Source organism: Sporofaciens sp. St.21A7, from assembly GCF_059728535.1.
In genome coordinates this window covers 345,045-402,715 of the sequence record NZ_BAAGFN010000001.1, presented here as the reverse complement: position 1 = coordinate 402,715, position 57,671 = coordinate 345,045, and the positions used below count along the sequence as shown (strand labels likewise).

General features: G+C 38.7%; 47 protein-coding genes and 4 pseudogenes. 9 read left to right on the top strand and 42 right to left on the bottom strand.

Annotated elements, in window-relative coordinates; genetic code table 11:
- Nucleotides 1-82: 82 nt before the first annotated feature.
- Nucleotides 83-325 (top strand): helix-turn-helix domain-containing protein, encoded by a 243-nt coding sequence (locus AC6I3O_RS01935; RefSeq protein WP_497849479.1) that lies wholly within the window; start codon nt 83-85, stop codon nt 323-325.
- A gap of 507 nt (nt 326-832) precedes the next feature.
- On the opposite strand, the pseudogene AC6I3O_RS01930 reads toward AC6I3O_RS01935, so the two are convergent.
- The 12 genes and pseudogenes from AC6I3O_RS01930 to AC6I3O_RS01875 form a co-directional block, all read right to left on the bottom strand.
- Nucleotides 833-1,030 (bottom strand): annotated as a pseudogene (locus AC6I3O_RS01930) (helicase-like domain-containing protein); the annotation flags it as partial.
- 370 nt (nt 1,031-1,400) lie between these two features.
- Complete coding sequence (locus tag AC6I3O_RS01925) at nt 1,401-2,459, bottom strand: ATP-binding protein (RefSeq protein WP_497849478.1); 1,059 nt, start codon at nt 2,457-2,459, stop codon at nt 1,401-1,403.
- Between the two features lie 28 nt (nt 2,460-2,487).
- The gene (locus tag AC6I3O_RS01920; protein ID WP_497849477.1) at nt 2,488-4,047 is read right to left on the bottom strand and encodes an IS1634 family transposase; all 1,560 of its coding nucleotides are present in this window, start codon (nt 4,045-4,047) and stop codon (nt 2,488-2,490) included.
- A gap of 148 nt (nt 4,048-4,195) precedes the next feature.
- Nucleotides 4,196-4,855, bottom strand: coding sequence for an ATP-binding protein (locus tag AC6I3O_RS01915; protein WP_497849476.1), 660 nt, complete (start codon nt 4,853-4,855; stop codon nt 4,196-4,198).
- A gap of 54 nt (nt 4,856-4,909) precedes the next feature.
- The gene (locus AC6I3O_RS01910; protein WP_497849475.1) at nt 4,910-6,049 is read right to left on the bottom strand and encodes a cysteine desulfurase family protein; all 1,140 of its coding nucleotides are present in this window, start codon (nt 6,047-6,049) and stop codon (nt 4,910-4,912) included.
- An 8-nt stretch (nt 6,050-6,057) separates the two neighbouring features.
- Nucleotides 6,058-6,255 (bottom strand): hypothetical protein, encoded by a 198-nt coding sequence (locus AC6I3O_RS01905; protein ID WP_497849474.1) that lies wholly within the window; start codon nt 6,253-6,255, stop codon nt 6,058-6,060.
- The gene (gene brxL / locus AC6I3O_RS01900; protein ID WP_497849473.1) at nt 6,245-7,690 is read right to left on the bottom strand and encodes a BREX system Lon protease-like protein BrxL; all 1,446 of its coding nucleotides are present in this window, start codon (nt 7,688-7,690) and stop codon (nt 6,245-6,247) included. The genes AC6I3O_RS01905 and brxL overlap by 11 nt, the downstream gene beginning before the upstream one ends.
- Before the next feature lie 24 nt (nt 7,691-7,714).
- On the bottom strand, nt 7,715-9,985 hold the full coding sequence (gene pglZ, locus AC6I3O_RS01895; RefSeq protein ID WP_497849472.1) for a BREX-4 system phosphatase PglZ: 2,271 nt from the start codon (nt 9,983-9,985) through the stop codon (nt 7,715-7,717).
- An 11-nt stretch (nt 9,986-9,996) separates the two neighbouring features.
- Nucleotides 9,997-14,190: a hypothetical protein gene (locus AC6I3O_RS01890; protein ID WP_497849471.1), complete on the bottom strand. Its 4,194-nt coding sequence runs from the start codon at nt 14,188-14,190 to the stop codon at nt 9,997-9,999.
- A gap of 15 nt (nt 14,191-14,205) precedes the next feature.
- Nucleotides 14,206-16,524, bottom strand: coding sequence for a phosphoadenosine phosphosulfate reductase domain-containing protein (locus tag AC6I3O_RS01885; protein WP_497849470.1), 2,319 nt, complete (start codon nt 16,522-16,524; stop codon nt 14,206-14,208).
- A 4-nt stretch (nt 16,525-16,528) separates the two neighbouring features.
- A complete protein-coding gene (locus AC6I3O_RS01880) occupies nt 16,529-18,733 on the bottom strand; it encodes a hypothetical protein (protein ID WP_497849469.1) in 2,205 nt (734 codons plus the stop codon).
- A gap of 290 nt (nt 18,734-19,023) precedes the next feature.
- The gene (locus tag AC6I3O_RS01875) at nt 19,024-19,788 is read right to left on the bottom strand and encodes a hypothetical protein (protein WP_497849468.1); all 765 of its coding nucleotides are present in this window, start codon (nt 19,786-19,788) and stop codon (nt 19,024-19,026) included.
- 239 nt (nt 19,789-20,027) lie between these two features.
- Between AC6I3O_RS01875 and AC6I3O_RS01870 the strand changes: the two genes are divergently transcribed.
- Entirely contained in the window at nt 20,028-20,351 is a 324-nt protein-coding gene (locus tag AC6I3O_RS01870; RefSeq protein WP_302134599.1) for a DUF6618 family protein, read from the top strand.
- Nucleotides 20,352-20,538: 187 nt separating this feature from the next.
- Here AC6I3O_RS01870 and AC6I3O_RS01865 read toward each other — a convergent pair.
- The 11 genes and pseudogenes from AC6I3O_RS01865 to AC6I3O_RS01815 all read right to left on the bottom strand — a co-directional run.
- Nucleotides 20,539-21,672 (bottom strand): annotated as a pseudogene (locus tag AC6I3O_RS01865) (thioester domain-containing protein); the annotation flags it as partial.
- 280 nt (nt 21,673-21,952) lie between these two features.
- Complete coding sequence (locus AC6I3O_RS01860; RefSeq protein WP_497849467.1) at nt 21,953-22,900, bottom strand: ParB/RepB/Spo0J family partition protein; 948 nt, start codon at nt 22,898-22,900, stop codon at nt 21,953-21,955.
- Entirely contained in the window at nt 22,854-23,681 is an 828-nt protein-coding gene (locus AC6I3O_RS01855) for a ParA family protein (protein WP_159756353.1), read from the bottom strand. The genes AC6I3O_RS01860 and AC6I3O_RS01855 overlap by 47 nt, the downstream gene beginning before the upstream one ends.
- Before the next feature lie 585 nt (nt 23,682-24,266).
- Nucleotides 24,267-25,661, bottom strand: a complete 1,395-nt coding sequence (locus AC6I3O_RS01850) for a zinc-ribbon domain-containing protein (protein WP_497849466.1) — start codon at nt 25,659-25,661, stop codon at nt 24,267-24,269.
- A gap of 305 nt (nt 25,662-25,966) precedes the next feature.
- Nucleotides 25,967-26,350, bottom strand: a pseudogene (locus AC6I3O_RS01845) (methionine--tRNA ligase subunit beta); the annotation flags it as partial.
- Nucleotides 26,351-26,603: 253 nt separating this feature from the next.
- On the bottom strand, nt 26,604-27,845 hold the full coding sequence (locus AC6I3O_RS01840; RefSeq protein ID WP_004070285.1) for a tyrosine-type recombinase/integrase: 1,242 nt from the start codon (nt 27,843-27,845) through the stop codon (nt 26,604-26,606).
- A gap of 46 nt (nt 27,846-27,891) precedes the next feature.
- Entirely contained in the window at nt 27,892-28,059 is a 168-nt protein-coding gene (locus AC6I3O_RS01835; protein WP_004070288.1) for a hypothetical protein, read from the bottom strand.
- A gap of 112 nt (nt 28,060-28,171) precedes the next feature.
- A complete protein-coding gene (locus AC6I3O_RS01830) occupies nt 28,172-28,360 on the bottom strand; it encodes a DUF6462 family protein (RefSeq protein ID WP_004070289.1) in 189 nt (62 codons plus the stop codon).
- 428 nt (nt 28,361-28,788) lie between these two features.
- Entirely contained in the window at nt 28,789-29,037 is a 249-nt protein-coding gene (locus AC6I3O_RS01825) for a helix-turn-helix domain-containing protein (protein WP_004070291.1), read from the bottom strand.
- Nucleotides 29,021-29,461, bottom strand: a complete 441-nt coding sequence (locus AC6I3O_RS01820) for a sigma factor-like helix-turn-helix DNA-binding protein (protein ID WP_004070293.1) — start codon at nt 29,459-29,461, stop codon at nt 29,021-29,023. The genes AC6I3O_RS01825 and AC6I3O_RS01820 overlap by 17 nt, the downstream gene beginning before the upstream one ends.
- An 888-nt stretch (nt 29,462-30,349) precedes the next feature.
- Nucleotides 30,350-30,685 carry a helix-turn-helix domain-containing protein gene (locus tag AC6I3O_RS01815; RefSeq protein ID WP_159749836.1) on the bottom strand — a complete coding sequence of 112 codons (336 nt, stop codon included), beginning with the start codon at nt 30,683-30,685 and terminating at the stop codon, nt 30,350-30,352.
- A 240-nt stretch (nt 30,686-30,925) separates the two neighbouring features.
- Here AC6I3O_RS01815 and AC6I3O_RS01810 point away from each other — a divergent pair, with 240 nt between their 5' ends.
- Nucleotides 30,926-31,132 (top strand): mobility-associated LCxxNW protein, encoded by a 207-nt coding sequence (locus AC6I3O_RS01810; protein ID WP_004074303.1) that lies wholly within the window; start codon nt 30,926-30,928, stop codon nt 31,130-31,132.
- Between the two features lie 21 nt (nt 31,133-31,153).
- Here the strand turns inward: AC6I3O_RS01810 and AC6I3O_RS01805 are convergent, their stop codons facing one another.
- The 9 genes from AC6I3O_RS01805 to AC6I3O_RS01765 form a co-directional block, all read right to left on the bottom strand.
- Nucleotides 31,154-31,435 (bottom strand): hypothetical protein, encoded by a 282-nt coding sequence (locus tag AC6I3O_RS01805; protein ID WP_004074305.1) that lies wholly within the window; start codon nt 31,433-31,435, stop codon nt 31,154-31,156.
- Nucleotides 31,436-31,453: 18 nt separating this feature from the next.
- Nucleotides 31,454-31,891 (bottom strand): hypothetical protein, encoded by a 438-nt coding sequence (locus AC6I3O_RS01800; protein WP_497849465.1) that lies wholly within the window; start codon nt 31,889-31,891, stop codon nt 31,454-31,456.
- Nucleotides 31,892-32,001: 110 nt separating this feature from the next.
- On the bottom strand, nt 32,002-32,907 hold the full coding sequence (locus tag AC6I3O_RS01795) for a YitT family protein (RefSeq protein ID WP_022745518.1): 906 nt from the start codon (nt 32,905-32,907) through the stop codon (nt 32,002-32,004).
- The gene (locus AC6I3O_RS01790) at nt 32,883-34,916 is read right to left on the bottom strand and encodes a beta-galactosidase (RefSeq protein ID WP_004074311.1); all 2,034 of its coding nucleotides are present in this window, start codon (nt 34,914-34,916) and stop codon (nt 32,883-32,885) included. Before AC6I3O_RS01790 ends, AC6I3O_RS01795 begins: the two co-directional genes overlap by 25 nt.
- A gap of 31 nt (nt 34,917-34,947) precedes the next feature.
- Nucleotides 34,948-35,757 carry a carbohydrate ABC transporter permease gene (locus AC6I3O_RS01785; RefSeq protein ID WP_004074313.1) on the bottom strand — a complete coding sequence of 270 codons (810 nt, stop codon included), beginning with the start codon at nt 35,755-35,757 and terminating at the stop codon, nt 34,948-34,950.
- Nucleotides 35,750-36,643 (bottom strand): carbohydrate ABC transporter permease, encoded by an 894-nt coding sequence (locus tag AC6I3O_RS01780; RefSeq protein ID WP_004074315.1) that lies wholly within the window; start codon nt 36,641-36,643, stop codon nt 35,750-35,752. Before AC6I3O_RS01780 ends, AC6I3O_RS01785 begins: the two co-directional genes overlap by 8 nt.
- Before the next feature lie 71 nt (nt 36,644-36,714).
- Complete coding sequence (locus AC6I3O_RS01775; protein ID WP_004074317.1) at nt 36,715-37,995, bottom strand: ABC transporter substrate-binding protein; 1,281 nt, start codon at nt 37,993-37,995, stop codon at nt 36,715-36,717.
- A gap of 16 nt (nt 37,996-38,011) precedes the next feature.
- Nucleotides 38,012-38,863 carry a PfkB family carbohydrate kinase gene (locus AC6I3O_RS01770; RefSeq protein ID WP_004074319.1) on the bottom strand — a complete coding sequence of 284 codons (852 nt, stop codon included), beginning with the start codon at nt 38,861-38,863 and terminating at the stop codon, nt 38,012-38,014.
- A gap of 9 nt (nt 38,864-38,872) precedes the next feature.
- Entirely contained in the window at nt 38,873-39,868 is a 996-nt protein-coding gene (locus AC6I3O_RS01765; RefSeq protein WP_004074321.1) for an SIS domain-containing protein, read from the bottom strand.
- A gap of 326 nt (nt 39,869-40,194) precedes the next feature.
- Here AC6I3O_RS01765 and AC6I3O_RS01760 point away from each other — a divergent pair, with 326 nt between their 5' ends.
- From AC6I3O_RS01760 to istA, 4 genes and pseudogenes are all read left to right on the top strand, one after another.
- A complete protein-coding gene (locus AC6I3O_RS01760; RefSeq protein ID WP_004074323.1) occupies nt 40,195-40,905 on the top strand; it encodes a GntR family transcriptional regulator in 711 nt (236 codons plus the stop codon).
- Nucleotides 40,902-41,639, top strand: a complete 738-nt coding sequence (locus AC6I3O_RS01755; RefSeq protein ID WP_004074337.1) for a GntR family transcriptional regulator — start codon at nt 40,902-40,904, stop codon at nt 41,637-41,639. Before AC6I3O_RS01760 ends, AC6I3O_RS01755 begins: the two co-directional genes overlap by 4 nt.
- 209 nt (nt 41,640-41,848) lie before the next feature.
- Nucleotides 41,849-42,238: a hypothetical protein gene (locus AC6I3O_RS01750; RefSeq protein WP_155962222.1), complete on the top strand. Its 390-nt coding sequence runs from the start codon at nt 41,849-41,851 to the stop codon at nt 42,236-42,238.
- Nucleotides 42,239-42,390: 152 nt separating this feature from the next.
- A pseudogene (istA, locus tag AC6I3O_RS01745) lies at nt 42,391-43,404 on the top strand (IS21 family transposase); the annotation flags it as partial.
- Nucleotides 43,405-43,451: 47 nt separating this feature from the next.
- On the opposite strand, the gene AC6I3O_RS01740 reads toward istA, so the two are convergent.
- From AC6I3O_RS01740 to AC6I3O_RS01730, 3 genes are all read right to left on the bottom strand, one after another.
- Nucleotides 43,452-44,012 (bottom strand): sigma factor-like helix-turn-helix DNA-binding protein, encoded by a 561-nt coding sequence (locus AC6I3O_RS01740; RefSeq protein ID WP_004074341.1) that lies wholly within the window; start codon nt 44,010-44,012, stop codon nt 43,452-43,454.
- 329 nt (nt 44,013-44,341) lie between these two features.
- Nucleotides 44,342-44,887 carry a hypothetical protein gene (locus AC6I3O_RS01735; protein ID WP_004074343.1) on the bottom strand — a complete coding sequence of 182 codons (546 nt, stop codon included), beginning with the start codon at nt 44,885-44,887 and terminating at the stop codon, nt 44,342-44,344.
- Nucleotides 44,888-45,284: 397 nt separating this feature from the next.
- Nucleotides 45,285-46,583, bottom strand: coding sequence for an IS4 family transposase (locus AC6I3O_RS01730; RefSeq protein WP_004074345.1), 1,299 nt, complete (start codon nt 46,581-46,583; stop codon nt 45,285-45,287).
- Between the two features lie 118 nt (nt 46,584-46,701).
- Between AC6I3O_RS01730 and AC6I3O_RS01725 the strand changes: the two genes are divergently transcribed.
- Complete coding sequence (locus tag AC6I3O_RS01725) at nt 46,702-48,051, top strand: relaxase/mobilization nuclease domain-containing protein (RefSeq protein WP_044935816.1); 1,350 nt, start codon at nt 46,702-46,704, stop codon at nt 48,049-48,051.
- A gap of 623 nt (nt 48,052-48,674) precedes the next feature.
- On the opposite strand, the gene AC6I3O_RS01720 is transcribed toward AC6I3O_RS01725, so the two are convergent.
- The 4 genes from AC6I3O_RS01720 to AC6I3O_RS01705 all read right to left on the bottom strand — a co-directional run bounded on the left by AC6I3O_RS01720 (nt 48,675) and on the right by AC6I3O_RS01705 (nt 55,404).
- On the bottom strand, nt 48,675-49,487 hold the full coding sequence (locus AC6I3O_RS01720) for an HAD-IIA family hydrolase (RefSeq protein ID WP_004074351.1): 813 nt from the start codon (nt 49,485-49,487) through the stop codon (nt 48,675-48,677).
- Nucleotides 49,488-49,648: 161 nt separating this feature from the next.
- Entirely contained in the window at nt 49,649-50,449 is an 801-nt protein-coding gene (locus AC6I3O_RS01715) for a helix-turn-helix transcriptional regulator (RefSeq protein WP_004074353.1), read from the bottom strand.
- A gap of 351 nt (nt 50,450-50,800) precedes the next feature.
- Nucleotides 50,801-52,198 (bottom strand): MFS transporter, encoded by a 1,398-nt coding sequence (locus tag AC6I3O_RS01710; RefSeq protein WP_004074355.1) that lies wholly within the window; start codon nt 52,196-52,198, stop codon nt 50,801-50,803.
- 167 nt (nt 52,199-52,365) lie between these two features.
- Nucleotides 52,366-55,404, bottom strand: a complete 3,039-nt coding sequence (locus tag AC6I3O_RS01705; protein WP_016219905.1) for a glycoside hydrolase family 2 TIM barrel-domain containing protein — start codon at nt 55,402-55,404, stop codon at nt 52,366-52,368.
- Between the two features lie 206 nt (nt 55,405-55,610).
- On the opposite strand from AC6I3O_RS01705, the gene AC6I3O_RS01700 reads away from it, so the two are divergent.
- Nucleotides 55,611-56,474 carry an AraC family transcriptional regulator gene (locus AC6I3O_RS01700; protein WP_004074364.1) on the top strand — a complete coding sequence of 288 codons (864 nt, stop codon included), beginning with the start codon at nt 55,611-55,613 and terminating at the stop codon, nt 56,472-56,474.
- Nucleotides 56,475-56,546: 72 nt separating this feature from the next.
- Here the strand turns inward: AC6I3O_RS01700 and AC6I3O_RS01695 are convergent, their stop codons facing one another.
- From AC6I3O_RS01695 to AC6I3O_RS01685, 3 genes are read right to left on the bottom strand one after another with little or no spacing between them, the layout of a single operon-like run.
- Nucleotides 56,547-56,870 (bottom strand): hypothetical protein, encoded by a 324-nt coding sequence (locus AC6I3O_RS01695; RefSeq protein ID WP_016219904.1) that lies wholly within the window; start codon nt 56,868-56,870, stop codon nt 56,547-56,549.
- Nucleotides 56,867-57,175, bottom strand: coding sequence for a hypothetical protein (locus AC6I3O_RS01690; protein WP_004074366.1), 309 nt, complete (start codon nt 57,173-57,175; stop codon nt 56,867-56,869). Before AC6I3O_RS01690 ends, AC6I3O_RS01695 begins: the two co-directional genes overlap by 4 nt.
- 13 nt (nt 57,176-57,188) lie before the next feature.
- Nucleotides 57,189-57,599: a single-stranded DNA-binding protein gene (locus tag AC6I3O_RS01685; RefSeq protein WP_004074368.1), complete on the bottom strand. Its 411-nt coding sequence runs from the start codon at nt 57,597-57,599 to the stop codon at nt 57,189-57,191.
- Nucleotides 57,600-57,671: the final 72 nt, after the last annotated feature.

Sequence of the window (57,671 nt, the reverse complement as noted above, 5' to 3'; positions counted from 1 at the left end):
ATCTATAAGCAATTATAACTTTTTATATTGGTAAAATCAAGATATAGCTTACAGATATAAGCAAAACAAAGGGGGCATAGTCTTGAAATTATTATGCAATGAAACATTTGGACGTAATCTGCAACAGATTCGTCTTTCATGCAATTTCTCACAAGAACAGACTGTTGCTAAACTGCAACTACTTGGCTCGCCTCTTAGTCGTAGTACATACTCTTTAATTGAGTTAGGACGTGGAAATATTTATGTTAGTGACTTAGTGGGTCTAAAACAAATTTTCAAAACGGATTATTCTGATTTTTTTAAAGATATTTCTGTATCAAGATAGCAAGGCAAGTTTTTAATTCAATCTTCCTGCTTATATCTATAAGCATTTTTCTTTTTGTTGTTTGATATAGTACAGTTTATTGCTTGTACTTATTGGCAAACCTATAAATACGGCATGGAAAAACCTTAACGACAAATTTCAAATCCATTGAAATTAGAAAGTTGATTTATAGCCATGAAGATATTATGTAATGAATTATTTGGACAAAATCTACAACGCATCCGCAATTCCTGTCAGCTAACCCAGGAGCAGACCGTTGCCAAATTGCAGGTTTTAGGGTCGCCATTGAGTCGCAGCACATATTCATTGATTGAGCTTGGCAGAGGGAATATCTATATTAGCGATTTGGTCGGATTGAAAGAAATCTTTAATGTAGAATACGAAGAATTTTTTAAGAATATACCTGCCAGTAGATAATAGTACAATGGTGGCAAGGATTTTACCTTACCACCATTTATAATTGTCTTTTCAGCGTATTTCTCTCTGGAGTTGCTTATGTACCTCTAATTCTGGTGCTATCTCTATGCTTGTGACAGTCTCGCCAAAAGCCGCCGCCCAGGAATCAAAATGCCCCAGGCCCATCTTCTGTATGGTGTCATACTGCAGGTAACGCATGATCGTATATAGCTCTACCATACTGTTCGACACAGGCGTCCCCGTTGCGAAAGTGACGCCCTTCCCTCCGGTGATCTCAGAGACGGATTGTCAAGTGTGTCTGTAAACTTTTGCAATGATTTCTGAAAAACAGATTGCTACCACAAAACATAGCTTATCCCTCATGACGGAGCCGAAAATATACCAGAATACTTCGGCATTGATGCCAACTTTAATGTTGAAAAGCTCCTCAGCAGCTACATGCACTCCATTTCAGAGAGCAGACTTTACAAAAACCTTACAATTCAGTCGAAATGTGAAGTATCTGATCCGCTAAATGATGTTCCTTTAATCAAACAACATCAAATCAATTTTTTATCTCATTCCTTGGTCTAATGAGAAAAATCTTGTAATTATGGGGTTTTCACACTTTTTGCATCGCCATTATCAAACCAATTATCAAACCAATCCGCCCATTGGTTTAATCATTTTCGCCATTATCAGTCAAAATCCAGTTTGCAATTCTTTTATTTTCAGAATCCGTAGTAATAATACCATTCCTTTTAAGCGCTGTAAGCAAAGTTAAGACTTTCCTTTCCTTCTGTTTAGGCGAAAGCGTATCCGGAAACTTATCAATCAGCAAATCACGTACTGCCGCCCTGTTTGCCTTTCCAAATTTCCGGAGATAATTGACTACCATATCCTGATAGTATTTATCGTCAAATGCCTTGTTTTTAATATACTGCACCCTGTCCTCCTCTGTTTTTGCAAGAGGAGCTGACAGATACAAGTTATTTACCCGTCCTTCGACCAATTTATGTTTCCTCAAATGCGCTGCCGCTTCCTTGGAAACCTGCTTGCCTTTTTGCACCTGATCAAGCAGATAAACAGTAACCAGATTGAGATTGTCATTGTCGTGGAGCAGATAAGTAAACTTCTCATTTATCTCTTTGCCGTAAATCGTCACTTCTACCCGTTCCTTTGATGTAATGTCATAATCCGGCAAGGGGAAAAACCGCTCCCGCTGGATATGAAACACCCGCCTGATTCCCGTTGTTTCCGTATCAATCATCTTAAACATGACCATTGCTTCTGCTAAAAGCTGATTACGGTAAAACGGTGACGTGTAGCCCGGATTTAAGATAGGCTCTATGCCCTCCGGAATAAAACTTCCCGGATTTGTAAGAATCAGCTTGTCCTCAAATTCATTCACATAAATCCGCCCACCCAGATTATAGTCAGAATGCGCAATACAGTTGTTGAGCAATTCCCTCAATACCCATGTATCGTATTGCTTTGTTTCCATCGGAAACAGCGTCATTTGATCCGGCATATATCTGTAGGTAAGGTTCCGGATGTTTTTCAAGATTCTGTCGCCGAGCGTGATAAAAGGTATTTTGTATATTTCATAGTCTTTTACCATCTCTTTTGAATCGTAAATGCGCCACGAAGCTTCCGGTACGCTTTCAAATAAGTAATCATATGCCGAATTTCCCAAAAGCAGCATCGCTGCATTTGTAACTCTACCGTTTATAACCACCTAAAATCCCATATAAATTATACATATGTTAGCCGATGTTAAGCCCAAAGAGTTCAATAATTTCTTTCTGAAAAGCTGTTGTCGTTGTGTAGATCTGTTTACGTTTCCCTTCAACAGAAACTACCCGCAAGGATTTCATCTCATCTATCACTTCCTGCATATTATGGCTCTTGAACCATCCGGCCTCATTCATGATGTTTTTAATCTGAGAAGTAAGTATCAGGGCAATATACTGGATAAACAGCCGCCCGTCCATTGCTGCTGAGGAATGGATACGCAGCCTTTTCATATCAAGGTCATTTTTCAAGTCATCGAAGTGCTTTTCTATTGTATCCTTCATCCGATATATTTCAAGTGCCTTCACCGGATCTTTGACATCATTTGTCGCAAGCACAAGCCAGCCAACACTGTTCTTTCTGCAGACATCTATCGCTTCCTGATTGTATTCAACCTTCCTGCCCCGCTTAGGAGTCTCCTTGACAGTAAAAAATCTTTCGTAGTCTTTCTGATGCTCTTTTACCGTACTCCCTGAGCAGAGTTCCTCATATTCCATCAGAATCCGATGGCTGAACTTTTTCTCATCCAGCGCGGCTTTGATACTGTCAAAATAAACATGAAGGTAGCAGCGGTGCCCTTTCCACTTTATGAGTTCTGTGTCCGCATAGAGTTCTTCCCCAAGGACATTACAGTAGTGGCGGTAAGAGATCATTGCATCATTGCGGTGACGCTCTGCCGCATCCAAAGAAAGGGATGTCGTAAACGGAACGCCAACCAGAAACCGCATATGCCTTCTATATAGGACATCCACGTTATCCTCGCTGTAAAATCCTTTATCCATGACCATATGCAGCCGTTTCGCGTCAACGAGGTCAAGCCTTTTAAAGCTTTCATCCATCGTGCTGACATCATGGATGCTCCCAGGCATAGCCCTAAAGAATAAAGGAAGACGGCTTGTATGACCGCTGACCATCAGAAGATTGATCTGTGGAAGCTTTTCCTTGTCTCTGTTGTACCCATATGATACAAATTCGTTCAGCTCACTATAGGATGAAACGCTTGTGATGTCCATACAGTAATACCTGTCACAGCTGTTATGTTCCATCCATGCTGAAAAGAAGCCCTGGACGAGTTCCGGCGTGATCCGTATCAGCAGTTCACTGATCCGCTGGTCAGCAAGCACCGCCCCATAAGGTGTGACTGCCTGCTGGGACCATTTTTCGGCTCTGGACAGCGCCTGCCCTTCGCTGACAAGGTAATAGGCGCATGTCAGGATGGCATCCCAGTCATTGGGAAAGGATTTTTTCAATATATGTCCGAGCCCGATATCTGCACATACCTTATCCAAAAGGGAGGATACGCCACAGCTGTAAGTGAAACATTTGGGCGGCTCTTTTTCTGATTTGGGCGTAATGTTTTTCTGATTGCCGCCACGCATACCATTTGGCTGTACTGTTCCGGTTTCCGGATCAAGATGTCCAATGCACTTACGTTTTGATTTCGGTTTTTTTGACTTTTTATCCCAGTAGGAGACGTTTTCATAAACGTATGTGGTGCCATTTTTGTGTTTTAGATAGACCAGAGATGCCATGCAGATTCCCTCCAACATATGTATAATTTTATGTTTTTATTATACCATTTATACATATGCTTGTAAAGGAAAAACACGGGTTAAACACCGATTTCATAAGGAATCTGGGGAATAAGCTTAAAGACCTATGTATAACAATTCCGGGAGATTAGGTAACCAGCTTTCTTCTTTCAAGAAATTCTTCATCGGACATTTTATCCACTTCCGCAGATATGTGTAAATCATCCATCTTTTGCTTGTACTTTTCTCTTGCAATAGAAATAGCTGCCTTATCCAAGTGTTCCATTGTCGCATTAGGAATAAACCTTTTTGACCAGTCCAATCTTACCTGACGGCGAATCCGTTCCCGTTTTTCCTCTGATAATGGCACAAGGGATTCTCCGTCACGGGCGTATTCCTGATTGTGCCAACCGGTCGGGATGGCTGTGACTGCTGCTGGTATCTGGAACATCACTACCCTCTTTTCCACGCCATCAACAACCGGAAAGATTTCATAAATGTCAATAAACGACATCCCGCCAGTCATTCCAGCGCCAATTTCATGCTTTAAGGTATCCAATCCCTTGCTATTTCTGTACCCAGTCCCAACAATTTTTCTCTCTTTATTATTTACACCAAACACAAGCCAGCCATATTGTAGCCCTCGCAGATTAGCCTCATTACTCAATGCCGAAAAATATCGTCCAATTTTGTCCCTGTCATAGTCCTTTTCAGCCTCTTTGAACTCTATCACTTCATTTTCCCAATTATCAATCAAGCCATAAAGCGTAAGTATCATTTCTTCTTTTTTTGATTTGTTAAATGACATAATATCCCTGTCTGTAACCTCCGCCATGCTTATACCTCACTATCTGTGCTCAATTCATCCCCGATCAATAACGATTTTATTTATTTCATTGGCAATATAACGGACTTCTTCTTTGGTATTATCTTTCCCAAAAGAAATACGTATAGTCCCTTTTGCATATTCTTCATCCAATCCTATCGCCCGCAAGACATGGGAAACGTTGCTTTTTCCACTATTACAGGCAGAACCAGTTGATATGCATATCCCCCTCAAGTCCAACCGATGAAGCATTGCCTCTCCGTCCCCATTTCCAAATGACAGGCTGACAATTCCCGGAAGGGTATCATTACCGCCATTCCTTATAATACCTTTGTTGCCGCTTATGCCAAGCAGACCGATGAAATCAGCCTCAAGTTCCCTGACTTTATTTATATTTGCATCCATGCATTGGCAATTCTTCTGTAATGCATATGCCATACCAACAATTAAAGCAACATTCTCCGTCCCTGCTCTTAACGATGATTCCTGTGCGCCGCCATCAATATATGGAATAATCGACGTACCTTTTTTAATATACAAAAATCCAACACCTTTCGGTCCATTAAACTTATGTGCTGATGCTGATAACATATCAACGCCTAAATCTTTCACATCAATCCCTATATGACCCACAGCCTGTACAGCATCTGTATGAAATAAAGCTCCTGTCTTATGAGCCAACTGTGATAATTCCTTAATTGGCTGTATGGTTCCTATTTCATTATTCGCTGTCATTATAGAAACTAAGCCCACTCTTTCCGTAATAGCGCCCGATACTACTTCTGCTGTTATTATGCCTTCTGTTGTGGGTTTGAGATAAACCACATCACATCCCATTTTTTCAACGGCTTTCACACTGTGCAGAACCGCATGGTGCTCTATCTCTGATGTGATGATTCCTTTGTTTCTATCTGAAAAAAACATCCCCTTAACCGCCCAATTATCACTTTCTGTCCCACCTGAAGTAAAATATATTTCTTCAGGCAGGGCATTGATACATTCAGCAATGATTTTTCTTGATTCTTTCAGGGCTTCCCTGCTTTTTCTTGAAAATGAATAAGGCTGCGAAGCATTGCCATATTCGCTGAGCAGATAGGGTTTCATGGCTTCAAAGGCACCTATATCAAGTTTCGTTGTCGCTGCATTATCAGCATAAATAAACATCTTCATACTCATCAGCATCCTCATGCAAAAAGTGTACAGCCTTCTTCCTTAAATTCTTCAATTTTGTCAAGCAATTCTTCGACTGTACACCCCAAATATTCTGCAAGACATTCCATACAATAAAAGTTGGTTATATCTGTTCCAAGCAGCTTCCTATTGATGCCTGTTGTATCTTTTCCTAAGTCTTTCTTTCCACATATAACGCAATCAACTCTCATTTTTAACATCCCTCACCATGAAACTAGGCACGCTTTTTCCCTTAAATTCAGGGTCAAGAATTCCGAGCTGAATCTTGATGATTCCCCTCATTTTTACAGCCGGGCGCAGGCAATAGCGGTTAAACTCACGGATATTTACATCAGCAACAGAGCGGACATTTGGGAACAGTAATTTCAAATATGCAGTACAAATCCTTTTTACAGCTTCCGTATCCCTTGTATCAGAATGTTCTGGAACTTCCACCAAGGCATCAACAATAGCACGGTAACTTGCATCTTCACGAAGCAGATGCATAATTGTACAAAAATACTCCGAATTTAGTGCCCAGCCGGAAATCTTCAAATCATCATGCATCCTTGGTATTTCCCACCCTTTAATGAATCCATGAAATCTGTCCAATAATGCGCTTTCATGAAACGTGACAGGCAATTCAGAAAACATACTTTTATATTCGTCCATATTGTCCTGACTGATATTCCCAAGCAAGATGATACCCGAATCTGCCACACCCTCATAGTTTCCAACAGTAAAAACACCTGATTCCATATAACCCTTCAATGCAGCCCTCATTTCATCCATATCCGTGAAGGAAATCGTCTGAACTTCATCTAAAGCAACGTAATCATTATTGCAAACTAACCCTTGTGTCCGTTTGCTGATGTCGTAAAACATCTTTGCTCTTGACATTACCCCACCAGAAGAAAGCCATCCGAATTTACTCACACGTCCAAATAAGTATGATTTTCCTGTGCCTTTTGGTGCAAGCTCTATTAAGTTGAGTCTTTTTTCTATGAATGGCAGCAAGCGGGTCAGCATAGTTAATTTTTGATGTTCATCTTCATATCCGGCAGCATTATAGTCAATTGACCCAAGCAAAACATCAATCCACTCGCTCGTGGCAAACTCGTTTCTTACGTCTTTGTAATAATCAAGGTCAATCGTGTATGGACAAAAATTTGTGAAACCTGTCAGTTTTATTTTGCCCTGAATTTTCAATTCCTCATCAGGTAATCTATAGCCTAGTTCGACTACACCCCATGTTTCCTTTCCCTTAACAAGCTCGTCCTTGCATTCATCCCAAATATATGGTTCAATGATGGTTTCTTTATTAGTTAAGCCAAAGTCCGGCAAGGCGAAAGTTATTTCCTGATTCTTGATGTTTATATCAACAGAAATCTTCGTAAGAATCTTTACCCTCTCATTTTCATAAACAATCCTGTTTTTTATGCTTATCCATTCGTCTTTGCGCGGAAGGTAAGTATGAATAAAATCCGTAAGTTCGTCTATATCAAAATTCCCCTCATCATCGCCAAATTTTTTCAGCAGCCAGTCTCGAAGGAATGACGGCAGACTTAAAGCCGAAAAGAAATTGCTTTTCTTCAAGTCTTTATAAACAACCATCTCATCAAAGCATTCTCTTAGTTTTTCCTGCATATGAATCCTCCTCGTTCCATTATATTACAGCAACTTTTTTTCTTGAGAGCCTTCTTTTTTTATTTCAAAAGTCAACCCCGGGACAACCAAGTTATTTGATGCAAAAACATCAACATTATACTTTTTTGCCTTTTTTAACTTTGGCAAATCCACGAGATACATATTATTATCCAGTTCTTTTGCCTCATAATATTCTCCCTCAACTAAAACCGTCACATTTTTCAGCTTTGTTTTGGCGAATAATCGGATAGCCGCTTTTTTTCTAAAGCTTACGGTAATCACTTTATCAACAATGGATACTTCTATTTCGTCATCGAATTTTGTTATTTCAATAATCGGAACAACAACTTCTTCCAAAGTTGCCCCACCGTGTACCTCTACATTTGCCTTTCTTCCGCCTTTAAAGCGGTCATAATTGGCGAGAACCCAAAAGCCATCTTCTTCTGTGGCAAATTCACTCTTAACATCAGCATCCGATTTCGGGCAGCATCTTCCAGAATGTTCCCCCTTAGACGACATTTCCCACATATTTTCAGTTTCGTGGATGACTGCCAGCCTGCTTGCGCCGTGGTCAGATACCATAATCGCCTTATTACAAAGCCCCTGTGATAATTTCAATTTGATATTATCAAGAGCCTCATTGATGATTTCTAATTCCCTAATTATATGGATCGGCTGCTTCTTTTGCCTGTAATCGTAATCGCTGATACCATGATGTTTGATTTCATCCAGTTCCTTAATCGGATTAACCACAAGCCCCCGCATTTCAAACTCTGCAACAAACTCCTTGTTTTTGCTTGTAATGGAAGGCAGATTGGCGCAACAGATTGTAATGTTAGCCATCAACTCTTTATCCTTGCATTTTGCAAGAATGTATGATAAGTATTCGACACCCATTGCATCCATAAAATATAACTGCGAAGCAGTTTTATCTATCTCATCCATCTTTACGGTACGAGGTTCCAGCAACAAATTGTACTCACGAAGAACAGCCTGCTTTTCCACAATCTCCTCTAATTCCGGCACTACTTTGTTGATTATCTTACTGTATGTGTACAGAGAAAAATATCTGTCGAGCAGAGGAATATTATATCTGTAATCACGGATATACGCACACAAATCAGGATATACCACGGATAATATTTTCTCAATCCCACTCTTTTCCATGCTCTGATAATACTTTTCAAGTAACGAGAAGATAAGTTCCTTTTCCTGCCTTGTATTATCCGTCAAATAATAAATAGCCTTTTCTTCTTTCTGCAAAACCACTTTGCAAAAATCAACTACTTCATCTACAGGATTTCCAAAAGCTATCAGCAAGGACTTCCTTGTCTGATAAAAGTTATCAAAATCCCTGTCTGTATGTTTCTTTTCCAAAATACCTCTATACACTTCCCGTGTTAGTTTTGAATACGCAGCAGCATGGCCGGCAGCAACAGCCAGACAACTGTTATTGGCAGCTCCAAACATTTTTAATGCAATAAAATACAGCCACTTTTTCTGTTCAGAATACCCACTATAGCTTGAAATTGCAATTTCCAGACTCTGATAATTTCCAAACTCACTGTTACATATTTCTATAAATGTTTTTCCTGTGTCAATTAGGGAAAGCAGATAATCCCATTGGCTTGAAGTTCCCATCACTTCATCAATATGTGATAGCATGGCATCTTTCCCGATTATCACCTCATAAGCCTTGCTCATATCAGTAATAGAATATATTGACTGTGGATACATATCCTTATGCTTTGTTGTAACCACGAATATTTTTTCTACATTTGGACTTTCAATTTCTTTTGCAACGGCATCAATCCCGACAATGCTATATTCGGATAAGGCAACTGAAAGTTCATTTGACACAAATACTAATTTCGGTAACGCTACCGCATCGCCGTCAAGTAAGCAAATGCTGCGTGACAGCCTTGGGTCGGAGAAACTTAACTGCTTGTCACATTGATAAACCACAACTACAACATGGCCGGCAATGGTCATGTTGACAATGTTTGCTAAATGTTTCCTTATTTCTTCCTCTCCATAGAACCTCAAAAAAGAAGTCAACCCTAACAGAAAGCAATTTTTCTTTTTCATGGAAATATCCGCAAGCAAAACTTCAATGCGTGGCAGTTCATCTTTATTGCAGAATCTTGAAGCATCAATAAACTCATTGCCATCCACGTCAAAATATGTTTTGAGCCTGTCTAAATCCATGCCATTTTGAACATTTACAAGTAACGGCTGGGCATTTTCTGAAGCCAAATATTTCGTTATCTTTTTTATACAAGCATCAAGGTTCATCCCTGTCCTCCTTAGTTTCCTTTGATAATCGCCATGCCCACAATCATATCATCTTTGATAAGGTCTTTTAAGTACCGCTTCACATCTGCCAATTCCATATTGTCTATCTTTTCAAGCGCCTTGTCACAGCCGCCTTGATTGTATTTTGCCTCAGCAAGCTGCTTTAGCTTCTTATCGACTTCCGGCAAACCAAACCAATCGTAAGGATCTGCTGTGATTCTACTGTCCAAATACCGCTTCACTTCATCAAGGTCATTCAGCATCACATCATAATCCTTAATAATCGTTTCAACAAACGCCCTGTTTCTTGCGCTCTCATCTTCCAACTTGGCGAAAAAAACTGCGGTTTGGAAATAAGCATCCGCTTTATCTATGGAACTTTCATCAGGATGCGTTTGATTGACAGCCCCGAATGCCGCCCTTGCCACTTGAATATCCTTATCATCCACCATGCATAAAATGGGCATTTTATGCTTCTTAGACCACTCTCTCGGAGTATCCGTTTTGGTTTTTTCTTTCCAAAACTCTTTCAGTTTCGCAGACTTGCTGTTTCGCTTATATTCCTCAACCTTGTCATTTACAATGGTGGTATATTCTGTCTTCTCCTTTGTGAATGAACCGGCAGGAATCATATTGTAGATTTCACGAATTTCTTCTTCTGTAAATCCCTCAATATAAAATTCACAGACTTTTTTAAACAAATCAATTTGATTTCCGTAGAAAGTCCTGAAATTTTCTTCGTTTTCAAGAAGCGAATCATAAAATTTCTGCCTCTGCGAATCCAACATTACCCCCGATTTCTTAACATGATAAAGCAGTTCTAAGAATGCGCCAAAATCGTCCAAGTAGTTTTTGGCAGCCGGATAGGAAACCCTGATATACTGGCACTTATCACACCATTCCCTGACTGTGCTGTCGAAATTCGTACTTTTTGAAATGACTTTATTGCTTTCCGCAATAATCTTATATTCCAAAATTACTTCCCTTATCTTCTGCTGTACTGTCTCAAGATTCCATACCCAATTTGCCGCATCTGCATCAAACTTTTTCCGCAGCACATTGATATACTGACCGCTATCCCCAACTTCTTCAGCCAGCACAACCAGTTCTCCGTTCTCGAACTCTTTCAGATAAGCTTTCATTCCTTTCGTGCATTTTCCCTTGCTTAAAAGTGTACTTAAGTCGGCAGCAGCAGTCTTATTGGCAATGCACAGCTTGCCAATCGCATAGGCAATGTCATTATCACTTGTGTGATCTGCTCCCATATTGCTACTGTTTGCGATGCCGCAGTAATAGTCGATGAGTTTCGCAAGAGTTGCTTCGTCTGTTTTTGTATTTTCACCTCTAATGATTGATTTCAGCGTCCAAATAGGAAACGTATATTCTTTCATCTTACTACGGATGCGCTCCCTCGTTTGTTCAACCGATGTACAAAAACTTTTTGAAATACTAAAAGCAACAGATGTGGCCTCATTAAAAGCCTTTTCTTCTTCTGTCATTGCCACGATATATTTATCCTTATACCTCGGATTCGCTGTAATCTGTAATTTGATAATCTCATCAACCATTTCCTGTAGCTTATTCACAGTTAATACATCATTCGTAAGACCATCGCTCCAACTAAATCCATCAACATATTCTTTCAATACAAATCCCATCACAAATGCAGAAAGATTGCAGGGCATAAAACCAAAAGGCTCCGCCTTTAACTCGTCATAGATTCTCGCAATAGAGATACGCCCGCCATTATCAAAGCCTTCTTTTATGAGTTCTTCTACCCTGTTCTTAATTTTTGAAATCAAAAGGTGCGGTTTATCCACCCAATACTTTCCCTGATAATTCCAAGCTTCCCCTATGGCGTTCTCAAGCTTCGTGGCAGGATTAGAAGATCTGAATGTTCCCTGCGTTTCCTGCTTTATGCCACAGGCAACTCCTTGCTTTAAAGAACTTGGCATATACATATTATCCGTCACAGTATAAGCGCCTTCCAAGCAATTCCTGTACTTGCTCCTATTAATGCTGGACAGGGCAGTATATAGCGCATCAATCGTTGTTGCTCGCTCGCCATCTTGTTTTTCAGAAGTATAGACAACAAACTCACCACTGGAAATACGGTTTTTCCACTTTTTCAACGCTTCTTTGGCATTCGTTTCATATTGACGTGCCAAATTATTCTCTTTGCCCTGATAATACATAGCCTGTGCCATATTTTCGCAATACTGCTCATAGCCGTCTTTTCCAAACGTAGTAGTAGACGTATCGATAAATATCATCTTATAGTTGCCATCTTCCAATGCGCTTTTAATCTTTTTGCCAAGTACAACGCTTTCGCTGTCATCTTTTGCAAAGGATACAACAGCAACTATTTTGTTGGCAAAACTGCCCTCCTGATTACGCAACAACCGAATGGTTGAATCAAAATCAGATGATGAAACATATCTCATCTCATAACGCAGTTTTAAAGCACCGCCCAATGTAACAGCCTCTGAAACCTGCCCCTCATTAATCAGTGACGATGTGGATTTTTTCTTGACTTCTTCTTTAAATTTATCAATCGCCGCCATATCCCCGGCATTTACTAAGGCAGAATATTGTGTCTGTCCACCGCCAAGAGGCTTTTTATAAAGTACTTCGTCACGGACAAGCTTTTCCGCGCATCTTCCGGCAGCTCCATTATCCATATCCGAACCTTCAAAGGCATTATTAATATTTTTTTCATTGGGAATAAACAACTCAACAGAATCTCCCACCTTTTGGGAGATTGCCTGCAAAAGAAGAACTGTTCTCAAAACCCGTTTTTCATCATTACTGAGCTGTTTGGCAGCTGCATAGGAATAGCAGTCCAAAATCGAACGAATATCATGAGAAAGATATTCCTTTCCCTTTTCGTAAAAAAATTCCCATATCATATCTATTGTAAGCAAGGGATTCTCATTGTCCGGACCATAGTTGTCAATAAACCATTGGAAACCCTTGATTTCATCGCCTCTGTCATTTTTGATAAAATCAAACATACTGCGCTGATTAGAGTCAAACGCAGAAGAAATATGTTTGAGCAATAATGCCGTGTATGGGTGGATAGGCAGAATATTTTTTAATTCATCATCAGAGATATTGGCGTTGTTCTTCACTAATGATCTGGAAGCATGGGTTCTGTCATAAAGATCATCAACCGTCATTTCCCAATCCGCACTGACTGCTTCATCCTTATTTTTCTCCATAGCCGCTCCCATAAGCTGGAATGCCATGTTTTCTGGAAGTTCAATGATACAGGTCGGCTTGATAAAACGGTCAAGAATCTTAAACTTATCCTTATCTGCATCATCAAATAGGCCGGCGCTTTTATGGGTTACAATAATTAAATAGAACGGGTCAGTTTCACTAAGCTCGGCGATTTCCTGAAAACCAGTAAGACTTCTTGCATTATTATTAAAATACTCTGTAAACTCATCCCATATAAATACAATAGCTTTGAGATTGTTTGCCTTAATAATCTCTTTTATCCAAGACACAAGACCGGTAGTGTCCAACGACAAAACTTTAATCTGACGTTCGTCAGCCACCTTAAAGATTTTATCCATAAGTGCAATCAGCGCATCACCTGACAAGTCATTTAACTTCTCTAAAATATTATCCGCATTATCACCACCAAATAAATTGGAGTATTCCCCTGTTACAAGAGAATTGAAATAGCTCTTATTCGCAGAATCTTCAAGCCATTTTGAAATAGCTCCTTTCATGGCGCTGTTGCCTTTGTTCTCAATCCCTCTGTCTTTCAGTGCCTTTTCAATGCTTTCCTGTATGGCAAACACGAGATTGTGGTCACCACGAATAGAGGAAGAACCATATCTATGTACGGTAAGAATCTCCCCACTGTTCTTAGCATTTTGAAGTTTATTGAAAAGGTCATTATCCATTTGGAATTTCTGAAAGTATTCCTTTGTTTCTTCTTCGGACACATCAAGAAGTTTTTTCAAAGTTAATACAGCGTGGGATTTACCTGTGCCATAAGCGCCCTCCACCCAAATGGAATGTTTTTGCTCTCTGCGCAGAATACTCACTGTATCCTTAATCAGTTTCACAAAAGTAGCGTGTGGATAATACTTTTTCCACATATCCGGATTATTATTGATTACCGATTCATTGACTGCCGGAAAATAATCCGGGTCAATATCAAAGTAATGACGATAAATATCAAGCGCCATGCCGCTGTCTCCTCCTTAAAACAATTCAAGGACATCTTTTGATGCCTTGTCATTTCGCAACGTAATATTATCCAAGTCCAAGGTAAATGATACGGAAATAAACTCCGGATAATTTACAGACAAGCCGTTCAGTATCTTTTCCATTTGTTCACGGTCAAGCCCGAAGATTTCCGTAGGGCTAACTCCGTCGCTGTCGATTTCATGATTTAACAGTCGGGAAAGGGTGAACTGGTAATAATCTCCACAGTTCTCCGCAAACTTGTACAAGCTGTAAAGAATCACACGAGGGTCAGGGTTCTGCCAAGGAGTTCTTGTGACAGATAAAACCCTATTCTTTTCTTTCTCAGAGAATCCCATGCCCACTTCTGCAAATGGCAGTTCAACAAATCTTACAAACGACCTAAATATATCATTAGCCGCCCTCTCATTCGTTCCACTATCAACCAACATAGAAGTAATGTATTCTTTTGAAGATTTTTCATTCATTTTGACATTCTTCACAAACCAGTTTATTTGCGGACTGTACACCAAATTGGTCAAAATCAATCCCCAACTTTCTAACTCATCTATTCCAATATAATCAATTATCTTTGCAAATTCACTGAAATTGTCTCCATCAATAAGTTCTGCATCTCTTAAAAACCGTTTGAAAAAACTAAACATCTGCGATCCCAATGAGTTATTTGTTACAAATTCATTTTTTTGTGAAAAATATTGGTTAATCCACTCTTTCTTTGGCGCATGAGTGGAATAACAATTTAAACTCTTTGTTTCCATTTTAGCCCCTCCTTTTGGCATCTCTAACGATTTATAAATTAGGCATCCTCTATCAACCTTATGGCACTGAGAACATCTTACGCAGTTCTCACTTATTTTTACTTTGCCGTTTATCATTGTGATACATCCTTTTTGGCAATCTGCTTCGCATTCATGGCATCCAATACAACACGCTGCTTTATGAAACACATTTTTTAATAATTTGACAAATAAAGGTGCCGTTTTTGCAAGATATTTATCTAGCACCACTTCATAACCGTCAGCCAATTCAATAACCTCAAAGGAATACTCATTTCGTCTAAAATCAATCCTATACGGCGAAGACTCATTTAAGAGAACGCCTATCGTTTTTATCCATTCTCTCCAATCGTTTTTAGGTTTTCTCACTTTAAGGATATACTTGTCCCCCGACATCAGTTCCGTACATCCAATGTCAATAGACACATCCCTTCCGTTCATACGTGCTTTCCATCCAGTATTCTCCAAAAATTCTTTCATCTTTTCTTCTGCGGGAATGCTTTCTTTATATAAATCAGCAATTATATTCATATACTCATCTACTTCTTTTGGATAGCATGTTCTTCTAAAATAAGCATTTTTCTCAGATACATTGGGGCATACTAAACAACCAGCCCTATTGTTCCCTTTTTTGTATGCCTCGTTCAAATGAAGATTTTCCGAATAAACATATAAATATAATTCAGCCGCATTCCATTCAAGAATCGGATTACAGCTATACTGCCCTTTATGTTTTTCTCCTAAACTGATATAGTCATATTCACTTCTTGACGCACTTTCACTAGCTCTAACGCCCACAAAAGCCATTCCTGTAAAATCAATCTTGCCCAAATTATTCCTTAAAGCAAGTATTTGTGGCGAGGTTTTATGCACACTGCAGCACCACCTTGTAACTTTTGACGGAGAACCAAATTGTTTCCATGTACAATGCGGATTCAAATCTGATTTTGCTCTGATAAACTCAATGCCTTGATGATGACATTCTTTTTCTATTATCCCAACCGTATCATAAGTATCCGGAAACTCCATTCCAGTATCGCCGAATAACACTTTGAAACTGTTGTGAGGCAACGCCCTTTGGACAATATCAAGTGTTACGATGCTGTCCTTCCCCCCGCTAAATGCCACATAAAAAACGTCTACCTTATCTTTGAACCGAGCATAGGTATTGAATACCTTTTTTATGGTATCCTGTGTCAGTTTTTCTATCAAACCTTTATTTTTATCAACCATCCCCGGCACATCTACAAACCGAAGCGGTGCATTCTCCGGTTCAGGTTCTTCCACAATCAGCAGTTCTGGTGCTGAATATAATGAGCCTCCCTTTGTTTTGGCGACAAGCTTTCCTCTATACCAATAGTTATTTGCTTCTGCCCACATATATGGGTAAGCGTCATTCTTGTCATAATTCCAATATTTATCAAATCCAAGGATGTCTAATTCTTTATAGTAAACCGGTCTCGGCTCTTTGCTGAAAGGCAGCGGGGAACTGTTCAATAGCAAGCCTCCGGTTTTAATATCCCATTCATACGAATACATAATTTTAAAGCCCCTTCTGGTTTCTCAGTTCTTTTGCCTTGATAAGTAACTGTTCGATTCCTGAATAATTTCTTCGAGCCATATAGCCCTCATCGCATAGATACTGCAATGCCGTTTCCTTTTGCAAAGGAAGACCGCTCCGTGCAAGCACATCAATTACCAACTCGTCAAATGTGTCTATGCCGGAAGATTTCTTTACAATGCCGCCAACGCAAGCTCCCTCATTGTAATTGGAATGCAGCAGTTTATAATTCGGGCTGTACATTGCAACATAATGTTCAAGCAAAAAACTGTTCCAGCTAAATCCAGCATCGGGAAACAATCCAAATTGATTAATTTTTCTTATAGCAATATAATCTACATCGCAAAAACGGTCTATTACCGCATCTGTTTCTTCTAGTCTGAAAGAAGCCTGTGTTTTGGCAACGAACTCATTTTTACTTATTCTTAATGAATTTTCATACACTGCATCAAAGTAAATCTCAGTACCCAGCTCTTGTTTAAATATTTTTAGCTCATCAAGCGTAAAAGAAGCTCTTTGTCTGCAAAAATCAGCAAAAACTCCCATCATGGATAAAGGCTTTTTGCTCGAACTAATGATGTTTCCATTGAAAGAAAACTTGTCCTTTAATTTGTACCTAATCGCATTCCTCACACCTATATCCGATAACAATGCATTTTGCTCAATCACATACGGATATTTTTTCTTTATGCTGTCAACTAATTCATTTCCACTGATAAACTGCTTTTCTGCAATCGTGTTTTCGATAATTTCTGTTATATCCCCCATCTCATCATCACTGAAAGTCGTGATGTCTATATGGAAGTATTCGCCCCGCCCATTGCTGACAAACTCGCCATTTTGTGCAAGTATATTTCTTATTTTCTGCTCTGAAATATGTGAAAGAGCAACAAATATTTCACCATATCCCATTGGGGCTGCCTGCCTTATAAGGCATTCTTTTATTTCATCGTAAGGCTCAACCTTGACAGAAGCATCCTTTAAAATATAATCTTTCCCAACGAAGTAACTTCCATCGTTCATATAATCCAAATAAGCATGGAGCATACTTGCATTATACATACAATATCCAAAAAAATCATCCGAAAACTCCTTAAACAAGGCTTCATAATAGATGACGGATTTGCCGGATTGAAAACTATTGTTGATATACGAAAACAATTTTTCTTTCATATTCTCGTCAAGCATTTTTTGCGGCATATATATCTTTTCTTCATGAATAATCCCACAATGTTCAATATTTTTCTCAACACTGCTATCATCCATATCAATTTTGACATCATAAAGTTCTTCCCAATACCGTTTAAACCTTTTAAGCTCAATGGTTGAACCAATCCTATACCCTTTCGGAAACCTTTCGATAAGAATTTCAGTAAATGGTGCAAAATCAGCCGAGGGTATTTGTACAACAATATCATTTCCGCCATTTTCAATATATGTCAAAAGTTTATTGATTGCTGTCCTTAACCTGTTGTGCTGCTGATCATTACATTCCATAAAGTAATAATCCCCAAACAGCTCATCGGCAGTTGCTTTGGCTTCCTGATAATTGTCCGTATATAATATGCAATGGTTAAAATTATTTTCTATTGCATACCGTTCCGCCGTGTTTATGGCAGAAACATAGCTGCGGCAGGAAGAACTTGCCATACCCTGTTCTTCGTTTAGCCAGCGAAAGAAAGTATCGCCATTAGGGGTGTTCCTGCTTCTCGTAACTACATTTGCTGCATCCTTGCCCTGTTCATTCCGTACCTTTGACAGCTCAGTGTCTTTTGCAAATTCAAATTCTGCTACGCTACTTTTAGTTTCACTTTCTATCGCAGGATGTTCTTCCCTGCTATCTTTTGGGGGCACTTCAGCCATTTCTCTTGCCTCCTTCAGTAGTTTGTTATACTGTTCCTTATCATTTTTTAGCAACCTAACCGTTTCAATAAACAGCTTGGTGGCTGGCTTCATTACCGTAAAACCTTTATATGCTGACTCCATGCTGTGCATTTGAAATGCAATCCCATTTGTATTCCTATATATTTCATCAATACAAATGTTTTTGGTTTCTGCCATCTTTCTTAGTTTTGCCGACACGATTCGGATTGCTTTTTCACGAGTGAGTTTACCATCCAAATACTGCAAATAGTAATCAAGCAGAATAGCCGCCTCATACTTATCCCACTGCTTTTGCCTTGCCATAATAGTTCTTCACCCTTGCTCATTTCCTTCAGTTTATCAACATTTCCAATATTTTTCATTGGTCACGCCGTTTATACTATCCCATTTGACATTATATTCTAAAATTTTGCCGTTTTCAAGCATATCCAACAAAAAACACGATTTCCCTCCCCGCGACAAAATAGGAAATGAAAACCCGTTATTCTTCAAGATGCAGCAAAACATTTTTTATGCCCGTTATGACTCCTGCCATAGATACGCAGATGAAATTACGTTCTACCACTATAAACATTGTATCCAACAGGGCGGTATTACCTCGCCCCTTTATCATTTCTCCTTGCCTGATACACCCTGTCCGCTTCCCTTGCTTTTACAATCTGATCTTTCTGCCGAAGTCGCTCTTTTATGCTCGTGGGAACTGCCGCTTTATCCCCATATGTCTTATCCCACTCTGCACGGGCTGCCTTATAATCAAAATACTCTCGTTTGGACGCATTGAGTTCCTTATTAAATGCCTGAACAGAATCAAATTTATATTCCCTCACAATAGAGGAAAGATGCTTTTTCATATTGGAAATCTGCCTGTCATTTCTGTCAATCTCCTGCTGTAATTCCTTCCGTCTGCCGCCCTTGAAAATGCCCGTGCATTCAGACTGTTCTTTTTTCAGCTTATCCCGCTTTTGTTCCCGTTCAAAAATTGCCCTATTCTGTTCTTTCAGCTTATCGTCAATCTCTTTCAGGCAAGGATATTTAGCCGCCAGTACAGAAGGCTGCGGCTTGGGCAGTCTTTCCGTTTCTGACTGTTTTGTTTCAGCAGAAACAGATTTTTGCTCTGCTTTCATCTGTTCAACAACAGATTTTGTAGCTGTTGCATCGGCTTTTTGCCGTGGCTGTTCCGTCTTATTTTGCGTTTCCGATTTTCGATAATGATCGAATGGAAACGGTATCTGCTTTATCTCCGGCTGATGTGTCGGCTTATCTTCGGCTTGGATATGGCTTGCCGATTCTTTCGGCATTTCCTTTGGCGTTTCCTCGATACCAGCAGTTTTACTGATCGCTTTCTCCACCATTTCCATTACTGTAGCCCAGCAAATTAAAGTTCCTATCTCCCGCACAAAAACGTCAAATTATAATCTCAGTTTTTAAACACTGTCTATAAAAGTGTGCTACAGGAGCCCAGGGGAGCCCCCGCCTGGTGGACAACCTGATGACCGACGCGCTGACTCTGGGGGCACAGATGGACAAGAAAGTGATCGATACGGATGTCATCCTGGCTTCTGTCAGCAGCCAGAATCTCGGATAGGAGGAATGGAACATGAATTATACCTGTATCCTGAAAAGCGGTTCCCGCAAGGAGACCTGGACGGGGCAGATCATCCTGCTGAGCACGGGGAACGGATGGTATGAAGCTGAGATCAATGGGCGGGGGACTTACTTCCACATCCTCGCCGGACGGCATAAATATGGGAACTACCTGTGCATCCCTAACCATGATGTAGGGTGCGAGCTCTCCGATTTCTCCGATATCTTTTGGAATGAAGAAAGGATCGGCTCCCTGATGCGGAAGGTGGATGCGGTGACTGTCGCCACCGGCCTGGTTCATCTTCCTGTTCTGGCCGACAGGCAGGGGAAAAACTAAATTTTTCATATGGGCCATGTGTCTCATGAGGGATCCATGGCCTTTTGCATTTCAGGCGCAAAACAATACCGACAACAACGTGCAGCATTTTTGACAGGATTGTGCATTTGCAGACAGCACTGCGCAGTCAATAGGATAAATGTCGGAAAAATAATTCGCTGTTTGCGTCTCCCTCAATTTGCCGTCCGACAGTCTGGGTTTTGGGCTGTTCATAATGGTCTATGGGCTGCTCTGTGACTGTATAAGTTCCAGGAAATAAGTCCTCAACCGTCATATTTCCGTTTGCATCTGTTTCAACAGTCTTTCTGTAATTCTCTCCTTTGATGGTAAAAGAAATGCCTTCCACCACACCATCCTCAGATGTCTTTTTCAGTGCTATTGTTCCGGTGGGTGTTTCCACATTGATATATGCCTTAACTGTATCCACGTTTTCCACGCCTGTGATTACATCCTGCAAATTAGGGTCGCCGTATGCTATCATTTTTGCGCTGCTGCTGACGGTGGGCGTGTTGTTCCTTGCCGCCGTAATCCTTACTGTACCTTTTACTGCCTTTTCAGATGTTACTGTCAGTTTGTCCCCGTTCTTAGATACCCTGATGTTACTGTCGGAACTTGCAAAGTCGTATTCAGAGAGAGTGTTGTTACTATCGGTGAATGTCATGCTGTATCTTCCATCCCTGTAAGAAAGCTCTCTTGTAATGCTGCCCTCGCTGCCCGACATAAAACTTGGAATCGTGTTGTGCTTTGACATCATGGCAATTATCTGGTCATATGCCGCCCTTGCTCCGCTGTTTGGATAATTTGAGCCAAAGTGCAGGTTGTAGATTGTTCCGCCTGTCTGCCGATAAGTTCCTATAGACTCACGGTATCCTGTAACAAACTCCCATACAAGGGTCTGGGTGGCAAGCCATTTTTCATCATCATTCCCCGTTAAATGATTACTGTTTCCCTGATTCCCATAGAGCAGGGCAAGCCCTACCGCTTTTTTCTGATTCCCGGATAGTACGTTCCATGCGCTTGATGAATCTTTTGCCAATATGTTTCCTGTCCTTAAGGGTACTCCCGGCTGAATACAATAGGCATCTTCCCCGTCTACGTACATACGGTTGATATATTCTCCTGTATTGCCCGGAACATGACCGTCAATGTTAGCGGTTGAATTGTATCTCATGGCGTTTCCTGCACCGTCATAGGTATGGTCGAATGAAATCGTCCCTATGCTGCCTGCTGCAAGTACCCTTGATGCAGGAAAGGCGGATAATGCTGTGACCGCCGCAAGAGTATAAGCTACCGCCCTTTTGAATATTTTACGAATCTTCATTGTTTCCTCCTGTTTGTTTGTGTTTAGTGATTTTGTTAGCAGTAAAAAAGCTGCTCATCTTGGCAGCCTTTACGCCTTATAACTTATGACAAGGCATAAGCCATTCGGCTGTCGTGGCAGTCGCCAAATGTCCGTACAAGTACGTCCACTTGGCTTGTTGCCTACGCATATTTCTTTTCTCGGATAGTTACTGGCAGTATTTAGGGGGAGAGGTGTGGAGAGGGGGAGTACAAAAAAATTTGTTGTCCCCAAAAGGGCAGACTTCTCCCTCGGTGTCAGGTTATCTTTCCTTCCCCCGCTGCTTTTGCAGGTGTCGATTATAAAACTCCAACGCCTTGACTACAAAATCTGTCTCTTGTCCTCTGGGGATAGTATTTGGTATGAGCTTCGTTATCCTTTCGTCTTTAAATGCAGGTTTTTCTTTCTGGTTTGGCTTTTCCTCCTGCATGATGGACTGAATAACCTCGTCTGTCAGTTTGTCCTCCTGCATGAACTTTTTCATTTTGATTGCCTGTGCCAATGAGGGCGTGGCGTCGTTATAGGCCATGGCTTCTAGGAGTGTGTATTGCTGTTCCTCGGACAGATAGGAAATCTCTACCGCTGGACGGAAAGCAATCAGGTGTTCATCGACCATTTCCAAGATTTCGGGTACTAGCTCGGTCAGACGGATATAACGAAAAATTTGATTTTTACTTTCTCCAACCTTTTCTGCAAGTTCATCGCTTGAAGTTGCAAACTCAAAATTATTTCCCACTGGGGAATAATTATCTTTTATAGGTCTGCCTGCCTGTCGCTTCATCGCTTCAAGCCGCATTTTATAAGCAAATGCCTTCTCACTTGGTAGTATGGTGGAGCGTTGCAGATTACTCTCAACCATCACAATGATTGCTTCGTCTCGGCTCAACTCCTTAACTTCACATTTCAGCACGTCAAACCCTGCAAGCTCACAAGCCCTTTTCCGCCTGTGACCGCTGATTAACTCATATCGCCCGTCCTCCTTTTTCCGAACCGTTGCCGGAGTCATTACCCCAATCCTTCTAACGCTGTCAACAAGCTGTTCCATATTCTCATCCATAAGCACCTTAAACGGGTGGTCTGGGAACTCGTCTATTTCGGAAATAGGTATCTCCCTTATCTTACTTAAACTGGCTTCTGCACGGCTAACGTCTGTTTCAAATAGGTCATCGTATGCGGTCAGCTCTATTTTGCTTCTTCTGCTTCTCGCCAATGTCTTCCACCTCCTTTGCAAACTGTCCATATGCCATAGCTACTTTGCTACCTTTATCATAGGCAAATAAGCTCTTGCCCTCCGCAGTCGCTTCTACGGCTCGGATTGAATGAGGTATCTGGGATTCAAAGATTCTGATTCTCTGTCCATAAGCACTTTTGACCGTAGCTGTAATCTCCTTGGAAATATTTGTGCGCGGCATAACCATTGTCATAAGGATTCCCTCTATCCGCAGTTTGGAATTTATCTGCCGCCTAACTTTGGATACAGAGTGAAGCAGCAGCTCTAAGCCCTTGGCTGAAAGATAATGCGGCTGGGTCGGGATAATGATACTGTCGCTTGCTGCTAGGGCATTGATTGTCAGCATACCTAAGCTCGGCATCGAATCTACCAGTACAATGTCATACTTCTCTTTTACTTGATTAATGCATGTTTTCAACACGCTTTCACGGCTCATGGCATTGATAAGCCTTACTTCTAATCCCGACAGCTCAATGTTGGACGGGAGCAGGTCAACGCCTTCTTCATGGTGCAATATAGCTTTCTGTACGTCAAACGGTTTGTCGTCGATTACGTCCTGCATAATACTTGAAAGGGTGTCAGACAAATCATCTGGTCTGCTGTAGCCAAGGGACATTGTCAGATTTGCCTGTGCGTCGGCATCAATCAAAAGGACTTTTTTTCCTTTCTGTGCCAAGCTCACCCCCAGATTGACCGTCGTAGTGGTTTTTCCGACTCCGCCCTTCTGGTTAGTCAGAGCGATTATTTTGCAATTTGGCATCATCTCCTCTGAGTTCATAAGTACAACCTCCTTTTTCAAAAATTTAGCCACGCTATTTATGTGGCTATGTAAATCCGGGGACAATCTGCCTGTCCCCGACAAAACGAAAACGCAGTATTTGTCCTCAACACCCCCTGCGTAGAAGCGTTATGCTTCGGGAAATCGCTAAGTTACAGACTGTTATCTGCTTCACGGGAATCTCACCCCTCCAAGGAACTCTTGAAGCTGCGTACAGGAGTATCATTATCATTCTGACTGTCATCGCCATACCGGGGACAACCCGATACTGATAGCGGGGATTATCGCTCATTTATTGTATATAAGGTCTTGGCGTACCTGCTAAGGTGGCTAATCATCAGAAATTTTGTCTTAGCGAATGACTGATTCAATTTTCAAACTACAGTAAAGAAGTATCCCTAACTAATGTTAGAAGTCAACCCCTTCACTTATTTGGAATGAAAAAGCAAAATGACACCCTACTTTTTTGAAAAACATTAAAATTTTTTTTGTTTTCCCCCGTTTTTTTCATTTAAGCACAAAAAAAACCGCCTATCCCTCCGAAAAGAATAGACGGCAAGCAACAGACTACATCTGTCTCTTTCTCCATTTATAAAAATGCTCTCTTATAGTCATTACATCTTGTTCCACATCTGAAGATATAAAAATATGTATGCTCTGAAACAGCCTTTTTATCTTGTAAGCAAACTCTATTTCATTATCATTTGTACGATAGATAATCTTAACCAACTTAATTCCTTTCTGTTTGCAAATATATTTCTTTACGCCCTCCATCTCCTTTGTCCCTTCAAAAGATTCAACTGCAACTTTTTCTTCGGGTATATAGATTTCAAGCGGGATTCCAAGGGCTGTATCAGAGTGAAACAATACTTTCAGACCTTTCTTCGCCGCATAGTAGCCAACCGCTAATTGCGGAAACACACCCTGATATTCCTTTTCACATTCCCTACATCCCTTCCCGTCTATCGCTCTTTCAGAAATCTTCCCTTTCCACGAATGTCCAAACGGACATTTCCACCACACCTTACGCATGGAATTTCTTGAAATATACTCCGGGGATATATCTGTGTTCTTTTCATAGTCCCATTCTCCAAGCAGATACGAGTCAGTCGAAGCCAAATCATTATATCCAGAAAGTATTGCCCTGTCCGCACATACGGGACATTTTGCGCCTTTTACTCTTGAATGGACGACTGCTTTCCATTCAAATCCACATTTCTGACATTTCCACCATACATTTTTGCGTGATTTCTCATTTATCATGTCCGGGGTCAAGGGAAGATTGCGCTTTGACCATTCCCCGGCAATCTGTGGCTGTCTTGTCCCAAAATCATTGAAACCACTGAGAAGTATTTCTCCGCTGCAATAGGGGCATTTACTCCCATATGAACGGGTCGAAATCTGCGTATTCCACTCATGACCTTCTTTGCACTTCCACCATACTTTACGATTCGTATAGGCTGTAACCATAGTCGGGCGCAGCGGATAATTTTTTTCAGACCATTCAGCGGCTACTTTGGGCATTTGCGAAGCAAGGTCATTGAAACCCTCTAATATCAGATGATGGGAACAGTATGGACAGCCGCTGCCCTTCACCCGGTTTTTCACACTGGCTGACCATTCATGCCCGCATTTGCCTTTCCATATCACTTTTTTGTGAGAGCCTGTGCCGACCATAGACGGCTTTAAACTTATATTTTCTTCTGACCATTCCAACGCAAGCTCTGGTTCTAACGTCGCCAAATCATTGATACCCTCAACCACTCTTTTTCCTGAACAGATTGGACAGTTCTCGCCAGAAGAACGGCTTTTTACACTGGCTTGCCATTCATGCCCGCAAGCCCCTTTCCACCATACTTCTTTATTTGAGCCGTAGGTTACTGTATCGGGGGTAAGTGGAAGGTTACTCTCCGACCATTCGCTTACAAGTTCCGGGTGTATGTCTGCTAAACTATTTTTCATATCAATCTCCATTCCGCCGCCTTTCAGTTAGCGGCACAAATACAGTATAGAAAATATCTGATATGGAGGATAGTCTGCGACCTGCCACACATATCCCAAAACGCAAAAAAGGCTCTAAGAGTTTCTTTCCTCTTAAAGCCTTTCCCATAATTCTCATATTTCTTTGTTCAAAATCCAATAGCTCTGTATGAAATTTGCGATTTTTTTACCTCTGCACAACTTTCTGCATCGAATGGCGTAAGTTTGGCGTAAAGGCGTAAATCAGACTCCTAAAAACATTGATGTTTTTTATCCTGCCTTCCGCCTTAATACAACTTCGCCCCTGCCGGGATATGGTCGTCCACCATCAGAAGATGAAGCCTTTCCTCCCCTTCTTCCTCATGGACTGCGCTTATTATCATTCCGCAGGAATCAATCCCCATCATAGCCCTCGGCGGAAGATTTGTAATGGCAATCAACGTCTTACCAATCAACTCCTCCGGCTCATAATAAGGGTGAATCCCGCTTAAAATCGTGCGTTCCCTATCCGTCCCGTCATCCAGAGTAAACTGTAACAGCTTCTTACTCTTAGGCACGGCAACACATTCTTTTACCTTTACCGCCCTGAAATCCGACTTACTAAACGTCTCGAAATCCACACAATCCGAGAACAACGGCTCAATTTCCACCTTGGAGAAATCAATCACTTCCTTCGCCGCTTCAACAGCCTTCTTCTCCGCCTTCTCTTGACCTTTCTTAACCTCAGAACCACCCAAGGACTTCATCGTCGGGAATAATATTCAGGTTAAAGCATTATCATGTATTATCCCGTATTTACGCCTTTTCCAACAGTTTGCATCAATGCATTATCACGCATTATTATGTACTGTCATTTCAAAATTCGTTGCAATTTTGTTGCAAAAACTCTTTTTTGTTACATGAGTCCCACCCAAGGACTCTTTCCTAAAATACATCGTATTTTTGTGCTAAATTCTTCATTGATTCCGTTTTTTTCATGTCTGTAACTTCGGCATATATATCCATCGTGGTTTCTATGTTCGCATGTCCCATAATGGACTGGATTACCTTGATATTGGTTTCCTGTTCACAGAACCTTGTGCAAAAGGTATGCCTCAAGTGATGGCAGGAAAAATGTGGCAATATAATCGGCTGCCTTTTCTCTCTTTTCGCTTTCAACACTTCCTCCGCATTATAATTCTCTGAAATACGCCGAATCGTCCGGTTGACTGTCTGGGGATTATGTACGTTCCCAAAACGGTTGCAGAACACAAACCCTGTCATACCGTCAATCTCCGTGCAGTTGAATCCATTCTCTTTCTGTGCTTCGTGTTCCTCCTGAAAAGCATCATACACCGCATCCATCATCGGAATTACCCGGATACCGGCTTCCGTCTTTGGCAAGGACACCTGTAAAACACTCCGTCGCTTTTTTGCACCATCCATTGGATAATACACAACACTGTGATTTATACTTATTGTCCTGTTTTCAAAATCCAGATCCTGCCATCTCAAGCCGATGATCTCACCAATCCGTCCACCTGTTCCAAGTAGCACCGTAAATAAAGGCGCCCAATGGCAATATATCGGATTGTTCCTGGTGTATTCCATAAATGCTCTCTGCTGCTCTAATGACAATGCATGTCTAACACCATGATTCCTTCCCGGTTTCTTCTTGACCTGTGCCATAGCTCCGTCACTGGGATTGACACGGATGATTGCATCCCGGACTGCAAGCTGGAATGTTGGATGTAGCACCGTATGAATGGTTTCCAATGTATTAATCTGCAGATTTTTCTCATTCAGCAGATGATAATAAAAATACAATACATCGGAATACTTAATCTCCCCTATCTTCCGTTTCCCAAATTCCGCCCTTACAAAATGGTCATACATATATTTGTAATTCGTATATGTTGTTTTCCGCAAGTCAGTTTTCGTTGATATGTAACGGTCAAAGACAAAATTCAAGTCTGCGTTTCCTGCGGCATAGACATCCAGGCCGTCAAGCTGGTCTTTCAGCAGCTTATCCTCTTTTTCACGAAGCGTCCGCAAATCATTTGCGTAAATGTAACGTCTTTTTCCATAAGGATCAGTATATGTGTACATATACCTCATATCCTCTGTCCGTTGGCTTTCCCCTTTCCTTAAAGCCCTGCCCTTGTTATCTTTTCTTGCTTTTGCCATCTCTGCTCCTTCATTAATGGAAAGAGATTCTGCAGCACTTCAAGCATTACGGATTCTGGTATAATAACTCTATTCCTTTTACCAATGCTTGTGTCATGGTCATATTATGACTGGCAGCATACTTAATGAACTTTTCGTATTCACTATCAGAAAGCCGGATTGTTATTGACTTCAACTTAGGAGACTCTTTTTTAGGTCTCCCGATTTTCGCCATCTATATGCACCTCCATTCATAACTAAGTCTATTATAATTTCTGTAAGACAAAAAGTCAAGTGTTTTTGTCCGACAAAAATATTTTTTATTTTTTCAGAATCTCTTCATTTGACTATCCTCTAACTCTAAATGTTTCTAAATATTCTTCAAAAATATCGCAATTTACCAATACCAGCTTATCCAATTTATAGATTGCATTTGCATCTTTTGCCATCTGCTCGAACTTTCTCTGGCACATACTGTATAACTCCGCACCCTCTTTGTATCTGACAAATCGTTTCTTATTTATATTTCGTGGCATTTTCTACCCTCCTTCCAAAAAATTTTACCCTGCAGGTGGCTGTCAGGAAACAGCTCCATTCGCCATAGAATACAAAAAACTGCTAATAACAGTTTTCATGTAGGAATTGCAATCTTTTCAGACCGGAACAGCTTACTCCGGAAGTATCATTATCAGAAACAGCATCATCGCCGCAAAGTTCCTGTCCCTTTGCCAGTAATCAAATATCTATCGCTCGTATCTTTACTTCAATGTCCGAATCAACATTCCATCGTTTCCAATACCTACCACTTTACGACATGATGTCGCAAAGTGGCAGATACAGATAGTCATGGCGTATTCATTAAATAGCTCCACTGCTCCATACGTCCTGCAGGATTCTCAATATGAACTTGTCAAGGTACAATATTTTTGTCAGCTTCCGAAAGGGTAAGGAAACTATTTGCCGGTTATGCTATTTCAAAATTCAATATTTTTGTAATCAGCTTTGTTTCCAATCTCTTACGCAAGGTTTCATCCACACAATAATGCGGCTGTCCATATTCATCGTACAAACACTGTATAGAAAGCCTTGCTATGTAACCTTCATAATGGCTCAACACTTTATGAATTGCCCCTATATCTCCTTCTGATGCTGCCTTAATAATATGGAACGGCAGCAAATTGACATTCTTAGTCTGTTTACCTTTTCTTTTCATCCGTATGTTCCTCCATAATATTTTTCATCAATTCTAGCGAACGCTTTCTGTGTTCATAGACTGTACTACGGACAAGATTCAATGCCCTGCCAATTTCTGCATCGCTCATATCCATAAAATAAGAAAGCAGAACCACATCCCTTTTCTTTTCAGAAAGTGCCTGCAACGCCTCCGCAATCAACATATCCTTCACTTCTATATCATAGCCAAGTACCTGGAACCATTGATTTTCCACTCCATAGTCATCCACAGTAAAAAGTCTGCCCATATCCTTTTCTGACAATTCCGACAGCATCACCTCATGCTTCTGCCTGTAAGCGATATGTCTGCGGTAGTCTATCTTTTCGCCTTTCAATGCCAGTTTGCATATCCGGTCAAATTGTTTCCGGACTGCCATTTCATCATAGGAAGAAGATTTCCTCATTCGAGTTCACCTCCTTCCCGTCCTGCCGGATTACGGTAGGATTTCTATTTTCCCTTTCATTCAATAGCCCGAATGGGACAATGCGAATGTTCGGGTCTGGAAGAAAATTTTTAATAATCTTTCAGAAATATAAAAAACGCCCAGATGGACAGATGCCCACAGGACGTATTTTAACAACACATAAGTTGTAACCCTAATTTCATTATAAATTTTTACCCTGGATTCAAGGTTAAGAGTGTTAAATGGTCAGTATACTATGTCTCAATCATTTTTTTACTAATACAATTCCCGCTTTTCCTTATGGATATTGGATTTGCATGGTTTTTATAAATCAAAAAAATGATTGAGACGCTATACTAATATAACCCACTGCAAATAAATAAGCTTTGGTACATACCTTTTTATCAATTAATATAGCTATCGCAACACCACATTCCTATACTGTTATTTTGCGTTTTATTTGAGGTCATTTTGAGTCAAATTAGTCGAATTATATAATCCCTTTTTTATGCCTTGCCACAACAATCATTAGATGGCTGATTATTGCTGTGGCAAGGGTTCCAGGGGTTTGGGGATGGAAGACCCCCCACGGTAAACGCATATCTCTGTTTTCACAAAATACTCAGAGCAGAACTGATTCAATTTGGCAGATGTGCATAATTGTGCTCTTATAGTAATTGAAGTAATTAAGCTCTGAAAGGTACAAAATTTGTTTTTTCATTACGAAAACTTCATACAGAGCAAAATAAGCAAAAAGCTTGCGTTTACCGTGGAAGACCCCCAAGGTTTTCTTGATAAATTAATTTGCTTGAAACTGGAGCAAATAGCGTGACGTTCTACACTATACCTTTAACCCAAAATTTACCTACATAGCTTAGTATGGTTATACTAGCTTATTTTTCTTAAAATCACTTTAGAAGATTCAATTATTTCTGCAATAATTTTCAATTCTTTCTGACTACAATCTTGTATAATATCCATAATTTCATTCTTCAAGGCAGGTGTTTCAATTTTCATACATTCAGCCAGTACCATCTCTGGTGGTATATTTAATTCATTTACAATTTTAATGAAGGTAGATAAACTTACTTTTGTTTTTCCCGTCTCTATATTACTAATATGTTGACTAGTGACCCCCACTAACTCAGCTAGTATTTCCTGTGTCATGTTACGCCTTTTCCTTATATCTTTTATGTGCGCCCCAAGTACTTTTTCATACTCCATAACTATATGACCTTCTTGAGATTGCAGAATCAAGATGCACAGATAAATCCACCATCTTTTGTACTCAGTATGAACCGGTAGAGTGGTATTCACGCATTACTCCAACAGAGGCTGCTGGAAGTCCTATTTCAGAAGCAATCATGGATCGAATCATTCACAATTCATATGAAGTGTTGATTGATGGTAAGGTATCCATGCGTGAGCGTCACGGATTGAAAGCAGCCCAGAAAGGAGGCATCCATGAATAATTATTGTGCATTCAGTAAAGATCATCATTGTATCAAGTGGCAAGACTATGTGTTAGCTCGTCTTGAACTGGAAGAATGCGATGAATTATGTCATGGCAACTGGATTGAAATAGAATCTCTCCAGCGTCAGGTACATTTCCTGAAAAAGCTTCTGGAAGAAAACGGCATTGTATTACCAGACGATTATTATGACCTATGATTTATTCAGTTGTATTTATAATTAACAGGCAGTTGCCTGATAATTAGCATAAAATAGCATTGGCTCAGTCTCCGTGAGGGTGGCTCTCATCCTCCGTGGGACTGGCTCAGTTTGACCGTGCAAGTGGTTCACTTGGAACGGAATATACACAATTAATGCTGTAGATGCAATATAGAGCACTTTTCCTACAATTTCTTTACTTTTTTCTTCTTTATTTTCGACTACTTCAATACCTTTTAAGATATAATCTGTAGTAACATTAAAATAATCACTCATTATAATTATTTTTTCCACATCGGGCATGCTCTGCTCACTTTCCCATTATACTGACTGCCTGCTATCTATCTCTTTATATTGAAATCCAATATCTACTTCCTGTATCTTTGATTGAAGCTGTTCCTTCCATCCGGCACAGGAACTTCTGTTTTTCACAACAGCAAAGTCAAGAAATGCTGTCAGATTATATGGAAATTCCAGGGTATTATAATCCTCTTCCGAAAGATATTGACTGGTCACATATGCAACTGGATAAACCTCTGAATTTTCATAAATATTCTCTGCGATTTCTTTGTAACCTGGAATATTTTCCTGTGAGACAATATGCTCTTTGTAATCTAACCAGCAGTAAGAGATATTTACTCGACTGTTTGGGGCATGAATCCTATCATAGTAGTACTGGAAATCTGGAAATGGAATATCCTTCTTTTTAATATTTTTCTGAGGATAAAAAAGTAATTCCACCTCTTTTGGTGGCATCATCTGGAGTTCTTCAATCGGAATTCCTCCCGCGTGATAACGTTCCATAATCAAAGATAATGTTCCGGATCCAATCTTATACCGATCCATGCTAGAACTTCTTAATTTTTATATTATATTGGCTTGAATCCTTTTCCACGCACTTCATTCGATTCTATTGTAACAAGAAACGCTGATGAATCTACTTTCTTTACAGCTTTTTGAATCGTATGCATTTCTTTATTGTTACATGCACACATTAATACTTCTTTTTCACGTCCTGTATAACTTCCTTCTGCCTTAATCAAAGTTGCCCCTCGTTGTGATAGCTCATCAATTTTTGCCGCAATTTGTGGTCCCTTTTCTGTTACAATCAAAGCAAGTTTTCCAGCATCAACGCCATACATTAGCTTATCTACGACAAATGATAGAATATACGTTCCAATTAATCCATAAATAATCTTATCAATGTTTCCACGCATCAGAATTCCACCAATAATTACAATAATAAAATCCATAACAATGATAATTTTTCCTACAGAAATATGTGGCTTTGCCTTGTGTATTGCCATCAAAACAAAATCTGCTCCACCTGTAGAGGTATCTCTCATGTAAATTAATGCATATCCGATTCCTGAGAATACACTCATACAAATACAAGATAACATCATATCACCTTGGTAAACTGGAAACAATGGAACAACCCAGTCCATCAGTATATTAGAAATTAACATTGTCTTTATTGATCTTAAAAAAAATTGTTTTCCCAACAACTTGTAACAAATTAAAATAATTGGAATATTCAAAATTGTCGTCATTGTACCAATTGGAATTTTCCAAAAATAATAAAACACGATTGCAATACCTGATATACCTGCTACCGGAAATCCAGATGCCACTGCAAAATTATAGACTCCAATCGCAATGAAACAACCACCTACAATATCAAGTAAAATATCAATTAAAAATGTCTTTGCCTTTGATTTCAATGTGAGTTCCTCCCTATTACGGAATCTTATTTCTTTTGCATCACAATACATTGATATGTTTGCAGTTTTATTGAACCTGTAAGGATTTCATCAGTAATCAAATTTGTATAACATTCATTCAAAACCATCTTCACAGGATGTCTGTTAAAATTCTGAAGAAAATATACATCATCTTTCTGTTCTTTTCCACTTCTTTTTGAAACAGTAACTCCATAAGGTAATGTTTCCGTCAAATTTGCTTCCACATTTGCTTCCTCAATTACATCGCCCAAAAATTCTTTCAAAAATTCCAGATCTGGTTGAACAACAACATAGTAAGCTTTTCCTTTGCCATACGCATTTTCTGTAATTGCTGGAGTATTTACATTGTAATCTTGCAAGTATGTTCCCAACGGCTTTGCAGTTTGAAGTGTCACAACTTCTCTTAACACACCGGCTTTATATACACCGTCTTTATAGGAGAAAGTATTTGGAAAATATTCATTCCCCACATCAATCTCATCAACTGATAATCCTAGCAATCTCTCATGTGGTCTCTCTCCAATAAAACATAAATCTGTTTCATTTACTACTCCACTCCAATAAGTTGTTACATATATTCCACCTGCTTCCACGTATGCTTCTACTTTATGAATATACTCTTTTTTATGCAAGTACAAGGTCGGAGCAACCACAAGCTGATAATCTAACAACTCTCGATCCATGGAAATTATATCAACTTCAATTCCTTTTTCCCAAAAAACCCGATAATATTTTAAAAGTTCTTCCGTATAATCAAATTTTCTCGATATTGCTTGTGCGTCAGAAAGAGCCCACCAATTTTCCCAATCCATAATAATAGCTACCTTCGCCCTATTACATGTACTTAGTATTTGACTGCTTAGCTTTTCTAGATCTTTGCCAATCCAAGCAACTTCTTGAAAAACTCTATTCTTTTCTGACGCATCATGATCAACAACCGCTCCATGAAACTTTTCACTCGATCCTCTGCTTTTTCTCCATTGAAAATAAAGAACACTATTCGAACCTAACGCAATTGCCTGCATTGAAGATAAGTAATTCATCCCCGGTCTTTTTACATTATTTTCCTCATCCCAATTCACAAGTGATGGTGTTGATTCCATCATCAAAAATGGCTTCTTCTGAAATCCTCTCATCTGGTTATGCATAAAGGCTGCCCACACAGCAATCGGTACTTCATCTTCTTTTGTATGCCAACTCGGATAAGAGTCCCAAGAAATCACATCCAACTCCTCTGCCCATTTATCATAATCCAATGGTGAAAAATACATCATCATGTTTGTTGTAACTGGAAGATCCGAATATGTTTTAACAGCTCGAATCTCTTCTCTACAAAAGTCCTGTAACTGTTCGCTCACAAATCTTTTCCAGTCCAATTTCAAACCGTGTAATTCATCCTCTCCCCTCGGAGAAGGTGAATGAATCTGTTCCCAATCGGTATAAGTATGACTCCAAAACGCACTCCACCATGCATGATTCAATGCATCCAATGTTTTGTATTTTTTTTTCAACCATTTCCGAAATGCTTTTTGACATTCTTCGCAATGACAAGAAGCATCCCTAAAATTTCCTCCGTATTCGTTTGATATATGCCAAAGAATTACTCCTGGATGTTTTCCAAAGCGTTCTGATAATTTCAAATCCAACTTTCTAGTTTTTTCTCTCATAACAGCAGACGTGTAACAAAAATTATGCCTTTTTCCTGGTAAATTCTGTATCCCGTTTTCATCTGTCTGCATTACTTCAGGATATTTTTGAGTCATCCAATTTGGCATTGCACCTGTTGGTGTAGCTAGATTTGTATAGATGCCATTGTCATATAAACGGTTAATAATTTCTTCTAAATAGTCAAACTGATATTTTCCTTCTTCTGGCTCTAAAAATGCCCACGAAAATATTCCTAGTGAAACATTATTTACATGCGCTAATTTCATTAACCGGATATCCTCTTCAAGAATATCCGGTCTATCTAACCATTGTTCAGGATTATAATCTCCACCATACAGAAGACCTGGCATATTTATTTTTTTATATTCCATTTCTAATCCCTTTCTTTATAGATATCATTTATTATTTTACAGCTCCAGTAATACCTTCTGCAAAATTCTTCTGTAAAATAAAGAATACTAAGGCGGTAGGCAATGTACATATTAAGACTGCCAACATAAGCATTCCATAGTCTGTTACATATCCCTCTGTCAGATTTGCTACAACCATTGGCATTGTCATGCTCTTGGATTGTGTCATGATTACTTTCGGCCACATATAACTATTCCAAGCATTCATAAATGTAATAGTCATAGCCGCTGCATATGTTGATTTCATTGTAGGAATAAACATCTGAAAGAAGATTCTAATTTCCGAAAGTCCATCTAATCTGGCAGCTTCAATAATATTATGAGGAAATGATCTTGCACTCTGCCGAAACATCATGATTAAAAATGGGGTTGATACCGTTGGTAAAATGAATCCCAACGTACTATTTAACATTTTCATTTTTGCAACCATCTGAAACAATGGGACCAATATCGTAATAAATGGAACCATCATTGCAAGAAGAATCACACCCATCACGGCATCTTTTGCTTTATCATGATAAATTTCAAATCCATATCCTGCCAAGGAACATATCACCATCGAAACTATTGTAAGTAATATTGCATATTTAAATGAATTGACCAATGCAGCCCCTACCTCTTGATTTGCCAGCAGATTTTTCAAGTTTTCTCCCAAATGAGAGCCAAACGATAATACACCTTTTGATACATCCACACTTTTGTTTGTGGATGCACTTACCATCCAGTACAAAGGAAATACTGAAATAAAAGTAACCAAAATCAAGAATGCATACATTCCTATATTTTTCATTTTTTTAATCACGTTTATCACCCACCCTCATTTGTATAAATGCTAATACTGCAACCAACAGTAATATAAAGAAGGACAGCGCTGCTGCATATCCAAAATTCGGCACATACTTAAAACATAAATTATATATGTAATGTGACATAGAGATTGAAGCATTCGCAGGACCTCCATCGGTCAAGTTAATTGATTCATCAAATAACTGTAATGTTCCATTTGTTGACATTATTGCTGTCAACAAGATAGTTGGTTTTAATAATGGAACAGTAATCTTAAAAAATGTCTGTATTGCTGATGCTCCATCAATTTTTGCAGCTTCGTATACTGAATATTCAATGTTTTGCAATCCAGAAAGGAAAAATACCATATTATATCCTGTCCATCTCCACAAAAGAGCCAATATGATAACCATTTTTGCCGCAAATGGTTGTGTCAAAAAATTATATGGTTTATCCAAAATTCCAAAATTCACTAGAACATAATTTACTAATCCATCATTTGCAAACAAAGACCGAAAAATAATTGAATACGCAACCAATGAAGTTGTACACGGCAAAAAAATCATTGTTCGGAAAAATCCTTTAAACCGTAAGTCTTTTTTATTTAGAATACAAGCTAACACCAACGCTACTACAAGCATAATGGGCACTTGAAGAATGAAATAAAAAAATGTGTTTTTTATTGACTGAATAAATACATCATCTTGAAACATTCTGATGTAATTTGTAAATCCAGCCATCTGCATATTTCTACCTTTCCCCGTCTGAAAAGATAAAACTAACGCTTTGATCATTGGCCAAAAACTAAACACCGCAATCAAAAATGTTGCTGGTGCCAAAAAAGCCCATCCTGTTAAATTATGCTTTTTTTCCAACGTCATTTTTCTTGGTTTGTTAGACACAAAAACTCCTCCTCTCTATCCATAAGGGGGATGGTTCTACATTCCATCCTCTTGTATGATAGGAATCTCTCTTACTGTCCCATATTAAAATTAACAGTATCTTCCGCTTTTTTAAGCTCTTCCTCTAAATCTGCACCATTTGTAATATTTGTTGTCGCAACAGAGATTGCGTCTCTTGCTTCATGGAAATATGGTCCCGTAATAATAGAAGGAACTTTTGTTGAATAGTCAACTATTTTTTCAAACACTGCATCACCAGAGAAAAATTCATTCGGTACTGCATATGCATCAGAATCTCCTGCTGGTGTCCATGCAGCAATTGCTCCACAAGAGAGAATATTATCATATAACTCTGTACTTCCAGCAAATGTAGACGCAAGAAAATCTTCTGCTAACTCTACGTTTCCACAATTCCCTGAGATTGCCCAGGAAGAACCTCCAATATTTGAATAGTTTGTGGCACCCTTTACATTTGTAAGTTTTGGAATATTTGTAATAGCCCATTTTCCTGACTGATCCTCAGCTGTCTGAATTGTTCCCATAATCCAACACCCATTAATCACACCTGCAACTTCACTGTTCAACATTGAGCCAGTGTATTCATCCCAGTTATTTACTTCCTGTAACACACCTGAATCTTTCATTTTACAATATGTATCAATTACCTTCTTCAAAGTGTCATTTTTTGCAATATTCGTTGTTCCATCTTCATTAAACAAAGATGCTCCTGCAGACTGTAACATCATCGTAAGCAAATCACATTCGCCTGCTAACGTTGTCAATAATGGTTTTCCTGTTTTTTCCAGTACTACTTTGCCTTTTTCAACCCACTCATCCCAAGTAATATCTGTAAAATCTTCTAAAGTCATTCCAGCTTCTTGCAAAATATCTGTACGATAACAAGCAATTGCTGCTCCGTTGTCAAAAGGCACTCCATAGTGTTTTCCATCTACAACAGAAAAATCTGTTTTACCAGAAGCAAATTCTGAAAAATCAATTTTCTTTTCAGAAATTTCTGTAAATACATCTGGATAAGATAATACATTTTTTTGGAATGCATGGTCTTGCATCAAAAAAATATCTGGCAATGTGCTTAGATCTCCTGATGTACCAGCCGTAGTAAGTCTAGACTGTACATCTACATCTCCAACTTCGACAATATCAATTTTCACATCTTGATGATCTTCTTGATAAATTTTTGCAGCTTCTTCCATTGCAAAAATATTAAATGTTTTGTCCCAACACCATACTGTAATTGTATTATCGTCTTTTTTGTCCCCTGAACCTCCGCATGCTGCAATACCCATTGCCATCGTAGCTATCAATAAAATTGCCACTATTTTTTTTCTCATTTGTTATATTCTCCTTCTACCATGCCCCTTGATACCCTATTGTTACCGCACTATTCTGAGCTCCTGCTTCCATCGAATCTTGAACATTCAATCCATTCAAAATCCCATATAAAAATCCGGCAATAAAACTGTCGCCTGCACCCATTGTATCAACAACTTTACACTCTATGATTCCAAATCGATACCAAGAATTTCCATCATACCCAATGCTTCCATTTTTCCCCAATGTTGCAATAATGACTTTAGGTCCTTTTTGTTGCATTGCTTTCATGAATTCCTTTAATTGTTCCGTACAATTTTCTTTTTCTTTTAAGCCCATGCTATGATATTTCTGTCTAAACTCATTGCGTGATTCCTCGTCAAAAGAGAAGAATGCATATGTCACATATGGAATCGCTTTCTCAACAGTTGGATTTGCAAATTTATTGGCAAAATCAAATGCAACTGGAATTTCTTTCGAAATAAGTGGAAGCTCATCTTCAATCATTCCCCAAATTCCTGTAACCGCTAAATCATGTTTCTTTATAAAGGAAATGTCTTGTTCTCTTAGCTTAAAGTCTGCCAAAACACCTTCTTCATATTTTCCAAACACTCTATCTCCATCTACAATGTCAACATGTGTAACTGCGGTTTTTCCATCCAGCACTTGAATATGAGAAGTATCGACTCCTTTATTTTGAATTGCACTTATCATGATTTTTCCGAATGAATCAGTTCCAACAGCACCTGTATAAGAACTTTCTCCACCTAATCGTTTTATGTATACAGCAACATTCACTGGGTTTCCCCCTGGATAAGATTCATTCAATGAATCATAATAATCAATACAATTATCTCCTATTGCTGCTACTCTTATCTTTCTGTCCATTTTGCCACCTTAATAGTCCAGACATCTGTAATATCTTCTGATTTCCATAGGATGACAATTGACTTTTTCCATATGTACATCAATTCTCTGTGTTACCGCATGCATCACTAAATGTGATATATATCCTCTGTACTCTGGACTAATTCCTTTTAATTCAAATTTCTTGGTATCAATAATATTGTATTTTCCACAAATGCGTGGCAAGAAGTTTGCAACGCGCTCGCTCAATGATCTCTGAGAATCTTCCCCAATAAATACTGTAACTGGTGTATCTTTGTCAATTATTTCTAACATTCCATGGAAAAATTCTGCACTGTGGATAGATTTTGTACGAATCCAATGCTGTTCTTCCCAATAACACATTGCATAAGAATATGTGGCACCATACTGGTTCCCAGCCCCAACAAAATAATGAATTTTGTCGTCCTTATGACGATTTGCAAATTCTTCTCCGAAAGCATCTGCTTCCTTTTCAACTTCCACAAGTGCAGTTGCCAAATACTGATCCAACTCCTTGTATAAATCCTCATATTCTGGAAATTCTCCTGCATTGTACATAAATCTATCTGCTACCATATAAAATTTCAATTGTTCATTGGCAGGATATGTAATCACATAGTCTACAAGTTTTGCAAGTTCTGCAGTAGCAACATCAATAAAACCAATCACCCTTGCTCCACTCTTCTGTGCTTTTTTTACTCCATCTACGATTTCAGAAGTTGTTCCTGTAACAGACGAAATAATTACAATAGTTCCTTCTCCAACTTTTTTATTTCCAGTTGTCAAATACTCTGCTGCGTTTTCAACAAAAAATGAAAGTTTTGATTTTTCTTTCATATGAACCTCTGCCTGGAGGCAAGATGCATATGTTCCACCGATACCGAGCCAACAAATATTCTTGTATCCTTCTTTACAAATTCCATCAATCAATTCATTAATTTGATTTCTCAGAGCAAGCGCTCCATTCACACTTTCAATCTGTTTCTGTTCATTAAATTTCAACATAGTGTTTTCTCCTTTCCCTTCCTTTGTATTGGTGACTATTTTTAAATTTAATATACCACATTTTTTTATTTTTTCAATACTTCATGTAAAGAATATTGAATATTGTTGTATTTTTTATAATTTTTTTAAATATAAATGCATTTATTTATACACAATGCATATATTTCTTTTATTCTGGTATGAAACACATTTCAAATTTACTATACCAGTTTTTATATTTATTTTTTATTTATTCATTTCTTTTTTCCTTTCCATTTGCTTTTTAAGAACTGACAACGTATAATTTGATTATAAGTTACAAGTAAATTATAATATTAGGAGTTCTTATGAAAAAAAATTTATTAACTTTAGATGTTGCATTATCAAAAGAAATCAAATACATGCTAAAGGAAGAACACTATCTTCCAGGTGACAAACTGCCTTCGGAACGAAAGCTGGCAGAGCTGTTTCATGTACAACGCTTAACTGTTCGTGGAGCCTTGAATCTGTTACTTCAAGATAAAACAATTATCTCAAAACCACGAAGTGGTTATTACGTAGCGCCTAAACGCATTTTACAATCCATTCGTAATTTTTCCTTACATTCAGAGGAAGATAGCGGACAATTAACTTACGAATTATATGATTTCAAAAAAATAGAAGCAGATAACTATCTTGCAAGCGAAATGTTACTTCCTGAAAAATCGAAAATATACAAAATTGTTTGGCTTTATTCAGATGATACTCAACTAATTTGTATCAATACAACGTATATTCCTGAATATATCTATCCAGATCTCACCCAACAAATTGCTGCTTCTGCTCCTGCAATTGATTTGATTACAAACAATTGTCAAATAACCTTGGCAAAATCGAATCAAAAAGTCACCTTACTTTACGCAGACACAAAGACTGCTCAAATTTTAAATATTCCTGTTGATAGCCCTTTAATGAAATACAAAGGGCTCATGTATGATAAACAAGGACATCTTGCAGTCTTTTTTGAAAATAATATGCTAATTGATCGTTTTGGTTTTATCAGGGAGGTAGTTTTATGAGCAATGATGATGTATTAGCCGCACAAATAAAATCTAGTATCATTACAAAAATTAAAACACAGGAATATCTTCCTGGGGAGTTGCTTCCTAGCGAACGGGATTTTGCAACAATGTATAGTGTAAGTCGGTATTTGATTCATGACATCTTTGACGAATTAATTAGCCAACATTACTTAATTCGCGTTCACGGAAAGGGAACTTTTGTCCGCAAACCCGAACAAAATCGAGTTGCTTTAGGAGTACTAAATGAATCAAAAAATGCCAGCTTTACCTCTTTAGTTCGTAACTTTGGTATTGAAATTTCCAATAAATGCTTAGGCACAGGTATAATCAAAAACAGAAAATACTTTGCAGATAAACTTGGACTTTCTGAAGAAGATGAAATATACGGTATTCATCGAATTCGTCTTGGAAACAAGGAACCTCTTGCAATTGAGTTTACCTATGTTCCTATTCATTTTTTTTCAGATATCGATAATTACAATTTTGAGCACATATCGCTTTATGATTATATGAAATCCAAAAATCATTTGCCTGTAAAATTTAATGAGACAATGATGATGGTAGAAGCTGGCGAAAAACTTCAAAAGCACCTTCATCTTCCAAGTGCCACCTCTATCGTCAACTATATTGAATTCATAGGATACGATGAAAATGGTAATTTAGTTGAATATACAGAAAGTTATTCACGCCCTGATAAACTTGAAGTGCGCTTTGTCACAAATGATATCTAAATTCACTTTAATTTTACCGTTTAGTATGTGTATGCACCATAAACAAAACAAGATAGAATATACACAAAATAATACTTTTGTTAGGGGCGGGGAAAATTGACCACCTAAAGCCGCTTAGAATTAACCATTTTTAGTCGGATAGAAAAGTCATTGTATTTTTCTCTTCATGTTCTAAAATGATGTATGCCAATGCATCAGTAGAAATCACAATGGAAGAAAAATTCAATCCTGATAAAGTTAATCTCGCAGAATTAGAACGCAGGGCAGGAATTTCACGGGCCAAACTACGAAGAATTAAAAAATCTGGCTTTATTGACCTTCCGCATGCACTCACCGGCCGTAAAGCCGAACATACTCTTCTGACAGGATTTACAGGGATTATTGATGAATTACTCCGAAAAGGAATTACAAACTCTTCCCTCTGTTATGACAGATTAAAAGAAAATGGGTTCCAGGGTGGTTTAACCATCGTTAAAGACTATATTTCCAAGCATAAGGAACTTGTCCCACCCAAAAGGCAGCTTGTAGTTTCTCAAGGCAGCCGTGGTCAGCGTTACCATACAGCACCGGGAGAATCATACCAGATGGACTGGGGATGAATAATCTGTGCCCAAATGAGCCACCTGTCCGATGAGAGTGAGCCACGATTCCGTTTTGCCGTGAGCCACGATTCCGGTCATAATGAGCCACTTGTTTTATAATAGAATTATGCACAATTATTGTGTAAATCTATTACACAGGAGGTCCCATTATGACCAAATATCGAGAAATCCTAAGATTATCCAGCTTAGGATTTAGTAATCGGAGCATAGCATTGAGCGTTCCGTGTTCAAGAAATACCGTAGCAAAGGTCTTAAAACGAGCACAAGAATTAGATGTTTCTTGGCCGCTGGAAGACACTCAAACGGATGAAGTTCTTGAAGGCTTGCTTTATCCAAAACAATGCGACCGCTCTCAAAAGCGTATGCCAGACTATGCCTACATTCACAAGGAGCTGCTCCGTAACGGAGTAAGTAAAAAACTCCTGTGGACAGAATACATGGAGGATTGCCGTGCCAACGGCGATGAACCACTGATGTATTCACAATTCTGCTATCACATCCAACAGGATGAACAGAAACGACGTGCTACCATGCACATCAATCGTAAACCCGGTGAGCAGGTCGAGGTTGACTGGGCAGGGGATCCTGCAACGATTATTGACCCAGATACCGGTGAAAGCTTAAAGTCTTACATATTCGTAGGTGTAATGACTTACAGCCAGTATGCGTATGTAGAAGCCTTTCTGGATATGAAGCAGAAATCATGGATCACTGCCCATGTCCATATGTACGAATTTTTTGGCGGTGTCGCCAGAATTCTCGTACCGGATAACTGCAGGACAGCAGTTGTTCACAATGGTGGATGGAAAGATCAGCAGATCAATGAAACCTATCAGGAAATGGCTGAGCACTATGGCACAGCTATCATCCCTGCCCGTGTCAGGACACCAAAGGATAAGCCGAATGCCGAAGGAACAGTAGGAAATATTTCTACTTAGATAACAGCAGCACTCCGGAATGAACAGTTCTTTTCTCTTGCCGAATTAAACTGTGCAATCAGAGAAAAACTGGAGCAGTTCAATCGAAGGCTCTTTCAAAAGAAAGAGGGCAGCCGGCTGGACTTATTTCTTGAAGATGAAAAGCCATTACTTTCGCCATTACCTACTACCCGCTTTGAACTGAGTGACTGGAAGACAGCCACCGTCCAGTTCAATTATCACATTGGATTTTTCTCCAGTGCCCTTTTTGATGATTGATTTTTCAATTACGTTTATTTATTACCATTGTTATCTGATGGCAGTCTCACTTCTCCGGTCCTTTTCTTCATAATTGAATTCTGTGTTTCCATCTGTGTTAGAATATAATCGCTTTCCTGCAGAAATACACCTGCCGCCTCAGCATATGATTCATATCCAGCTGCTTTCATTCTCTTTAACATTTTTGCCAAAGCACTGTTTTTGTCTCTACTCACCTGACGTGTGCTGATGCCCAGTTCCTCTGCTGTTTCCTTAACCTGTTTTCCCATAATAAAATAATCGCTCACGATTTTCTTTTCTTTCTCTGTCAGATCACTAAAGAGTTCTTTGAAGAAGATCTCGGTTGTGATATCCGATGCAATGTCACGTCCGCTATCTGCGATAAAGTCTGTCGCACAACCGTTTTCTGACTCTAAACCACAAAATAATACTGTATTATTTCTCTGATGCTGCTGATCAAACATATAATGTTCCTTATTATAAGAAATATTAAGAACTTCCAGCTCCTCTGCTGTAATATTAGCGTATTTCACCTTCTGATATCTGTCGTAAAATGTGTATTTTCTTTCTTCCATGATTGTTCCTCCAATTTGTCGTTTTTGTTGGTTTGATTTATGACAAATCAAAAATCATGGATATCTGGCATAATGCCTGCCTCTTCCCTGCATCTTGATATGCTCTTCCTTTCCGGCGTCTACCTGTTAAAAAGGAAGCTTTTTCAAATCAGCAACCTGTTTTTAGGTATAAAAAAAGGCCATGCCCTTCCGGGCACAGCCTGACGCCTTATAATTTGAGAAAAAAAACCTCCGCAAACATTACGTCTGCGAAGGTCTATTTCTCTCAGCATATCAATTCTAACATGCACGTATTTTCATTGTAATACCATTCACATGCCAGTTTACTGTCAGTTCACTGCCACTTTACTTCCACTTTTCTTCCAGTTTATTTCCTCCATCTTATTCTGTATCTTTTCCGGTCGCGTAAATGCCCAGAGCATTGTTGCATACAACCGGATTGCTTTCTTACGGTTTCGATAATAAGTGGTGCTTGGCATATCATCCAGCATCATCATCACATCTTCATTGGTATTTCCTGCTTCAAAATATCTATATTTTAAAAGCCGATAATACAGCTGTCCATTCTTTGGATAATCCCTCAAAGCTATCAGGGAATCTCTCATAATTTCCAGCAAACAGAGATTCATATCATTATTCAGAAGCTTTTCCTGGATTCTGCGTTTCTCTGCAGTCGCATCAAAATCTACCAGATCATATAACATTTCCTTCAGATGCTTCCCTTCTTCTGCATACATTTCATAATCTATATCCACAAGGTTCTTCTCAATACGGAACATTACCTTGGTATACTGACTCAGCAATAATTCCGTATTCTTATAAGCATCCTCTGCCACTTCTTCCATATTGATAAACATATCCTGTATTCTCTGCATAATTGTCCTCCTTCCCGACCGCTTCCGCAGCCAGACCAATCATTGTATTGTTTGTTCCATTCACAGTCTGTCACTGTCCTAACATCTCTTCATGCAGATTCCGCAGAAATATCCGCTGTGGGATAGCTTCTATTTCTGGCTGACCGGCAACTGTATGATCTATTGAAAGCAATCGGTTCTCACGGGAAAGGATGTATCCCCGACTGCTGATGTTCTCATCGAATATCTATCTCTCCAAAGGGGGCCCTGATTCAGTTAATGTCATTAACTTAAGAAAATTTCGATTATTGTAATAAGTGTTCAGATTAGCTTTCTTGAAAAATCACAAGATTTACGCATAACAAATAAACAAACCAAAAGTCTGCTTTTTGCCAGCTATATTCATTTGAATAATTTTTTATCCTATACGGTATGCGAAACTAACCCATCGTTTCTTTATTACTCGACGCTGATATTGTCGGTGTGGTCTTTGGGGTGATAGTTCTTTCTTAATCAGGCCTTCAACATCTATCGTTACAAATGTCTGGCGCAGATAATGCCTGCATATTTGAATTGCCATTGTGTAGTTTAATTGGTATGTGTACTTACGGTTTCTTTCTTCCAGTATGATATTTGCTGAAATAATTTCACAAAAATTATACAGGATCAGTTTTGCGTAAATTTCCTGACAGATATATTCCACATTTTTAGAGTGAAGATTTGTCAGGCCAATCGTATATTTCAGCTCACGGAAAGAAGTTTCGATTCCCCATCGCATATGATAAAGTTCCTTGATCTTTTCAGGTGGGAATTCTTCTTTATCCAGGTTGCTGGCTATACATTCATAAACTCCATTTTCCAGCTGAAACTGTGTGAGTCTGAGATGAAGTGTATAAAACAAATTCTCAGAATCAAGAAAGTCAAATGGCGATGAATTTGAGAGATATTTATAACCTTTCGTTTTATAAAACTTTTGTTTACGGGTCATAATCAGTTCGATTTCTTCGTCAAATTCACAGGATACCGGCAAGGAAAGGCTTCCAGAAATGCTGCCTTTTTTCGAGGTATCTTTAATCCGGATTAGATAAAAGAGACCACGTTCCTGAATATTTGCAAAAATGTTATAAGTTTCGTATCCACGATCTGCCATAATGATAGTCTTCTGATTTGCAGTCAGCTTTTTAATCATTTCAATCATGGCAGAGGATTCATTTTCTTCATAAGGCTCCTGAATCAGAGCATCGACATATCGCCTGCTTTGGAGGTCATACAAGGCATTAAGATGCAGTTGATTAAAACCAAAAGTTCCTTCTTTACCAGCAAAATACGTGTGTGGATTTAGTGGATCACGAAATATATTCAAGTCAGAACCATCACAGGCAAGTAACTGGTAGCCTTGGTATTTTTTGTTACATAATATCTGCTCATGAAATTTATGAAATAAATATTCCATGGTATCTGGTTTCAATTTGTTCCTTTGTTTTATGAAACCAGAACGGGTTATTTGATTCAGATCATAATTAAAATATTTGTGTAATTCTGAGTTAAGTGAACCACCTTCCATAGTAAGTAGAAAGTTTATTGTCGAGGTAAAGTTCATCTTTCGATTTCTGGTAAAATCATGCCCAGGATTTTTGACGTAATCTTCTATCTGACTGGACATGCTGGAAATGGCAGCGTTGAGTTTGTTGCGGACATAATCAGCGTAAAAGTTCATTAGCAATTCCTCCTAAAATGTATTCATTCAAGGAGGCTTCGCCACATTTTTTCTGACATTTGTCAAGACCTTTTTCTGTTTTATTTTATAAATTTTTTTAAGTTAATGACATTAGTATATTAAGATCTTCCCCATTAAAGTAACTGACAAGAAAGCTCTGGACTATATCACCAATCCAGATAAGACAGATGAAAAAATACTGGTTTCCAGTTTTGGCTGCTCACCGGAAACTGCAGATCTGGAATTTGCTCTCACCAGAGAAAATGCAAAAAAGAATGGAATGGATAAGGGCGATAATCTTGCATTTCACTTAATTCAGTCATTTAAGCCTGGAGAAATTGACGCAGAAACCGCACATCGCCTGGGACAACAATTTGCGGATGAAGTGCTAAAAGGAAAATATGAATACGTGATCAGTACCCATGTTGATAAAGACCACATCCACAATCATATCCTCTTCAACGCCGCCAGCTTCGTCTCCAATCACAAGTATGTTTCCAACAAACGCAGCTATCATAAAATCTGTCGGATCAGCAATCGCATCTGCCAGGAAAACGGACTTGCCACCAGTATGCCAACCGGTGAAAAAGGGAAGAGTTATAAAGAAAATATGGAATACCATCGTGGAACCAGCTGGAAAGTCAAACTACGTGTTTCGATTGATAAGGCAATCTGGTCCTCTATCAATTATGAAGAATTTTTACAGAAAATGCAGTTGGCAGGATATGAAATACGACAGGGAAAAAATTTATCCTTCCGGGCACCTGAACAGAAAAATTTCACCTATATGAAATCTCTCGGAAGCTACTATACAGAAGAAAATGTCCGACTCCGCTTAGAGAAAAATCGTTATAAGACGAAAACTCCGAAGCCTTTGTCCAGAGAAGCTCGCCTGTATATCAATATCTCCACCTATATCACAACAGGCAATCGTGAATGCTTTGAACGCTGGGCAAAACTGAATAATCTAAAAGAAGCTGCAAAGACGTTCAACTATCTCTCCGAAAATAATCTCTTAAACTACGAGGACTTCCAACAGCATATTTCCAATGTTGAAAATTCCATCAAAGCGGCTGATCAGCACATCCAGAAAATCAGCACTGAGCTAACCACGCAGAAAGTCATTCAAAAACATTGTGACTCTTATCGGCTCTGTCGTAAAGTTATCGAAGATGCAAAATCAGCTCCAAATCCCACAGCATACCGGAGCAGACATCAGGCTGAATATCAGCTCCACGATTCGTTAAAAAAAGAGCTTCAGGATTTCGGCATTACCAAAATCCCAAGCTCTGAAAAAATCCAGAAACGAATTGACAATCTTGTATCTGAGAAAGCATCTACTATACGAGAGAAGCAGGAATTGCGGAAAAAGCAACTAACACTGGATATCATTCAGCAAAACTTTTCAGCACTACTCAACACGCAAAATATTGCATTATCCCATCCACTTCACGAAGAAACTTTGTAATCGAATAGGCGGGGATTTTGATTAAATCCCCGCCTATTCGATTATTGAAGAGAAGATGTATCTTTCTACTGTTTGTTAGTCGAACATAATATACTTTACATTGCTTTATGATTACTTACTTTAAATTTTTAGATTTATTTTTCTCTACAAGTAGATGGTTATACCTTAAAAATTGATAAACTTATTTGGAAGCCAGCTAAAATAAAAGTGTGTCTAGACTATATAGGTCGTATTACAGATAATTTATTATCTAATATAAGAAAATATGCAGACCCTTTAATTCCTATAGAAATATCTACGCTATATGTAAATCATTATGTAGGCATAAAAATAGAAAATAAAATTGCTGAGCCTTGCCGATATCATGGTTCTGGAATAGGAACTAAAAACATAAAAGCAATGATGCAACAAATGAATGGTTTATGTGAAATTAAATTTGCTTCTGATTATTACTGTATTATTCTCTATTTTCCAATTGACTTATAGATATATTATAAAATCTGTCAAATAAATATTCATACGAATGCAAGCAATTTCATAATCAAACAGAACTTGAGAGACAACCACATTTTCGATTGTCTATCAAGCTCTGTTTATCTCTTAGTACTTCAGATTATTCATTATTACTCTGCCTTTGACTTTGCTAACATAGCAATATCCCCCACACCATTTAAAACCATAGTTGGACGATACGCATAAGTTTTGAGTGTATCCTTCGTTGAACATCCAGAGAGAACCAATACAGTAGACATACCACTTTCCATTCCTGAAATCACATCTGTATCCATACGATCCCCAACCATTACAGCTTCTGCTGAATGACATCCAAGCATATTCAATCCTGTTCTCATCATCAGTGGATTCGGTTTCCCACAGAAATATGCCTGTGTACCTGTTGCCATTTCTATAGGTGCAATCAATGCACGACAAGCAGGAGCAATGCCGTTCTCAATCGGTCCGGAAACATCTGAGTTTGCTCCGATCAGCTTTGCACCTTTCAGAACTAAATTCGTTGCTTTTGTTAATGTATCCAATGAATAGGAGCGTCCCTCTCCCACAACAACATAATCCGGATTTACATCATTCATTGTGATACCTACATCATAAAGTGCATTTAACAGGCCGGCTTCTCCTATCACAAATGCCGAACAGCCTGCCGCCTGTTCTTTTAAAAATGCGGCTGTTGCCAATGCGCTGGTATAAAAATGTTCTTCTGGCACATCAAGTCCCATCCTTGCCAGTTTCTGATTTAATTCCCGTGGTGTATATCCACTATTATTTGTCAAAAATAAATATTCTTTCTTTTCATCATGCAACCACTGGATGAATTCTGGAACACCTGGCAATATCTGATTGCCATGATAGATCACACCATCCATATCACAGATGAATCCTTTTTTTTCATTAAAATCGATTATGGATTTTATCATGTTCATATGCGCCCTGCCTTTCTTGTTTCTTTAGAATACACCTTACTCTTTTCATAATAGAATAAAACTCTTTTTTCTACAAATATTTTTATATTATATCATCCACACATGAAATCAAATACATAGCACTGTAAAATCAAAGTAAATATTTCGATCAACAGAACCTTTTATGACAACATCTCTTTCACACAAGTACTTCGATAATCACTTGGTGATATTTTATATCTTTCTTTAAATACTCGGTTAAACGTTCTCTGACTTTCAAATCCACTATCCAGACAAATATTTGTAATAGAATCACTCGTATTTTCCAAACGATGGCATGCATAGTTCAGCCTTGCATCGTTAAGATATTGATTAAAGTTTCTATGGAATGTCTTGGAAAAGAGTCTGGATAAAACATATTTGCTCACGCCCAGGTCTTTTGCCATCTCTTCCAACGAAAACTTCTTCTTGAAATTTGCTGATATATAGGAAACTGTCTGGTAAATAAGATCGTTGCTCCCCACACTGCTCTTTTCTACCAAATTTAATTTTCCTATGCAGCGTGCCAACACAATTTGAAGATATGCCTGTGCAACAGTAATATCCGACTGTTCTGTCTCTAAAATCGCATTTATAACCCTATATACCTCCGGTTCAACCTTTTCCGCTTTGATGATCGGGTATTCAGGAGCCATGGATTGCATGATATCTGCAAATTTGGCAATCGTAAATGGCGATGCAATCAGATAAGTCGCTTTATTTACACCGGGTGTCAGTACCTGATAGTGATGAATAACATCTGGAAATACAAAGCCTATATCTCCTTTATCCATATGATATAGTTCCTGTCCGACACCAAGTTCTAATGCTCCACTTGTTACACAAACAATCTCCAATGCATTATGAAGATGTGGTTCAATATGTTTTGACTTCCTATTTATTGCTATGATCTCCTCTTTTGTGTCAACATATTTTAACTGCATGAAATACTCCCCTTTGCAACATTTGTCTATATCTTCTTTCGATTTGGCAAGCAATCCTTTTACACCTATCTTATAATCAACTTGTAAATAAGGAAAGGAGGAATTGCAAATGAGCAACCTAAAAAAATATCTGAATGACCTTTTAGTATTCTACACTGAATATTTTGAGCATCCTTACCATGTATAAATACTAAAAGGACTATTTTGTGAGAACTGAATATTTTCTTAAGGCCATTTCACAAAAATGAAGTGGTCCTTTTTTATTTTCAAAATACAGTTCAATCACTTTATATATAGAAAAAAGCACTGTCTCATCGAGCAATGACCAGACAACGCTTTCTCCTGTCAATTCTAATTTATGTCTGATGCATCTGTTACTTCATCTGCAGCAATTCCTTTTTCTGCTTTCAGTTTTTTATTTGCATCTTCAACATTCATTCTTGAAAGTGCAAACATAATCAATACATCAAAGATTAACGGAAGCCAAAGATACATGAACTGCATCATATCAAGTGCAGACTGTGGCTGAGTTGCATTTGTTCCGACATATCCACTGAGCTCAAGCATCCATCCAACAACAGCGGTTCCAATACCTCCACCGATTTTTACACCAAGAGAAGTACAAGAGTACATCGTTCCATCAATTCTCTTTCCCTGTGTAAGATAAGTGTATTCAGAGCAGGATGCAATAACAGCATTCATATCTCCCTGCCATGGTCCCTGACCTAAGGCTGCAAGAGCTGTAAACGCCATCATCAGCGGAACACTACCCATATATCCGGCAACAACAACAAGTGCTCTACCGATGACTGCTAAGACATAACCTCTTAAGTTCAGTTTATACATGCCTTTCCACTTACCAACTAATGTCGGTGTAAAAATCAGGGCAATGATCAGTGGAATATTTACTGCCCATGCAAATTGTCCAAACAAATTCTTATTTTTCAGTACCCATGTCATGTAATAAATGCCAGCTCCAATCATGGCACCATATAACTGCTGTAAAATATATGTTCCACAAATCATCATGTAATATTTGTTTTTGACAAGAAGCTTGAATGCCTGTACCATTCCATACTTTTCATTATCATTCTTTACTTCTCCTTCATTAAGTTCTTCCTCCGGAAGTTCCTTAACAGAAAGTGCTGAAATCGTATTTACGACCAGACCAATGATTGCATAGATAATAGCAACCGTTCTCCATGCCGCAGCATCTCCACCACATTTATCTACAAATCCAACTGTAATCGCCTGAATCAGAAGACTTGTTGAAAATGCAAAAATAAAACGGTAAGATCCCATCTGTACACGCTCTTTGCTGTTCTTTGTAATCAGTGACGTAAGTGCTGAATAAGCAATATTGTTTGCTGTATAAAACCCACCATTTAACAGTGTATAAGAAATAAAGAACCATGCATATTTAGCCGTTGTTCCCAAACTCACCGGTACTGCAAAGCAGCCGACCAGCGTAATGGCACAACCAATATATCCGTATAGCATCCAGGGTTTCGCTTTTCCCATTTTACTGTGTGTTTTGTCAATCATTGTTCCAAAAAATATATCCGTAAAACCATCAAATAGTTTTGATACGGCAATCAGGGTACCCACGACACCTGCAGCAAGTCCTACCGAGTCCGTCAGATAGACCATCATAAAAGATGTCAGGAACGCATAGACTACATTACCTGCAATATCACCTGATCCGTATCCAATTTTGTTATACCATTTCAAATACTTTTTTTCTTCCATCGAATTTCTTTGCTCCTCATCTTCATCGCACTTAGAATCTCAATATGGCTAACCGTATGATATCTAATTCTGTTTTTTTCTCTGATTTTGTCTGATTGCTCTGTATATCCGGACTTTACATTACAATCAGACTCTCTTTCCTTGTTTACGGGTTACATGAAACTTTATTATCCCTTTACATACGGTATCAGTGTAAACTGAAACCGGAATAATACATCATCAAATCGGTACTGCTCCAATACAACTGGACCACAACTATTAGAACCAATGCCATTTAATGCGTAGTCAACACAGAATACTACACTATCTGATTCTATTAATTCATAATTATGCGTTTTCTTCTCAAGTTCTTCCTGTGTATAATAAGAAGCATTGAATGAAAATGCCTTTTCTGCGGATGCCACAATTCCATATCGGCTGTTGTTAAGCTCTACATATTCACAATCATAATGGCTTCCATTTTCCTGTGGACGGATATAGTCCTCATGTAAATCCCCTACATCTGCCCGGTACAAACCGTGGCTCGCAGCCTGATGTTTATCACAATAACTTTCCTGTGGTCCCATTCCAAAGTATCTTACAGCTGAAAGTTTTTTATCCAGGAACATCCTCACACCAAATCTCGGAAGATCCGGGAATTCATCGTCTTTTGTTACTGCAATATCTGCATCAATCTTTCCAGCAGCTTCTATTTTCCATGTAATCGTCACATCAAGAATCTTCTGTACTGTCTCTGCCACAACGGAAGCATGGCTTGTAATCTTCACACCATGTTTTCCCTGCACAACCTCTGTCGTATAGGATCTTGTGTAAGCCTTATCATAGTGGGCTTTCTTCCATTCAGACTTGATGTACATATCGTTATCTGTTGGAGCTCTCCAAATATTTAATTCCATCGGATGGTTCAAGTATTCCCGCCCTGCGAATTTCATCTCTGTAAAGAGTGCAGTACGTTTGTCTATGGTATAAGCAAATTCACGCCCCTTGATATGAATCTGTGTATCATTTTCATTTACCTGTAATTCAGAGTCCACTACTGTTTTTGGTATCCATTTCTCTGCAAGTTTACATTTTGTATCCTCTTTACTTACCTCAATTTCATCAAATCCAAGAATATGGTCTTCATCCAACAGTGGCAATTCTTTTTTCAGATGGTAAATAAGTTTTAAATAACATTTCCCATTCTCTGGAACATTGATCTTCAGGTTTGTTTTTCCTTCCCCGTGTGGTGCCACAGAAAACTCCGGAAGTATGCCTTTGCTGATCACAAGACCATCCTGTGTCAGCTCATAACTAATCTTCACATAATCTTTCAAGTCATCAAAATCCATGTAGTTATGAAGCACCAGTTCTCCGCTTTCTTTGTTATAGGAAATAACTCTTGCCGGGCGATAAACATTCTTGTATTCGAAAAGTCCTGTATGTACCGTTCTGTCCGGATATACTAATCCATCCATACAGAAGTTGCCATCATGAATTTCTTCGCCATGGTCGCCCCCATAAGCATATATAGTCTTTCCATTCTCAGCAGTTCCATGAGCAATCGCATGGTCACACCATTCCCAGACAAAGCCGCCGCACATTTTATCATTATCCTGAATCATCTGGAAGTAATCTTCAAAATCTCCAGGTCCGTTTCCCATGCTGTGACAGTACTCTACCAAAAGGAAGGGTTTGCTTCCATCTTTATCCAGATATTCCTGAATTTCGGAAAGCGCTGGGTACATCCGGCTGTACACATCCAGATTGCTGTAATCATATGTTTCATCATAATTACGGTATCTTGCACTCTCATATTGTGTGATACGGTCTGGATCAAAATTCTTTGTCCATTCCAGTGCTTTTTCAAAGTTGCAGCCATAAGCACTCTCATTTCCCATTGACCACATAACAATACAGAAACGGTTTTTGTCACGTTCCACCATGAGTTTTACGCGATCAACGATTGCCTCTTCCCATACCGGATCATCTGCAATCTTCTCATTCCATCGTTTGAACCGATTGTAATCAGTGTCTTCTTTTCTGTAGATCATAAATGGACCATGAGCTTCAATATCTGCTTCATCTATTACCATGAATCCATACTTGTCACACATTTCATAGAAAAATGGTGCGTTCGGATAGTGGCTGGAACGGATCGCATTAAAATTATGCTGCTTCATTAACGTAAGATCGGTTGTAATCTGTTCCGGATTGATTGTAAATCCAGTAACCGGATCAGAATCATGTCGATTGACACCACGGAATTTAATCTTCTGTCCATTTAAATAAATAACCTGGTCTTTAATCTCTATCTTTCTTAATGCAATGTGATCTACAATTACTTCATTCTCTGTTTCAAGAATCAGTTTATATAGATATGGATTTTCTGTATTCCAAAGTTCCGGACTTGCGATTTCTAATACAGCTGTTCCTTCTTCAGCAATACTTCCTAGTGCTACAACTGCTCCGTTTCTATCTTCAATCGAAATTTTTACATTTAACGGAGAGTAGAATTTCATTTCAATTTCTACTTTCGCAAGCATATCCTCAATTCTTGTTTTAATATGATAATCACTGATTGCCTGTTTTGGGCGTTTCAAAATGTACACATCCCGGAAAATACCACTCATACGGAATTTGTCCTGATCTTCCAAATAGGAACCATCACACCACTTCATTACCAACACTGCCACCGTATTCGTTCCATCCTGAAGTACATCGGTAACATCAAACTCACTGGTCATATGCGAAACCTGGCTGTATCCTATGTAAGAGCCATTGATCCATACGTAAAAGCAACTGTCTACTCCTTCAAAGTTCAAAAAAGATTTTGGCGCTTTCTCATCTCTACTGTACTCAAAAGTATGTACATAGGCTCCACACGGAATGTCCTGTGGCACATATGGTGGATCAAACGGAAATGGATACCGGATGTTTGTATACTGGTGTGTATCATATCCAGCCATCTGCCATACACTTGGAACCTGAATCTCATCAAAATTTTCTGTATCATAATTCTTCTCAAAGAAAGAATCCTTAATGTCATAGATGCTGTTAAAATACTGGAATTTCCAAGTTCCATTCAATAACTGCATACGATCTGACTCTTCTCTGTGTTCCACCAAGTTATCCATTCTTCTGGATGCCGGAATATAATAGGCTCTGGCTGGCATTGTGTTTTCGTGCAGTACGCTTAGATTTTCATAATAACGTGGTGCGATCATAAATAGCTCTCCTCCAATACATATACTTTTTTGTTTTTTGTTCTTTGTTTTCCTAAAGCAAACCTTATACTTTACTTTTTGTTTACGTTCCTTAGTTATGCTATATATAGCTTATCCTAATTCGCAAAATATGTCTATGAATTGGATTAGACAAAATATGCACTAAATGATACAATGATAAAAAGTACGAAAAGAGGTGCTGTCCTATGCATTTGAACACCGGTTATTTGAACCACTCACATATGGATTTCAAAGACAAAAGTCGTCCGCTGATTGTCGGTAGCTGTGGTACTTACCGTCTTTCCAGACATCCCAAACTTCCGACCTACCGTCCAAGGGGTCGTCTGGATTATCAGATTATATATATCACTGCTGGTTGTGGGCATTTTCATTTTGATAATGTAAATAACGAAACGATTGTTCCAGCCGGCAACATTGTACTGTACAGACCGAAAGAACTTCAGAAATATGAATATTACGGAGAAGATAAGACAGAAGTATACTGGATTCACTTCACAGGAAGCAATGTGAAAAATATCTTACGTCAATATGGGTTTCCGGATAAAGAACGTGTCTTTCAAGTGGGTACATCTAATGAATATGAACAAATTTTCAAACGTATCATTATCGAGCTCCAACGCTGTCAAGATAATTATGAGGAAATGCTTGTCCTTTTGCTACGTCATCTTCTGATTAGTTTCCACCGTGAACTGACAAGAGAGCACATATTAAAAAATGAATATCTTGATCATGAGATGGATAATGCTGTTACCTTTTTCAGTGAAAACTACAATCAAAATATCAATATTGATGATTATGCTGCCTCACGAGGCATGAGTGTCAGCTGGTTTATCCGAAATTTCAAAAAATATACCGGTTCTACACCAATGCAATTCATTGTGGGAATCCGTATCAACAATGCTCAGATGTTACTTGAAACAACAACTTATTCCATCAATGAGATTTCTAAGATTGTCGGATATGATAACCAGCTTTATTTCAGCCGGCTTTTTCACAAGCTGAAAGGATATTCGCCAAGAGAATACCGAAAGCTGAGAAACAAATTCTGAAATCCACAAAGAGGATACCACCGAATTATCAAAACAATGATTTGTAATATCCTCTTCTCACTTTTGCTATTCTTATTTTACAAACTCAGCCGAATAATAATACATATACTCATTATCTGTATCTATGTATTCTCCTGTAATGTCCTGTATCGGCAACGAACTCACTCCTTGTTCGCCATAGATCAGTGCTGCCAATCCTTGCTCTGTTCCGTACTCTATCGTGCTTTTGTTCTCTATAGAGGTCGCAGATCTTCCATAATATTCTCTGTTTGCAACACCTTCCAAGATTGGCGTTTCTGTCATATATTTTGAATATTCATCTGCTGCAATAAGCTTTGCAGTAAAATTATCAAAATCCGGAGTGATGACAATCAATCCATTTTTTGCAGATTTCACGTCCTCATAGGAAAGTTCCAAAACTCGTTTATGAGAAACTCGTTTTCCAGAATGATATTCTGACAAGTAAACGTATAATGCTTGCCTAATATTTCTGTAAATTCCTCTGTGTCACATGACTCAAACATACACAAGATCATCTCCATTGTTGTTTCCAAAACTAAACGATCCATTTTCATTTGCGTCAGCTCTTCCATTGTTTTCATGGCAGTCATAAGTGCATCGCTTGTCATATGTTCTGTATTGATTCTTCCTTCTGAATCAATCAATCCTATTGCAAATAATTCTAAAAAGTATTTTCTCATAAATCTTGTCCTCCTATCGAAATGGCATTTCGTGTTCAAGTTCTTCTGGTATATCAAATGGGATCTTTCTCTTCTCTACTGGTTGAAATCCGTCAGATTCTTCTTTTTTTGTTTTGGCTTCTGCAAACTCCACATTATCCATAATGACTTCGGGATAATAGGATGCAGTTCCAGTCTGTTCATCTTTGATCTGAGAGATTACTAACTCTCCGGAAAGAGCAATCTTAATTCCTTTTTCAAGATATTTCTCCACAAATTCTGCATTATTTCCATAAGCTGTGATCATCACTACAAATGCTTTGCTGGTGCGATTTCTTTTTACTACCAATGGAAACCTGGATACTTTGGTTTGTCCCTTTTGCGTAGATGCCAGCTTAGTTTCTGGATCTCTGGCAAGTCTACCTATTAAAACAATCGTGTTCATTCTTCTTGTCCTCCTTATACATTCAGCATTATTTTTACGCTGTATCTACAGTATAAGGTTTAAGTAATTATC

Coding starts and splice junctions, on each gene's coding strand:
- AC6I3O_RS01920 (WP_497849477.1), bottom strand. CDS start 4,047: ATGGCATCTCTGGTCTATCTAAAACACAAAAATGGCACCACATACGTT.
- AC6I3O_RS01915 (WP_497849476.1), bottom strand. CDS start 4,855: ATGTCATTTAACAAATCAAAAAAAGAAGAAATGATACTTACGCTTTAT.
- AC6I3O_RS01910 (WP_497849475.1), bottom strand. CDS start 6,049: ATGAGTATGAAGATGTTTATTTATGCTGATAATGCAGCGACAACGAAA.
- AC6I3O_RS01905 (WP_497849474.1), bottom strand. CDS start 6,255: ATGAGAGTTGATTGCGTTATATGTGGAAAGAAAGACTTAGGAAAAGAT.
- brxL (WP_497849473.1), bottom strand. CDS start 7,690: ATGCAGGAAAAACTAAGAGAATGCTTTGATGAGATGGTTGTTTATAAA.
- pglZ (WP_497849472.1), bottom strand. CDS start 9,985: ATGAACCTTGATGCTTGTATAAAAAAGATAACGAAATATTTGGCTTCA.
- AC6I3O_RS01890 (WP_497849471.1), bottom strand. CDS start 14,190: ATGGCGCTTGATATTTATCGTCATTACTTTGATATTGACCCGGATTAT.
- AC6I3O_RS01885 (WP_497849470.1), bottom strand. CDS start 16,524: ATGTATTCGTATGAATGGGATATTAAAACCGGAGGCTTGCTATTGAAC.
- AC6I3O_RS01880 (WP_497849469.1), bottom strand. CDS start 18,733: ATGGCAAGGCAAAAGCAGTGGGATAAGTATGAGGCGGCTATTCTGCTT.
- AC6I3O_RS01875 (WP_497849468.1), bottom strand. CDS start 19,788: ATGGAAATGGTGGAGAAAGCGATCAGTAAAACTGCTGGTATCGAGGAA.
- AC6I3O_RS01870 (WP_302134599.1), top strand. CDS start 20,028: ATGAATTATACCTGTATCCTGAAAAGCGGTTCCCGCAAGGAGACCTGG.
- AC6I3O_RS01855 (WP_159756353.1), bottom strand. CDS start 23,681: ATGCCAAATTGCAAAATAATCGCTCTGACTAACCAGAAGGGCGGAGTC.
- AC6I3O_RS01850 (WP_497849466.1), bottom strand. CDS start 25,661: ATGAAAAATAGTTTAGCAGACATACACCCGGAACTTGTAAGCGAATGG.
- AC6I3O_RS01840 (WP_004070285.1), bottom strand. CDS start 27,845: ATGGCAAAAGCAAGAAAAGATAACAAGGGCAGGGCTTTAAGGAAAGGG.
- AC6I3O_RS01835 (WP_004070288.1), bottom strand. CDS start 28,059: ATGGCGAAAATCGGGAGACCTAAAAAAGAGTCTCCTAAGTTGAAGTCA.
- AC6I3O_RS01830 (WP_004070289.1), bottom strand. CDS start 28,360: ATGCCACGAAATATAAATAAGAAACGATTTGTCAGATACAAAGAGGGT.
- AC6I3O_RS01825 (WP_004070291.1), bottom strand. CDS start 29,037: ATGAAAAGAAAAGGTAAACAGACTAAGAATGTCAATTTGCTGCCGTTC.
- AC6I3O_RS01820 (WP_004070293.1), bottom strand. CDS start 29,461: ATGAGGAAATCTTCTTCCTATGATGAAATGGCAGTCCGGAAACAATTT.
- AC6I3O_RS01815 (WP_159749836.1), bottom strand. CDS start 30,685: ATGGAGTATGAAAAAGTACTTGGGGCGCACATAAAAGATATAAGGAAA.
- AC6I3O_RS01810 (WP_004074303.1), top strand. CDS start 30,926: ATGAATAATTATTGTGCATTCAGTAAAGATCATCATTGTATCAAGTGG.
- AC6I3O_RS01805 (WP_004074305.1), bottom strand. CDS start 31,435: ATGCCCGATGTGGAAAAAATAATTATAATGAGTGATTATTTTAATGTT.
- AC6I3O_RS01800 (WP_497849465.1), bottom strand. CDS start 31,891: ATGATGCCACCAAAAGAGGTGGAATTACTTTTTTATCCTCAGAAAAAT.
- AC6I3O_RS01795 (WP_022745518.1), bottom strand. CDS start 32,907: ATGTATTGTGATGCAAAAGAAATAAGATTCCGTAATAGGGAGGAACTC.
- AC6I3O_RS01790 (WP_004074311.1), bottom strand. CDS start 34,916: ATGGAATATAAAAAAATAAATATGCCAGGTCTTCTGTATGGTGGAGAT.
- AC6I3O_RS01775 (WP_004074317.1), bottom strand. CDS start 37,995: ATGAGAAAAAAAATAGTGGCAATTTTATTGATAGCTACGATGGCAATG.
- AC6I3O_RS01770 (WP_004074319.1), bottom strand. CDS start 38,863: ATGGACAGAAAGATAAGAGTAGCAGCAATAGGAGATAATTGTATTGAT.
- AC6I3O_RS01765 (WP_004074321.1), bottom strand. CDS start 39,868: ATGTTGAAATTTAATGAACAGAAACAGATTGAAAGTGTGAATGGAGCG.
- AC6I3O_RS01760 (WP_004074323.1), top strand. CDS start 40,195: ATGAAAAAAAATTTATTAACTTTAGATGTTGCATTATCAAAAGAAATC.
- AC6I3O_RS01755 (WP_004074337.1), top strand. CDS start 40,902: ATGAGCAATGATGATGTATTAGCCGCACAAATAAAATCTAGTATCATT.
- AC6I3O_RS01750 (WP_155962222.1), top strand. CDS start 41,849: ATGGAAGAAAAATTCAATCCTGATAAAGTTAATCTCGCAGAATTAGAA.
- AC6I3O_RS01740 (WP_004074341.1), bottom strand. CDS start 44,012: ATGGAAGAAAGAAAATACACATTTTACGACAGATATCAGAAGGTGAAA.
- AC6I3O_RS01735 (WP_004074343.1), bottom strand. CDS start 44,887: ATGCAGAGAATACAGGATATGTTTATCAATATGGAAGAAGTGGCAGAG.
- AC6I3O_RS01730 (WP_004074345.1), bottom strand. CDS start 46,583: ATGAACTTTTACGCTGATTATGTCCGCAACAAACTCAACGCTGCCATT.
- AC6I3O_RS01720 (WP_004074351.1), bottom strand. CDS start 49,487: ATGAACATGATAAAATCCATAATCGATTTTAATGAAAAAAAAGGATTC.
- AC6I3O_RS01715 (WP_004074353.1), bottom strand. CDS start 50,449: ATGCAGTTAAAATATGTTGACACAAAAGAGGAGATCATAGCAATAAAT.
- AC6I3O_RS01710 (WP_004074355.1), bottom strand. CDS start 52,198: ATGGAAGAAAAAAAGTATTTGAAATGGTATAACAAAATTGGATACGGA.
- AC6I3O_RS01705 (WP_016219905.1), bottom strand. CDS start 55,404: ATGATCGCACCACGTTATTATGAAAATCTAAGCGTACTGCACGAAAAC.
- AC6I3O_RS01700 (WP_004074364.1), top strand. CDS start 55,611: ATGCATTTGAACACCGGTTATTTGAACCACTCACATATGGATTTCAAA.
- AC6I3O_RS01690 (WP_004074366.1), bottom strand. CDS start 57,175: ATGAGAAAATACTTTTTAGAATTATTTGCAATAGGATTGATTGATTCA.
- AC6I3O_RS01685 (WP_004074368.1), bottom strand. CDS start 57,599: ATGAACACGATTGTTTTAATAGGTAGACTTGCCAGAGATCCAGAAACT.